General features: G+C 37.4%; 59 protein-coding genes and 2 tRNA genes (1 of these 61 running past the window's edge). 3 read left to right on the top strand and 58 right to left on the bottom strand.

Annotated elements, in window-relative coordinates:
- The 19 genes from lysS to spoIIE form a co-directional block, all read right to left on the bottom strand.
- Positions 1-686 carry the beginning of a lysine--tRNA ligase gene (lysS, locus tag JOC86_RS23430; protein ID WP_338021816.1) on the bottom strand. 811 nt of this gene lie to the left of the window's left edge, so only the first 686 of its 1497 coding nucleotides appear in the window; it begins with the start codon at positions 684-686; its stop codon lies beyond the left edge, outside the window.
- A 217-nt stretch (positions 687-903) separates the two neighbouring features.
- Positions 904-1899: a tRNA dihydrouridine synthase DusB gene (gene dusB / locus JOC86_RS23425; protein WP_205175853.1), complete on the bottom strand. Its 996-nt coding sequence runs from the start codon at positions 1897-1899 to the stop codon at positions 904-906.
- Positions 1900-1924: 25 nt separating this feature from the next.
- The gene (locus JOC86_RS23420) at positions 1925-2143 is read right to left on the bottom strand and encodes a helix-turn-helix domain-containing protein (protein ID WP_205175851.1); all 219 of its coding nucleotides are present in this window, start codon (positions 2141-2143) and stop codon (positions 1925-1927) included.
- Positions 2095-2622: a 2-amino-4-hydroxy-6-hydroxymethyldihydropteridine diphosphokinase gene (gene folK, locus JOC86_RS23415; protein ID WP_205175849.1), complete on the bottom strand. Its 528-nt coding sequence runs from the start codon at positions 2620-2622 to the stop codon at positions 2095-2097. The genes JOC86_RS23420 and folK overlap by 49 nt, the downstream gene beginning before the upstream one ends.
- A 1-nt stretch (position 2623) precedes the next feature.
- A complete protein-coding gene (gene folB / locus JOC86_RS23410) occupies positions 2624-2983 on the bottom strand; it encodes a dihydroneopterin aldolase (protein ID WP_205175847.1) in 360 nt (119 codons plus the stop codon).
- A complete protein-coding gene (gene folP, locus JOC86_RS23405) occupies positions 2965-3753 on the bottom strand; it encodes a dihydropteroate synthase (RefSeq protein WP_205175884.1) in 789 nt (262 codons plus the stop codon). Before folP ends, folB begins: the two co-directional genes overlap by 19 nt.
- Before the next feature lie 66 nt (positions 3754-3819).
- Positions 3820-4680 carry an aminodeoxychorismate lyase gene (pabC, locus tag JOC86_RS23400; protein ID WP_205175845.1) on the bottom strand — a complete coding sequence of 287 codons (861 nt, stop codon included), beginning with the start codon at positions 4678-4680 and terminating at the stop codon, positions 3820-3822.
- A 15-nt stretch (positions 4681-4695) separates the two neighbouring features.
- On the bottom strand, positions 4696-5283 hold the full coding sequence (gene pabA / locus JOC86_RS23395; RefSeq protein ID WP_205175843.1) for an aminodeoxychorismate/anthranilate synthase component II: 588 nt from the start codon (positions 5281-5283) through the stop codon (positions 4696-4698).
- Positions 5264-6691 carry an aminodeoxychorismate synthase, component I gene (pabB, locus tag JOC86_RS23390; protein WP_205175841.1) on the bottom strand — a complete coding sequence of 476 codons (1428 nt, stop codon included), beginning with the start codon at positions 6689-6691 and terminating at the stop codon, positions 5264-5266. Before pabB ends, pabA begins: the two co-directional genes overlap by 20 nt.
- Before the next feature lie 159 nt (positions 6692-6850).
- Positions 6851-7780 carry a cysteine synthase A gene (gene cysK / locus JOC86_RS23385; protein WP_205175839.1) on the bottom strand — a complete coding sequence of 310 codons (930 nt, stop codon included), beginning with the start codon at positions 7778-7780 and terminating at the stop codon, positions 6851-6853.
- Positions 7781-8382: 602 nt separating this feature from the next.
- Complete coding sequence (locus tag JOC86_RS23380; protein WP_205175837.1) at positions 8383-9294, bottom strand: peptidyl-prolyl cis-trans isomerase; 912 nt, start codon at positions 9292-9294, stop codon at positions 8383-8385.
- Between the two features lie 9 nt (positions 9295-9303).
- A complete protein-coding gene (gene hslO, locus JOC86_RS23375; protein WP_205175835.1) occupies positions 9304-10188 on the bottom strand; it encodes an Hsp33 family molecular chaperone HslO in 885 nt (294 codons plus the stop codon).
- A gap of 20 nt (positions 10189-10208) precedes the next feature.
- Positions 10209-10973: a type III pantothenate kinase gene (locus JOC86_RS23370; RefSeq protein ID WP_205175832.1), complete on the bottom strand. Its 765-nt coding sequence runs from the start codon at positions 10971-10973 to the stop codon at positions 10209-10211.
- Between the two features lie 444 nt (positions 10974-11417).
- Positions 11418-13400, bottom strand: coding sequence for an ATP-dependent zinc metalloprotease FtsH (ftsH, locus tag JOC86_RS23365; protein WP_205175830.1), 1983 nt, complete (start codon positions 13398-13400; stop codon positions 11418-11420).
- 114 nt (positions 13401-13514) lie between these two features.
- Positions 13515-14063, bottom strand: a complete 549-nt coding sequence (gene hpt, locus JOC86_RS23360; protein WP_205175820.1) for a hypoxanthine phosphoribosyltransferase — start codon at positions 14061-14063, stop codon at positions 13515-13517.
- Positions 14064-14086: 23 nt separating this feature from the next.
- Positions 14087-15472: a tRNA lysidine(34) synthetase TilS gene (gene tilS, locus JOC86_RS23355; RefSeq protein ID WP_338021815.1), complete on the bottom strand. Its 1386-nt coding sequence runs from the start codon at positions 15470-15472 to the stop codon at positions 14087-14089.
- Positions 15473-15548: 76 nt separating this feature from the next.
- Complete coding sequence (locus JOC86_RS23350) at positions 15549-16508, bottom strand: protein kinase family protein (protein ID WP_205175811.1); 960 nt, start codon at positions 16506-16508, stop codon at positions 15549-15551.
- Entirely contained in the window at positions 16477-17217 is a 741-nt protein-coding gene (locus JOC86_RS23345; RefSeq protein ID WP_205175809.1) for a VWA domain-containing protein, read from the bottom strand. The genes JOC86_RS23350 and JOC86_RS23345 overlap by 32 nt, the downstream gene beginning before the upstream one ends.
- 138 nt (positions 17218-17355) lie before the next feature.
- Positions 17356-19839, bottom strand: a complete 2484-nt coding sequence (gene spoIIE, locus JOC86_RS23340; RefSeq protein WP_205175807.1) for a stage II sporulation protein E — start codon at positions 19837-19839, stop codon at positions 17356-17358.
- A 279-nt stretch (positions 19840-20118) separates the two neighbouring features.
- Between spoIIE and JOC86_RS23335 the strand changes: the two genes are divergently transcribed.
- Together JOC86_RS23335 and JOC86_RS23330 are read left to right on the top strand one after the other, a co-directional pair.
- Positions 20119-20195 (top strand) — tRNA-Met (locus JOC86_RS23335).
- Positions 20196-20207: 12 nt separating this feature from the next.
- Positions 20208-20279: transfer RNA gene (locus JOC86_RS23330), tRNA-Glu, on the top strand.
- Between the two features lie 460 nt (positions 20280-20739).
- On the opposite strand, the gene JOC86_RS23325 is transcribed toward JOC86_RS23330, so the two are convergent.
- The 27 genes from JOC86_RS23325 to metG all read right to left on the bottom strand — a co-directional run bounded on the left by JOC86_RS23325 (position 20740) and on the right by metG (position 47038).
- Positions 20740-21159: a S1 domain-containing RNA-binding protein gene (locus tag JOC86_RS23325; protein WP_205175805.1), complete on the bottom strand. Its 420-nt coding sequence runs from the start codon at positions 21157-21159 to the stop codon at positions 20740-20742.
- Between the two features lie 71 nt (positions 21160-21230).
- Positions 21231-21632: an FtsB family cell division protein gene (locus tag JOC86_RS23320; protein ID WP_205175803.1), complete on the bottom strand. Its 402-nt coding sequence runs from the start codon at positions 21630-21632 to the stop codon at positions 21231-21233.
- A 13-nt stretch (positions 21633-21645) separates the two neighbouring features.
- Positions 21646-22296, bottom strand: coding sequence for a spore cortex biosynthesis protein YabQ (gene yabQ, locus JOC86_RS23315; RefSeq protein WP_205175794.1), 651 nt, complete (start codon positions 22294-22296; stop codon positions 21646-21648).
- A complete protein-coding gene (gene yabP, locus JOC86_RS23310; protein WP_205175784.1) occupies positions 22293-22598 on the bottom strand; it encodes a sporulation protein YabP in 306 nt (101 codons plus the stop codon). Before yabP ends, yabQ begins: the two co-directional genes overlap by 4 nt.
- A gap of 106 nt (positions 22599-22704) precedes the next feature.
- The gene (locus tag JOC86_RS23305; protein ID WP_205175882.1) at positions 22705-22977 is read right to left on the bottom strand and encodes an RNA-binding S4 domain-containing protein; all 273 of its coding nucleotides are present in this window, start codon (positions 22975-22977) and stop codon (positions 22705-22707) included.
- A 23-nt stretch (positions 22978-23000) separates the two neighbouring features.
- Entirely contained in the window at positions 23001-24467 is a 1467-nt protein-coding gene (gene yabN, locus JOC86_RS23300; RefSeq protein WP_205175776.1) for a bifunctional methyltransferase/pyrophosphohydrolase YabN, read from the bottom strand.
- A gap of 25 nt (positions 24468-24492) precedes the next feature.
- On the bottom strand, positions 24493-26067 hold the full coding sequence (locus JOC86_RS23295; RefSeq protein ID WP_205175767.1) for a putative polysaccharide biosynthesis protein: 1575 nt from the start codon (positions 26065-26067) through the stop codon (positions 24493-24495).
- Between the two features lie 205 nt (positions 26068-26272).
- A complete protein-coding gene (spoVT, locus tag JOC86_RS23290; RefSeq protein WP_205175765.1) occupies positions 26273-26809 on the bottom strand; it encodes a stage V sporulation protein T in 537 nt (178 codons plus the stop codon).
- Between the two features lie 117 nt (positions 26810-26926).
- On the bottom strand, positions 26927-27070 hold the full coding sequence (locus JOC86_RS23285) for a hypothetical protein (protein WP_205175756.1): 144 nt from the start codon (positions 27068-27070) through the stop codon (positions 26927-26929).
- Positions 27067-30600 carry a transcription-repair coupling factor gene (mfd, locus tag JOC86_RS23280; protein ID WP_205175754.1) on the bottom strand — a complete coding sequence of 1178 codons (3534 nt, stop codon included), beginning with the start codon at positions 30598-30600 and terminating at the stop codon, positions 27067-27069. The genes JOC86_RS23285 and mfd overlap by 4 nt, the downstream gene beginning before the upstream one ends.
- Before the next feature lie 111 nt (positions 30601-30711).
- Positions 30712-30942, bottom strand: coding sequence for an anti-sigma-F factor Fin (locus tag JOC86_RS23275; protein ID WP_205175747.1), 231 nt, complete (start codon positions 30940-30942; stop codon positions 30712-30714).
- 72 nt (positions 30943-31014) lie between these two features.
- Entirely contained in the window at positions 31015-31572 is a 558-nt protein-coding gene (pth, locus tag JOC86_RS23270; RefSeq protein WP_205175745.1) for an aminoacyl-tRNA hydrolase, read from the bottom strand.
- 82 nt (positions 31573-31654) lie between these two features.
- Positions 31655-32305 carry a 50S ribosomal protein L25/general stress protein Ctc gene (locus JOC86_RS23265; protein ID WP_205175743.1) on the bottom strand — a complete coding sequence of 217 codons (651 nt, stop codon included), beginning with the start codon at positions 32303-32305 and terminating at the stop codon, positions 31655-31657.
- A gap of 331 nt (positions 32306-32636) precedes the next feature.
- Positions 32637-33596, bottom strand: a complete 960-nt coding sequence (locus JOC86_RS23260; protein WP_205175741.1) for a ribose-phosphate diphosphokinase — start codon at positions 33594-33596, stop codon at positions 32637-32639.
- 13 nt (positions 33597-33609) lie between these two features.
- Complete coding sequence (gene glmU / locus JOC86_RS23255; protein WP_205175739.1) at positions 33610-34983, bottom strand: bifunctional UDP-N-acetylglucosamine diphosphorylase/glucosamine-1-phosphate N-acetyltransferase GlmU; 1374 nt, start codon at positions 34981-34983, stop codon at positions 33610-33612.
- 370 nt (positions 34984-35353) lie between these two features.
- On the bottom strand, positions 35354-35647 hold the full coding sequence (gene spoVG / locus JOC86_RS23250) for a septation regulator SpoVG (RefSeq protein WP_205175738.1): 294 nt from the start codon (positions 35645-35647) through the stop codon (positions 35354-35356).
- 337 nt (positions 35648-35984) lie between these two features.
- Positions 35985-36359: a RidA family protein gene (locus tag JOC86_RS23245; protein WP_205175728.1), complete on the bottom strand. Its 375-nt coding sequence runs from the start codon at positions 36357-36359 to the stop codon at positions 35985-35987.
- Positions 36360-36371: 12 nt separating this feature from the next.
- Positions 36372-37208 (bottom strand): pur operon repressor, encoded by an 837-nt coding sequence (purR, locus tag JOC86_RS23240; RefSeq protein WP_205175726.1) that lies wholly within the window; start codon positions 37206-37208, stop codon positions 36372-36374.
- Positions 37209-37270: 62 nt separating this feature from the next.
- Entirely contained in the window at positions 37271-38140 is an 870-nt protein-coding gene (gene ispE, locus JOC86_RS23235) for a 4-(cytidine 5'-diphospho)-2-C-methyl-D-erythritol kinase (protein WP_205175724.1), read from the bottom strand.
- 254 nt (positions 38141-38394) lie between these two features.
- Complete coding sequence (locus JOC86_RS23230; RefSeq protein WP_205175722.1) at positions 38395-38565, bottom strand: small, acid-soluble spore protein, alpha/beta type; 171 nt, start codon at positions 38563-38565, stop codon at positions 38395-38397.
- A gap of 250 nt (positions 38566-38815) precedes the next feature.
- Positions 38816-39085, bottom strand: coding sequence for a biofilm formation stimulator Veg (gene veg / locus JOC86_RS23225; protein WP_205175721.1), 270 nt, complete (start codon positions 39083-39085; stop codon positions 38816-38818).
- 392 nt (positions 39086-39477) lie between these two features.
- Positions 39478-40371: a sporulation peptidase YabG gene (gene yabG, locus JOC86_RS23220; RefSeq protein WP_205175880.1), complete on the bottom strand. Its 894-nt coding sequence runs from the start codon at positions 40369-40371 to the stop codon at positions 39478-39480.
- Positions 40372-40913: 542 nt separating this feature from the next.
- A complete protein-coding gene (rsmA, locus tag JOC86_RS23215) occupies positions 40914-41792 on the bottom strand; it encodes a 16S rRNA (adenine(1518)-N(6)/adenine(1519)-N(6))-dimethyltransferase RsmA (protein ID WP_205175719.1) in 879 nt (292 codons plus the stop codon).
- Entirely contained in the window at positions 41785-42345 is a 561-nt protein-coding gene (rnmV, locus tag JOC86_RS23210) for a ribonuclease M5 (protein ID WP_205175717.1), read from the bottom strand. Before rnmV ends, rsmA begins: the two co-directional genes overlap by 8 nt.
- A gap of 167 nt (positions 42346-42512) precedes the next feature.
- Positions 42513-43721 (bottom strand): G5 and 3D domain-containing protein, encoded by a 1209-nt coding sequence (locus tag JOC86_RS23205; RefSeq protein ID WP_239587808.1) that lies wholly within the window; start codon positions 43719-43721, stop codon positions 42513-42515.
- A 243-nt stretch (positions 43722-43964) separates the two neighbouring features.
- On the bottom strand, positions 43965-44732 hold the full coding sequence (locus JOC86_RS23200) for a TatD family hydrolase (RefSeq protein WP_205175707.1): 768 nt from the start codon (positions 44730-44732) through the stop codon (positions 43965-43967).
- Positions 44733-45073: 341 nt separating this feature from the next.
- Entirely contained in the window at positions 45074-47038 is a 1965-nt protein-coding gene (gene metG / locus JOC86_RS23195) for a methionine--tRNA ligase (protein ID WP_205175706.1), read from the bottom strand.
- 628 nt (positions 47039-47666) lie between these two features.
- Here metG and JOC86_RS23190 point away from each other — a divergent pair.
- Positions 47667-47951 carry an AbrB/MazE/SpoVT family DNA-binding domain-containing protein gene (locus JOC86_RS23190; RefSeq protein ID WP_205175703.1) on the top strand — a complete coding sequence of 95 codons (285 nt, stop codon included), beginning with the start codon at positions 47667-47669 and terminating at the stop codon, positions 47949-47951.
- A 269-nt stretch (positions 47952-48220) separates the two neighbouring features.
- Here JOC86_RS23190 and rsmI read toward each other — a convergent pair whose 3' ends face one another.
- From rsmI to JOC86_RS23130, 12 genes are all read right to left on the bottom strand, one after another.
- Positions 48221-49093 (bottom strand): 16S rRNA (cytidine(1402)-2'-O)-methyltransferase, encoded by an 873-nt coding sequence (rsmI, locus tag JOC86_RS23185; RefSeq protein WP_205175701.1) that lies wholly within the window; start codon positions 49091-49093, stop codon positions 48221-48223.
- Entirely contained in the window at positions 49065-49367 is a 303-nt protein-coding gene (locus JOC86_RS23180; RefSeq protein WP_239587807.1) for a GIY-YIG nuclease family protein, read from the bottom strand. Before JOC86_RS23180 ends, rsmI begins: the two co-directional genes overlap by 29 nt.
- Complete coding sequence (locus JOC86_RS23175; RefSeq protein WP_205175697.1) at positions 49354-50097, bottom strand: tRNA1(Val) (adenine(37)-N6)-methyltransferase; 744 nt, start codon at positions 50095-50097, stop codon at positions 49354-49356. Before JOC86_RS23175 ends, JOC86_RS23180 begins: the two co-directional genes overlap by 14 nt.
- A 223-nt stretch (positions 50098-50320) precedes the next feature.
- Positions 50321-50695: a DNA replication initiation control protein YabA gene (gene yabA, locus JOC86_RS23170; protein WP_205175695.1), complete on the bottom strand. Its 375-nt coding sequence runs from the start codon at positions 50693-50695 to the stop codon at positions 50321-50323.
- A gap of 15 nt (positions 50696-50710) precedes the next feature.
- Complete coding sequence (locus JOC86_RS23165) at positions 50711-51538, bottom strand: PSP1 domain-containing protein (protein WP_205175693.1); 828 nt, start codon at positions 51536-51538, stop codon at positions 50711-50713.
- A 7-nt stretch (positions 51539-51545) separates the two neighbouring features.
- The gene (gene holB, locus JOC86_RS23160) at positions 51546-52535 is read right to left on the bottom strand and encodes a DNA polymerase III subunit delta' (RefSeq protein WP_205175691.1); all 990 of its coding nucleotides are present in this window, start codon (positions 52533-52535) and stop codon (positions 51546-51548) included.
- Positions 52536-52549: 14 nt separating this feature from the next.
- Entirely contained in the window at positions 52550-52990 is a 441-nt protein-coding gene (locus tag JOC86_RS23155; RefSeq protein WP_205175689.1) for a YaaR family protein, read from the bottom strand.
- Between the two features lie 24 nt (positions 52991-53014).
- Positions 53015-53344 carry a cyclic-di-AMP receptor gene (locus JOC86_RS23150; RefSeq protein ID WP_205175687.1) on the bottom strand — a complete coding sequence of 110 codons (330 nt, stop codon included), beginning with the start codon at positions 53342-53344 and terminating at the stop codon, positions 53015-53017.
- Positions 53345-53611: 267 nt separating this feature from the next.
- Positions 53612-54247, bottom strand: coding sequence for a dTMP kinase (gene tmk / locus JOC86_RS23145; RefSeq protein ID WP_205175685.1), 636 nt, complete (start codon positions 54245-54247; stop codon positions 53612-53614).
- A 16-nt stretch (positions 54248-54263) separates the two neighbouring features.
- The gene (locus JOC86_RS23140) at positions 54264-55679 is read right to left on the bottom strand and encodes an aminotransferase class I/II-fold pyridoxal phosphate-dependent enzyme (protein WP_205175684.1); all 1416 of its coding nucleotides are present in this window, start codon (positions 55677-55679) and stop codon (positions 54264-54266) included.
- A gap of 551 nt (positions 55680-56230) precedes the next feature.
- Positions 56231-56428 carry a sigma factor G inhibitor Gin gene (locus JOC86_RS23135; RefSeq protein WP_205175681.1) on the bottom strand — a complete coding sequence of 66 codons (198 nt, stop codon included), beginning with the start codon at positions 56426-56428 and terminating at the stop codon, positions 56231-56233.
- A gap of 333 nt (positions 56429-56761) precedes the next feature.
- Positions 56762-57088 carry an MGMT family protein gene (locus JOC86_RS23130; RefSeq protein ID WP_205175679.1) on the bottom strand — a complete coding sequence of 109 codons (327 nt, stop codon included), beginning with the start codon at positions 57086-57088 and terminating at the stop codon, positions 56762-56764.
- Positions 57089-57671: the final 583 nt, after the last annotated feature.

Genomic DNA, 57671 nt, shown 5'->3' with positions numbered 1-57671 from the left:
AACAATGGCATGTCTAGCGCATTATGGTGGGTTGTAAATGGTCGAGCTGAAGCTCCACCAGCAATGGCATGCATCATAGGTGTTTCTACTTCTAAGTAGCCATGATCATCTAAGTATCTTCTCATAGATTGGATGATACGGCTACGAGTTATAAATGTATTTTTGCTTTCCTGGCTTGTAATTAGATCAAGATAGCGTTGACGGTAACGTTGTTCGACATCTTTTAAGCCGTGGAATTTTTCCGGAAGTGGACGTAGAGATTTAGTGAGTAACTCAAAGCTCTTTGCTTTCACTGAAAGTTCGCCTACTTTTGTTTTGAAAACCGTTCCTGTAATTCCGATTAGATCTCCAAGATCTGCAGTATTGAAAAGCTCATACTGCTCTTCCCCTACAGCATCTTTTCTCACGTAGATTTGGATTTGACCTTGTAAGTCTTGAACATGAGCAAAACCTGCTTTTCCTTTTCCGCGCTTTGTCATAATTCTACCGGCAATGGTTACAGTAGCTTCTTTTTCTTCTAGTTCCTCTTTTGAGAATGTATCGTAATCAGCGATGATTCCTGCTGAGTTATGAGAACGTTCAAAACGTTTACCGAATGGATCCTTACCGCCTGAACGAATCGATTCCATCTTTTCACGTCTCACCCGCAATTGGTCGTTTTGTTCTTCGTGACTCATGTTTTTCACTCCTATTCTATTGATTTATCTATTATTTCTATCTCTTATATACCATCCTATTTTACACAATAAAAGGAACGGACACACCCCTAAAGTTTCATATGGAAAAAAAGTTCAGGATAACAAATCCTATCATGACAAATATTTCAGCTTAATTCAATATGAAAGCTAAAAAACAAGGACTGCATCGCATAGGCAGATTCACCTGAACGATCAGTCCCTTTCCTTATCCTGCATTGGATTGTTGTTTTGCTTCTACCTCTTCTACTAGTTGTTCAAGCACTCCGACTAGCTCGGCTCTTGTATCACATTCATTAATGGCGTTACGCACCTTAGCGTTTCCTCTAATTCCTTTTAAATACCATGCTGCGTGTTTACGCATTTCACGAACCGCTATATTTTCATTTTTAAGCGAAATTAGACGGTCTAGGTGAAGAATACATACATTAATTTTTTCTCTAACAGATGGTTCAGGTACATATTCTCCCGTTTCAAGGTATTTTACAGTTTGGTAGATCATCCACGGATTTCCTAAAGCTGCTCTACCAATCATTACCCCGTCGACTCCTGTTTCATCAAGCATTCGTTTCGCATCCTCAGGTGTTTTCACATCACCATTTCCGATGACCGGAATGTTTACAGACTCTTTCACTTCTTTGATAATATCCCAGTTTGCAACACCTTCGTACATTTGTACTCGAGTACGCCCATGAAGTGAAACAGCTTTACCACCTGCACGTTCGATTGCACGGGCATTTTCGATTGCATAGATATGGTCATCATCCCAACCCATTCTCATTTTTACTGTTACAGGCTTTTCGACCTTATCTGTCACTGCTGCTACCATTTCATAGATCTTGTTAGGATCAAGGAGCCATTTTGCTCCAGCGTCACATTTTGTAATCTTTGGGACAGGGCATCCCATATTGATATCAATAATGTCTGCAGTAGTATTTTTATCAACAAACTGAGCCGCTTGTACCAATGTGTCTTTTTCTCCGCCAAATATTTGTAGGCTCAACGGATTCTCACGCTCATCTATATAAAGCATATTCATTGTTTTTCTATTTTGAAGGACAATACCTTTATCACTAATCATTTCGGCGCAAACTAAGCCGGCACCGAACTCTTTAACGGTTAAACGAAAGGCAGAATTACAGATCCCCGCCATCGGAGCAAGGACAACCTGGTTATCCATTGTAATATTACCGATTTTTAACACAATTGCAACCTCCTTCTTACTGTTTCTAATCTATAAATTCATCAGGAGGAGTTAAATCCGATACAGAAATAGAGAGTGTTTCTGCTACTTTTTCAAGGACATCTTGAGAAGGTATGCGATTTCCTCTTTCTATTTCACCCAATACAGATACGGAAATACTTAACTCCTTTGCTAAGCCTTCTTGAGTATACCCTTTTAATTTCCTAAATGCGCGTATGCGTCTTCCCCATTTATCTGTTTCCATAACCGAACTCCTTCTTTATCAGGTATATTTGCCAGAAATTCTTTGAACGGTGTTTGGAACACAGGGTGCATTAAATCTTTAGATACCTCTAAAAGAGGCACTAATACGAATGCTCTCTCATGCATTCGAGGGTGTGGGAGTATAAGTTTCTCCGATTCAATATTTTCGTGATTATAGAGCAAAATGTCAAGGTCTATTATCCTTGGACCCCACTTGAATTCCCTCTTTCTCCCCATGTCAATTTCGTTTTGCAAGCATTGATATAATAGCTTTTCAGCTGATAATTCTGTCTTAACTTTAATCACTAAATTCAAAAATTTACCTTGTTCCGTATATCCGACAGGATCTGTTTCATAGATTGATGACTGCCCGATGATGGAAATCCCTTCATGACTATCTAAAAGTTCAATGGCTTCCTTTAAATATCCATGTCTATCACCTACGTTAGAACCAAGTGATAGATAAGCAATATTAGTCATATTATCTGCCCCTTGTCATTTCCACCGCTACCGATTGATAATGTCCTGGTATTGGTGGATCTGGCTTGATAAGTTCGATTGTACACTCTTGAATTAATGAAAATTCATTTAATAGGCTGTCCGCCAGTTTCCTTGCAACGGTTTCTACCAAATTATATGATTTACCTTCCACAACCTCTTTACACACAGTATATACTTCTCCGTAATGAACGGAGTCTTCTAGGTTATCACTTTTCCCTGACTTCTCTAAATCAAGATATAAGGTTAGATTAACCCTAAATCTTTGTCCCAATCGATTTTCTTCTGGAAAAACTCCATGATATCCGTAAAACTCTAAGCCATTTAAATAGATTTTGTCCATTTGCGATCCCTCCCTGTCAATGCATCCATCATCTTTGCCATTCTGCTCATTTCTTTAACATCGTGAACACGAATCATATGACATCCCTTTTGTATTCCATAACAGACAGTGGCGCCAGTCCCTTCCATTCTTTCCTCCACGGGTAGGTCGAGAATATGCCCGATGGTTGATTTTCGAGATGTTGCTAACAGGACTGGGAAATTCATCTCCACCACTTTGTCTAAGTTCTGCATCATTTCAATATTTTGTTTCACATCTTTTGCAAATCCAATTCCTGGATCTAAAATAATCTGCTCTTCCCGTACTCCAGACTCTTTCACAATGCGAATACTTTCTTCCAGGTCCTCGATCACATCTGGAATAAATTGTTGATAATCTCGGTTTTCACGGTTGTGCATAAGAATAATAGGTACCCCTAATTCCGCCGCTACTTTTGCCATATTGGGGTCTTTCTTTGCACCCCAAATATCATTAATAATATGGGCACCAGCTAAAATTGCCTGCTTCGCTGTTTCTGCTTTATACGTATCAATAGAAATAGGAACAGCGACGGCTTTTGAAATCGCTTTGATAACAGGTACGACTCGATTGATCTCTTCTTGAACCGTAACAGGGGCATGCCCTGGTCTTGTGGATTCTCCACCGATATCAATCAAGTCTGCTCCGTCATGTACCATTTGCTTGGCATGTGCTACCGCTCTTTCTATTTCATAAAAATGTCCACCATCAGAAAATGAATCAGGAGTAATATTTAAAATCCCCATGACCATTGTTTTTTTTTGTAAATCTAGTTGAAAACTTCCACAAGAAATAATTGAGTTCACTTTCTTTTTCTCCTACTCTATTAGTTTTCGTGACCACAGACATTCTGTATGATCAGCGTAAATCTCATATAACCTCTTAACAAAACTTCCTTTGTTTCCTGGGAAAAGTTGATCCTCAAGTATATTTACAGGAGAGATCTCTTGAATCGAATTTGTAAAAAACACTTCATCAGCCTTAAATAAATCCTCTACAGGGAAAAACCCAATCTTAGTTTCAATCCCTAAATATTTAGCAAGACTAATGATATACTGCCTTGTCACACCATTTAAAATACCTGTTTCCGTAGACGGAGTATAAAGGCAATCATCCCTTACCCAAAATAAATTCGAGGTAATTCCCTCAGCAATCGCATCATCCGCAGTTAAGAAAATCCCCTCTGTTTGTTTAAGATTCCCAATCTCTCTTTTCGCCATAATATTATTTAAATAGTGATGGGATTTTAGCCGTTTTTGTGTCTCTGGAGTATTTCTTCTATTGCACAAAATTTTCCCGTTTTTTTCTGCTAATGGGGACATGGTCGGTAGCGGCTTTTGAAAAACGATCCAATTTGGCTGGAAATAAGGAGCTACCTGTAATCCAATCTCTCCCAAACCAGCAGAAACATTTAAACGAATATATGAATCCTTTAATTTATTTCGATAGCTGAGAGACTCAATAACATTCAAGATTTCCTCTCGATCTACTTCCGTTTCGATATTTAATGTTTTTAAGCTTTCTTCTAATCTATCAAGATGGTCATTTAGTAGAAAAGGATGACCGCTGTAAGTTCTAAAAGTTTCAAATACCCCTAGACCATATAGGAATCCATGATCGAAGGGAGATATTTTTGCTTCTTCCTTTGTAATTACTTCTCCATTTAAGGCAATAAACAAATTTACAGCCTCCTTTTACATCGCAACAGTCTGCTTCTTATAAGCGTTCAAGAAGTTCTTTAATAGTTCTTTTCCGCTTTCCGTCATAATCGATTCAGGATGAAATTGAACCCCTTCAATGGGAAGTGTTTTATGGCGAATCGCCATGATTTCTCCATCATCGGTTTCCGCAGTAATTTCAAGACAATCCGGGAGTGTCTCTTTTTTAACAATTAAAGAATGATAGCGAGTGGCTTTAAAAGGAGTAGGGATATCTTTAAAAATCGACAATTGGTTATGAAAAATCTTCGACGTTTTTCCATGCATTAGGCGCTCTGCCTTAGTTACCTCCCCACCAAAAACCTGAGCTATGGATTGGTGACCAAGACAAACCCCGAATATTGGAATCTTCCCGGCAAAATACTCTATTGCTTTTAGACTAATCCCCGCCTCATTCGGACTACAAGGGCCAGGGGAAATCATTAAAAAATCTGGGCTTATTCTTTCTATTTCTGATAAATCGATCTCATCGTTTCTTTTTACGACGAGTTCTTCTCCTAATTCGCCTAGAAATTGAACTAGGTTGTAGGTGAAAGAATCATAGTTATCGATCATTAGAATCATGTTCATTTCCCCCTTTCTCCTCAGCTAACTCTTTAGCATTCCAAAGTGCTCTTGCTTTTTTTAACGATTCTCTGTATTCGTATTTAGGATTTGAATCAATAACTACTCCTGCCCCAGCCTGGATATAAGCTTGTTGTTTCTGAACAAGCATGGTTCGAATAACAATATTCAATTCCATGTCTCCATTAAAACCAATCCATCCAACAGACCCAGTGTAAATTCCCCGGCGTACCGGTTCTAATTCTTCAATAATTTCCATCGTTCTCACTTTTGGGGCCCCTGTGATGGTTCCACCAGGAAATACAGATCTAATGAGGTCATAGCCGCTTTTATTTTCCGCTAATCGGCCTTGCACATTTGAAACAATATGCATAACATGTGAATATTTCTCAATCACCATAAATTCATTCACTTCTACTGTTCCATATTCACATACCCGCCCTAAATCATTTCTTTCTAAATCAACCAGCATCACATGTTCTGCTCGTTCTTTTTCATTTTCAATTAATTCATTCGCTAGCTGCTCATCTTCCATTTCGTCCTTCCCACGTGAACGAGTTCCAGCAATTGGTCTTGTGCTAACTTCTTCTCCATTCTTTTTCACTAAAAGCTCAGGTGATCCTGAAACGATTTGAAATTCAGGTGTTTGAATATAGCTCATATACGGAGAAGGATTAAGTGTCCGCAGCTGTTTATAAACCTCAAAGGGATGGACCAATAAGGCTTGATTTTGCCTTACTGATAAGTTCACTTGAAAAACATCACCCTGAGAGATATAATTCTGGATTTTTTCCACTGCTTCTTTAAACTGAGGTTCATCCATTGAAACGCAAATATCAATTGGAGAGGTTGATACATTGTTCAGATAATCATGCTTTTTTTTGTTTAAAACTTCTTTCCAAGTACTCGTCCACTCATTTAGAAATTCGTCTCCACTATTTTGATCCGTCATCACCATTAGCCAAAGCTGTTCTTTTCGATGGTCAAAAACAACCCATTGGTCATAAATAAAAAAATACAGTTGTGGAATTGCTAAATCATCCATTGCAAAGGTTGGTAGTTTTTCGATATAACGGGCATAGTCATAACTAATAAAACCTATTGCTCCCCCTTGGAAATCTGGTAGATCGGGCTGTTTCTCGAGTGTATAGGGTTCCATCCATGAATATAGACCTTTAAGAGGGTCACCTGGAATGAAATGATCACCATCTGACGCCTTTACTTCTACTCCATCGTTATTAGCTTTCACGATCTCCTTTGGTTTAAGCCCTGCAATACTATAACGGCCGCCTCTTCCACTTTCTAATAAAAGGTGGTACTCTTCTTTAGAACTTAATAACTCATACGCATTTATAAATTGTTCAATTGAACAAGGATATGTTTGATAAAATAGGTGTTTATCTTCCACCGATGTTCACTCTCCTAGAGATTGTCTATGATTCCATCATACATGAAGTTGTTTTCCGTTTCATCGGTGAATCTTTTCCTGAATAAAAAAAACTGACCTAACAGAGCCGTCACTTCAAGGAAGTACCAGGCTCTTATTAGATCAGTTGTACATAAATCCTTAGTTTTCTTCAAATTGATAAAGTGGAGTGCTTAAATAACGCTCACCATTACTTGGAATCACAGCCAATACTTTCTTTCCTTTTCCTAGCTTTTTAGCTACTTCAATAGCAGCGTAGATAGCTGCACCCGAGGAAATCCCCCCAAGGATCCCTTCTTCTTTCGCAGCTCTCCTTGCCCATTCAAAGGCTTGATCCTTCTCAACACCAATTACTTCATCATAAATTGCAGTATTTAAAATATCTGGAATAAAACCTGCTCCAAGCCCTTGGATTTTATGCGGTCCTGGTTTTCCTCCTGCCAAAATAGGAGAATCAGAAGGTTCAACAGCGTAGATCTTAATATCGGGATACTGTTCTTTCAACACCTGACCTGCGCCAGTTATTGTTCCCCCAGTTCCAATCCCGGAGACAAATGCGTCTAGTTGATCCCCCATTTGTTCAACAATTTCTTTTCCAGTTGTACGTTTGTGAACTTCAGGATTCGCTTCATTTTTAAACTGCTGCGGCATGAAGTATCCTTTTTCATTTACAAGTTCTTCCGCTTTTCGAATAGCACCATTCATACCATCAGGACCAGGTGTAAGCACAAGTTCAGCTCCATAGGCACGTAGAAGATTCCGTCTTTCCATACTCATTGTTTCAGGCATAACTAATACAGATCGGTATCCTTTTGCTGCAGCAATCATAGCAAGACCAATTCCAGTATTCCCACTAGTTGGTTCAACAATTGTATCTCCAGCTTTCAGACTTCCTTTCTCTTCAGCTGCTTCAATCATAGAAAGAGCAATACGATCTTTTACACTGCTTCCAGGATTCATATACTCGAGCTTTAAATATACTTCTGCACTATCTTCACCTATTAAGCGATTTAATTTAACAATTGGTGTTTGCCCTACTAATTCTGAAATAGAATTTGCCACACGTACCATTTGTCTCCACTCCTAATTCCAAGTATTTTTATTGGTTTTATTGTAAATTTATCAATATTCAGTCTTCATGTCAACGATCAAGTACTATTATTCCAAATTCATTACTCAAATATATGTCTTTTATATCGAAATTGAACTAAGAAACACCAATTTCTTTATATCCTATAAAAAAACAAAAGAGTTCAAAACGTAAAAAGACACTCAAATAAAAAACCAACGAAACACACATAAAATTTTCTCTTCGATCACGAAGTTCAGCACACCCTTGTCAGGAGCATAGGGGTCCGCCACTCCCAAAAATCTCTTTCCCAAAGGCACTTTACTCCTGCGGGATGCAGAGGAAAAGTCGAGACCCCGCAGACGGAACGTCGAGGAAGCTCGACTTCCTCCCCGCGGAAAGCAAGTACCTGGAGCGGAAAGGAACGGTCAATTGTTTTCCCCCAAAAACAACAACCTCTACGTATAGTGCCTTCCTAAAAGATATGAAATACATTCATTGCTTATAAAGCTCGTCGTTGGGAGGGACTGACACCACGAACTTTATTTTGCTTTTTTGTATTCAAAACAGGAGTGACCCTGTATAGATCACTCCTAATATGACACTATTGCTCTTCTTTATAAAACCAATCAACCCCAATTTCTTTCCAAAAATCTTCGGGAGTAAGGGGCTGATCTACCTGATCTAATGCTAGCTGTCTTCTGATCGTATCCTTAACATCTTCAAATGCGTATGTTTTCCCCTCAACCTTCTCATGTAAAAGAAAGATATAGTAGCCCTCATCGATTTTGGTCGGGGTAGTCCATTCTAATGGACCTAGATCCTTTATCTTCTTCTCAACACTATCTGATATTAGTTCGGCGTCTTCAGGAATATAGCCAAGGACTCCCCCTTGCGTAGCAGTTTGAGCGTCTATCGAACGCTCAATTGCCATTGCGGAAAAACTCGAGCCCTCTTCTAATTCCGTTATAACCTGCTCTGCTTCTTTCTTAGTTTTCACAACAATTTGCGAAAGCTTATACATTGTTGGAATTGAATAACGCTTCTTATTCTCCTCAAAAAAAGCCTTAACATCTTCTTCAGAAATATTCACATCTCTTGTCATTATTTCTTGAAGCATAAGTTCCATTCTAATCTCTTCTTTGGCAAAGACATCTTTATGATCTGAATGGTCATTCTCACCTAACGAACGATACATCGATTGAAGGAGTTGAATTTCCTTTTCTACTTCTTCGTCCGTAATCACAATATCGTATTTTTTCGCTAATTGTTTCATCACGGATTGATTCACTAAATCCTGAAGAACTACTTTACCGTATTTTTCATCCATTGCGTGTAACCAATTTTCTCGGGAAATCTGTTCTTTCCCTACGGTGGCGACAGTTTCATTTCCCGATTGAACAGAAGTATCATTAGAGGTATTCAGTAACCATAAAGTTAACGTTAAAACATTTGAAAATACTAACAAAGCGATTAGGAGCATTAATCCTCTTCGGTTAAGTTTTAGTTTCGCCATACCATTCACCTATTCGTTTGAAGCCTCTTGCTTTAATTGTTCTAACTCTTCTTTTGAGAAATGATATTTTTCATTACAGAAGTGACATTGGGCTTCAGCTTTTCCATCCTCATCAATCATCTCTTGAATTTCACTAACACCTAAGCTAATAATCGCATTGCTGAAGCGCTCTTTTGAACAACGGCACTGAAATTTAATTGGCATTTTCTCTAGAATTTTCACTTCGTCTTTCCCAAGTAATTCTTCAAGCAATTGCTCTGGAGTAAGACCTTTTTCAATAAGTTTCGAAACAGGTGGAATTGTTTTTAATCGTTCTTCGATTTTTGTTATCGTTTCATCTGAAGTACCTGGCATTAACTGAATAATGAATCCGCCAGCCGCAAGGATTGAATTATCTGGATTTACAAGCACTCCTACACCTACGGATGATGGGACTTGTTCAGATGTAACAAAGTAATAAGTGAAATCTTCCCCTAGTTCACCTGACACGATAGGGACTTGTCCTGTAAAATGCTCCCTCATCCCTAGATCCTTCACGACCGTAAGCGTTCCAGAAGTCCCTACCGCTCTTCTGACATCCAGTTTCCCATGTTCATTAAGATCAAAGTGAATTTGAGGGTTTGTCACATATCCCCTCACTTCCCCTTTTGAATTACTATCCACTAAAATTAGGCCAAGCGGACCATCACCTTCCACTTTAATGGTCAGTTTATCTTCTCCCTTTAGCATTGCCCCCATCATAACACCTGCACTCATCGCTCTCCCAAGAGCAGCCGATGCAGTTGGCCATGTATAGTGTCGTCTTTGAGCTTCCGAGACGGTCTCTGTACTCCTAACAGCATACGCACGAACTTGACCATCATATGCTAAAGCTTTTACTAAATAATCACTCATCTTATTGCTCCTTTCACTAATTAACGATTTCGTTTATAGATTAGCCTTAAACCGTTGAGAGTTAAAAATGGATCGACGACATCTATCACGTTTGATTCTTTAGAAATTAACGCAGCTAAGCCACCTGTTGCAATCACAGTTGGCTCTGTACTACTTTGTGCTTTCATCCGTGAAACAATGCCCTCTACTTGTCCTACATACCCATATAAAATTCCTGCTTGCATAGCTGATACTGTATTCTTCCCAATAATATGATCAGGGCGAGCTATTTCAATTCTTGGCAGCTTTGCTGCTTTCGAATATAACGCCTCTGTTGAAATTCCTATTCCAGGGGCAATTGCACCACCCATATACTGTTTTTCCTCATTGATATAGCAATACGTGGTAGCAGTACCGAAATCAACGATAATGAGTGGGCCTCCGTACTCATGAATTCCAGCAACTGCATTCACTATTCGATCTGCTCCCACTTCACGTGGGTTTTCATATTTTATATTTAAGCCTGTTTTTATTCCTGGCCCAACAACTAAAGGAGTCACATGAAAATATTTTTGACACATTCGTTCTAAGGAAAACATTATTGGTGGCACTACAGAAGAGATGATGATTCCATCAATTGCATTAAAAGATAATCCTTCATGATCAAACAAATTTTTCACAAGCATGCCGTACTCGTCTTCTGTTTTATGGCGGTTTGTTTCAACCCTCCAGTGATATTTTAACTCATCTTTTTCATAAACACCCAGTACGATATTAGTATTACCTACATCAAATACGAAAATCACTTTTCTCACCTACTAAATCTATTGTTTTCACACTGCCAACATCATACCATAATTTCTTCTGCATGAGATAGTTCTCTAAATTCTAATGGGTAGCGGTGTGTCGTTTAGATCCAGTTAGAAAAGGTGCTGTTTTCCTTTCTGGGAGTCTTGAATTTTATGTTTTGTGGCCTAAGCTCTGAAGCTGGACAGTAGAAAAGCGAAAGTGCCTTGAACAAGCCTGACATTTTTGGATTTTTACGACCTCATTCAACTCTTTTGAGATCCTCATTTTGACTTTTCCAATATTTCACGGCCCCATTCAGCTCTTTTGAGGTCCTCATTTTGGCTTTTCCGCTTTTTCACGTCCTCATTCGGCTCTATTGAGGCCGACATTTCGACTCTTACACTTTATTTATCCCTTTTACGATTAAAAAAGACGCCGCTTCTGCGACGCCTCTAAAAAGTTTATTCTTTTTTATCATCCTCTAGAGAAGATTCATTAGAATCTACCTTCTCCTCACCAGATTCAGAAGTTATTTCTTCATCATTCTTTTTTTGGATATTGACTTTTACATCACTATTGCTATCTTCTTTATTAGCAGGATGGTCACGATCAGGCAATTTGCCATGATCATATAGATGTTTAATTTGTCCAGCATCTAATGTTTCAACCTCTAGTAAAGTATTGGCAATAAGCTCAAGTTTATCACGATGCTCCGTAATAATATTCTTAGCACGGTCATAGGACTCTTTAATGAATCGTTGAATTTCTGTATCAATTTCATGAGCAATAGAATCCGAATAATTCTGCTCACTATTAATGTCTCTTCCAAGGAACACTTGACCACCTTGTGATTGGCCAAATTGTAGTGGACCTAGTTTTTCACTCATACCAAATTCAGTCACCATGCGTCTTGCAATCCCAGTTGCACGTTGGAAGTCATTAGAAGCTCCCGTTGAAACCTCACCGAAAATGACATCCTCTGCTACACGACCACCAAGTAACCCTGTGATCTTGTCTAGAAGCTCAGGCTTAGTCATGAAATAACGATCTTCTTTAGGAAGCATTACGGCATAACCGCCAGCTTGACCTCGGGGAACGATGGTTACCTTATGAACCATTTCTGCTTCATCAAGAACCAGTCCAATCAATGTATGACCGGCTTCGTGGAAGGCAACAATTTTGCGCTCTTTTTGAGAAATCACGCGACTCTTCTTAGCTGGTCCTGCAATAACACGATCGGTTGCTTCATCGATATCGCTCATATCTACTTTCTTTTTATCCTGACGAGCTGCCACTAGGGCCGCTTCATTTAGAAGGTTTTCAAGATCAGCACCTGAGAAACCTGGTGTTCTCATGGCGATCGCTTTTAAATCGACATTATCTGCTAATGGTTTATTTCTTGCATGCACTCTAAGTACTGCTTCACGACCATTTACATCTGGGCGATCCACGGTAATTTGACGGTCAAAACGACCTGGACGTAATAAAGCTGGGTCAAGTATATCAGGTCGGTTGGTTGCAGCAATCATAATAATTCCTTCATTTGCTCCAAACCCGTCCATCTCAACTAATAATTGGTTTAAGGTTTGTTCACGTTCATCGTGACCTCCACCTAAACCTGCTCCACGTTGACGCCCTACAGCATCAATTTCATCAATAAAAATGATACATGGTGCATTCTTCTTCGCGTTTTCAAATAAATCACGTACACGAGAGGCACCAACACCAACGAACATTTCGACAAAGTCAGAACCACTGATAGAGAAGAATGGTACACCAGCTTCTCCAGCAACAGCACGTGCAAGAAGCGTTTTACCTGTTCCAGGTGGTCCCACTAAAAGTACCCCTTTAGGAATACGTGCTCCGACCTCTGCGAATTTTCGAGGATCTTTTAAGAATTCGACAACCTCAACAAGTTCCTGCTTTTCTTCATCCGCTCCAGCTACATCTTTAAAGCGAACCTTTTTCTTCTCTTCGTTGTATAATTTGGCTTTACTTTTACCAAAATTCATAACACGACTTCCGCCGCCTTGTGCTTGGTTCAACAAGAAGAAGAAGAGAATAAATATAATGACAAATGGAATGATGGTTGTGAAGAATGATACCCAACCACTCGTCTCTTTCGCCATTAAGACATCTACTTCGACACCTTTTTCTGCAGCAGCTGAATAGACTCTTTCAATGGCTTTTGTATCTGAAGGCAACACATTGGTAACAAAGTATTGGTCTTCCTCATAACCTTTTAATTGACCTCTTACCTGATACACACTACGTTCAGGTTGTAATGAAAAGGATTCAACTTCTCCCTTTTCTAAGTAAGTAAGAAATTGATTGTATTTTATGTTTTCTGTTGGTTCGTTGTTGTTATTGAAATAACTCACCACACCTATTATGACGAGAAATACAAGTAAGTAGAATATGGTGTTTCGAAAGATCCGGTTCATCCCTTACCTCCTCCCACGGGTAAACAAACTATTTAAAATAGTATCATAGAAAATCATGGCATTACAACAATTTGCATTTTTGATGATTCTTACATTCATTATAATAGAGTTTACTTATTCACCTGTACTATACACTTTAGGTTTAAGAACTCCAATATAAGGTAGGTTTCGGTACCTCTCAGCAAAGTCCAATCCATACCCAACAACGAATTCATCAGGTACAATAAACCCTACATAATCAGCTTTGATATCTGCTTTTCTTCCCGTAGGTTTATCTAGTAGGGTAACAATTTTGATTGATCTTGCTTTTCGATAACGGAATAATTCAACTAAATAACTTAAGGTCAAACCGCTATCAATAATATCTTCAATAATCAAGATATCTCTGTCTTCTACTTTTGTGTCTAAGTCTTTAACAATTTTCACTTCTCCTGAAGAAACGGTAGAACTTCCATAACTAGAAACATCCATAAAGTCCATTTCCATGTAAGCATCTACACGCTTTAGCAAATCTGCCATAAATGGCATTGCTCCTTTAAGAACACCAATTGCTAAAGGAAAACGATCTTGGTATTCTTCTGTAAGCTGACTCCCAAGCTCGCTAATTTTTTCTTGAATTTCTTCCTCGGTGATCAGTACTTTCTCAATATCTTGGTTTAACACTACACTTGCCTCCTAGAAGATGTTTACTGTTTATAATGTAAAATGATGATTGATTCTGCTTCTTCACTAGTGTCCAACACTGATTTTTTCAACCCTGGAATCCACAGGATAACACCGTTAGAATCTTGAACGATTGGCCACTGATCTCGTAAGTGAAGTGGAACCTTTTCATCAATAAAGATATCTTTTACTTTTTTGGTTCCATTCAATCCTTTTAATTTCATTCGATCTCCGGGTTGCCTTGATCGGACGATAATAGGAAGCGACACAGATTCCTTCTTTATCTTCATGACATGAAGATCATCATAATGGGGTAATCGTGAATGATCTACCATTATGGAGGCTTGATTCGGAAGTACCACTTCTTTATCTTCTTCTAAAACAAAGAAAAAAGATTCTACATTGTTTAATGAATCAAAATGGAAAATTCCCTCTTGATAAGACCTTGTGAATTTTAGTCCTTCTGGTAAGTCAATCGTGATGGTTGGTCCACTTTTGTGGAGTATTTCTAATATTTCTTTAGTATGTACAAATGTTAATGAAGACGGAACATCTTTGTAAAGATAGTTTAATATTAGATGAATCGCTCTTCTTTGTAAAGGAAGAGGCATTCTATTAAACAATATGATATCGATTGTTACTTTATTGCCTAGTTTATTCCATATATTATTCAACTTTTTAACGGTTAATTCCTGTAAAAAAAGTTCATCTTCTAAAATTTCTTTACTGAATTTTTGGAACTGCTCATGAACTAGGGGGTTTTCTTCTTTCAAAAAAGGAAGAACCTTATTTCGGAAACGATTACGTGTATAATCATTCTTATTGTTACTAGGGTCCCTTCGAGGATCTAATCCATAGATGTCACAATACTCTTCTATATTATTTTTGTTCATGCTTAAAAGGGGACGAATGACTAATCCGTTTGCAAAGGGTCTCTTAACAGGAATCCCTGCTCTGCTCATCCCAGAGCTTCCTCTTGTTAACCTCATTAAGATGGTTTCAATTTGATCATCTCCATGATGTCCCAATACTAATTTATTCGCATTTAAGCTTGCCATGACCTCTTGAAAGAAAGAATAACGAAAATATCTTGCTGATTCCTGAAGACTACCTTTTCGATGTTTCATCTTTTCGGAAATATTAATTCTCTTATAATGAAAAGGAATTTTATATTTATCACATACCCTCTCTACAAACTTTAAATCCTCATATGACTCCTGACCTCTAAACATATGATCGACATGTACAGCCACAATCGAAATGCCATATTCGTTTTTAGAATGTTGAAGAAAGTGTAATAAAGATAAGGAGTCAGGACCTCCAGAAACCCCTACAAGCAGTTTGTCTCCCTTTTCAATTAATTGATTTTCTTTAATAAAATGACGAATTGCTTTTTCATATACCAACACAGGCATCTTCCTATTTCTTTACTTTAATAAGTATTGTATCAATTATCATTGATGATTTCACTTCAGGAATATACCCTTACAAAATTTCCCCATAGATATATAAAACATAAAGAATGGTGACAATAAAGATAATTAAAATAGTCTCCATTAATCCCCCTGATTTTTTCTTCTTTTGCAGTTGTTGACGACTAGGGGTTACCTTTTGAGGATTTGACCTTGTGTGAACATTTTTAGTACCTGACGATACCTCTAGCATTTTCATTCTCATCTCTGCAGCCGAACTAAACTTTCCTTGAAGGGCCATAAAAAGAGTTTCCCGATAAGGAATGAACTCCTTTTTGGATTCGATAGCCATTTTTAATTGTTGAAAACCACCTTGCGTTTTATTAAACCTTTTCGGATAAGCAAGGTTAAGGAAAATCATTGCCACCGAGAACAAGTCATAACTAGGCTCTGCTTTCCTCGATCCAGAAACCCAGTATCCACGATCAAAGAACTCTGTAAATTCTTTAATGGCTCTTCCTTGGAGGGTTGTTCCTCCCACATCAATGCAGCGAATTTTATTTGGAGGTCCTGTTATAATTAAGTTTTCAGGCTTTAAGTCTCCAAATACCCACCCTTCTTGATGGATCCTTTCTAGGTCACTTAATAGCTGAATAATTAAGACACCTGCCCAAGAAAAACCTTTTTTGTTTATAAACGTTAACAGATCAGGCCCTTTTATATACTCCATGACATAAAAAGGGATTCGCTTTCCTCGTGCTTCCCAATCGTCCACATCTAAGATGGAAGGCCCTAAGGCTGAACCTTGGGCCTTACTAAATGCTTTCAATACATTTACTTCTGATGTTATCGACATACTATTTTCACTCATCTTAAGGGCAACATAACCATTTCGGCCTTGCGCAAGATAGACGGTTCCATTTGCTCCATAACCTAGTTCCTTTACAATGACATATGGTTGGCTATGCCATTTCCCAATAATTTTTGTCCCAGGTGGAAACTTAAATGGATTCTTCAAAGTATTGTTCATCATCATCACGTGAGAGCAAACTCTTTAAAGAGCGTTTTTTCTTAAAGTGTGAAACGGCTTCTCGAATAGCTGGTCCAGTCGGGGTAATCCCTCCAGTAGATAGCTTCGAGAAAATACTTGTAAGTGATTCAAGTTTTGGAGTCCAATCTAACAATTTTTCGACATCATTCCTTTTCCCGGGAAATACAAAAACAGAAAACCGGTTATCGCCCATCCGTGCATTCAGGCTGAGTGACAAGTCCAATAATGCTTCTTTTACTGTTGGTAATTTATGTTTCATACTTGCACTTGTATCGACAAGAACCAACACGTCCAATTCAACCGTTTCACCTAGCTCATCGACAACTTCTAGAACCTCACCTCTTTTTTCTGGAGGTAATTCTTCCATTGTGGTTTTGTTCCCTAAGATCTGCTTCAATTCATTATTAACTACACCTTGTAATGTTTGTGTCATTGCCTTTCTTGTTACCATTTGCACCGTTTGAGAAAGTTGCTGAGAGTATACAACTTGACTTACTCCACCGCCTGACATCGCAATACCTTCGATCTCTTGCATACCTTTTTCATCAATCACATCATTTTCTACAACACCAATAACATTAACGGTTATTCCTTGCTCTTGAGCCAATGCAGCCATTGCAATAGGATCGTCACCAGAATTTGAACATCCATCTGTAATAAGTAAAATTTGTCGAAGTGTAGCCGTTTTCACTTATTTCCCCTCCAAACAATTATGATTGCTACCATCTTCGCCGATTTTGAGGGGAAATATACTCTTTTATAAGTTTATATCTTGAAGCGTATAACTTCTATTACCTTTTATCTCCTTTCAAGTTGCAAGAATATCTATCTATGAAATCCTAGTATTTTGTTTCTGATTGACCGGGATGGAAGCCCATTTAGGGGTATTATGTTTAATCTTTGATACGACAATCGTCATATCATCCTCAATTTGTCCAGATCTTGTTCTAATCACCTCTTCCATAATAATATCTGCAACTTCTTGTGGATCCTCCGTTTCCAAGTTTTTCACTTTCCTCTTCATCCAAACATCATAGTTTTCAACATGTTTAGGTCCTTCAAATACACCATCACTCATCATAATTAACAGGTCCCCAGCTTTTAATTGTTCTGAAACAACATCCACGTCAAACTCATAGAACATTCCCATTGGTAGATTACTTGCCTCAATTTTAAATATTTTATCTCCCCGCTTCACAAAGCTAGGGGTTGAGCCAATTTTAAGAAATTTTGATGAAGCATCTTGTAAATCAATCATCGCCAGATCAAGGGTTGAGAAAATTTCATCATTCGTTCGAAGAGATAGGATTGAATTTACCGCTTTAATGGCGACTTTCTCTTCAATTCCTGACTGAAGAATTTTCTGAAGTAACCGCAGTGTCTCATTACTTTCATAATGGGCCCTTTCTCCATTTCCCATCCCATCACTTATGGCTACTGCAAATTTCCCGGCACCTAATTCAATCATTGAAAAACTATCTCCTGATACTAATCCTCCTCCTTTGGCAGCGTGAGCCACCCCTGTTTCAACTACATAGGCTTTGGCTGATCGAAAAGTGACATGACAATACCCATTCGGGAAGGACGCACAATCCTCCTTATGAACAATAATCGTTTCTTCTAAAATATCCGAAAGCATTGGAGCAATCAGCTTCTCTCCCTCACCATGACCTCCACAATAAGGAATGGTCATATCAATATCAACGTTCCCTTGTTCTAAACTAAAAATTTCAACATTATCTATTTCAACCCCAAACTCCTGGAGAGCATCTAAAATTTGTTCTTCTTGTTTATGATGATTCTCTCTCTCCCTTTGAATCTCTTTCGCAAAGTCCCCCATGACTTCAGAAACACCTAGTAGTTGATCAGCCACAAGCTTTCTGCTTTCCTGAACCTGCTTTTTTAATTTAATATTTGCTTGATAATGTGTCAGCTCTTGATAGATGGCATCCTGAACTTTTTTCCCTCTTACACAATGAGCCTCAAGATTTCTTGCCACTTTATGCGATAATGGGATGTTTCCTTGATCAAATTCATACATGATATCCTTCATCAATCCATAGGTTTCATCAAAATTACGGGACCAGCATTGTTCCTTCTTAAAACAGGTTTGGCAGCTTTTTTCTGTTACATTACTTAGAAAATAATCCAATTCCTTTTCTTCATATTCTTCATCTTTACGCCCATCCATTTGAATAAAACTATTCGATAGCGCCTTGAAAACAGAGGAAAATTGTTCAACTCGATTAGCTGTAACATCACGCACCTTTCTCATATATTGTTGTTGCTCTTGTGCATACTCTGCAGTACCTGGAATATGTTTGGCCAATTTATTGGTTAAACTTTGTGGAGTTAGGAATAGTAATAGAATGGCGATACCCGATTCATATAATGTCTTAGTAAGTTCTGCTTCTCCCCCTCCATACATTCCCATCAACAAAGTGGCAATTAATAGACCGATTGCCGCTCCAAATTTCTTCCCTTCTTTCAATAACCCTCCTAATAAGCCAGCAAACGCAAGTAAACTCATTTGGTGGAAGCTTGCGACATTTGCTAAGCTAAAAATGAGTCCCGTGACGACGCCAACTGTAGAACCCATCGTCGCTCCGGCAATGAAACTAAATAATATCACTAGATACCTTGATAGAATATGTTCGACGGATAGTTCATAAACTGCCCAACCAATCGTTCCCGTCATAACAGACGATAGCAAAATAATTAAACTAACAACCTCTTCTGTCTTTAAAGACTTCTTTCTTCTATTCATCGATAATAAAGGAATACTTTGAATAAAGATTAATGTCAAAATAAAGGTCAGGGTCGCTTCTACTCCTGCCATGGCTCCGTTATAAATGGAAAGTAATTGCCCTTGTTGGATAAAATCAAAACCTAGCTTTACAAACAGAGATGTAAAGAAAACGAAAAATGGTAAGGTCTTAAAATCATCTTTTCTCCATTTTTGTGTCATACGAAAAACAATTAAGAATAGAATAGTATTACTAAAGGTATAAGCTATGTTAGGAATGGATAACGTTAATGAACCTGCAAGTAATCCTATTAACGCAATGGGTGCACGATCTCTTCTCACCATGTAGACGGAAGCAAAGAACGGGAGAGCAAAAGGAGTTAAGTGAGAGAGAATTAAAGCTCTGCCGAGAAGGAAACCAATTCCGAACAATAAAATTCCCTTCTGGATAAACAGCCATTCCAGTTTTCCCTGAAGATGCTTTACCCCTTTCGAAAACTCTACCTTAGTCCGCTCAATATCTACATTTCTCGTTGGCTCCATTACATTGTGTTCTGCTTTTTCCATGTAAATACAACTCCCTCATCTAGATATCTTGTTGCCATTATAAAGTGGACAAGCTCAGAAGTTTGTCAAAATGAGGAATGGAATTGCAAGAAAAGTTCGACTTCTTTCAGCGAAATCGATATTTTTTTGGGGAAACTTTTGTAAGATTTACTCATACTTTCTTAAGAAAATGATTAAAACCCTTATATACATGGGGCTCAATGATTTGACATTTTTCTAAAAAATATATTGACAAGTTTTTTATATGTATGTATTATTGAAATTGTGTTTTGAAAATATGGCGGTGTAGCTCAGCTGGCTAGAGCGTACGGTTCATACCCGTGAGGTCGGGGGTTCGATCCCCTCCGCCGCTACCATATATTTTACATGGCCCGTTGGTCAAGCGGTTAAGACACCGCCCTTTCACGGCGGTAACACGGGTTCGAATCCCGTACGGGTCATAAGAAAAGCGGAGCGCCTTGAACAAGCCTTCGTGATGGATAAATTCTATTTGTTCCTAAACAATCAGAATCTTTCTAAGACGCTGTCATATAAAATGACGGCGTCTTTTTGTTTTCTTGTATTTTCTGCTTTGGTTCTATCATGTGCTCGTCTCAAGTGCATGGTGTCAGTCCCTCCTATCTAAGAGTGACTCTTTGATGAAGCATGTATTCCATACTAATTTTATTAGGTTCTCTTAGGAGTGACGGACCCCTATGCTTATGAAGGGAGAGTGCTGTACTTCGTGATCGAAGTGAGTTTTTTGAAGGATGTTTGTTTCATGGTTTTTTAGATTGGGTGTTTCTACGTCTTATCTGTCCTGCTTTTGCTGTGTAAGAAAAAAGAAGGAGCGACTTATTATAAAGTCACTCCTTCTTTATCTCATTGGTTAACACCTGCTATATATAAATAGACAGCAAGTTATCCTCTTTTAGCACCTCTGCCTCCACGTCTTGATTCAGTTTGACGTTTCAGAGAGGATAGGCGATCTTCACTATCTTTTAAGAAACGTGCCATTTTTTGCTCAAAATTTTCTTTGTTATTTCGATTGTCATTTGCACGATTCTGACGCGGACGCTGCTGAGGACGTGATGGTCGTTGTGGCTGGTCCTTCGCTTTTCGAATTGATAAACCAATCTTGCCGTCACTCTCCACATTAATGACTTTTACTGTAACCTCGTCACCAACTTTTAAATGCTCATTAATGTCTTTTACATAATTGTCAGCAACTTCACTAATGTGAACAAGCCCTGTTGAGCCCTCCGGCAATTCCACGAACGCTCCAAAATTTGTAATCCCTGTTACCTTTCCCTGTAACTTGCTGCCTACTTCGATTGACATAAAAAGAATGCTCCTCCTTAGAATATTAAATAAACCTTACTATATATTATAGCCAATGAAAAAAAAGAGTGTCAATATGACGACTCTTCTTCCTCTTTTTTCTTTTCCTTTTCAGGGATATTAAAGATTACCTCTCCTTCGTCAGAAAAGAAGTAATCTCTGCGCGCAATCTTAGCTATATAGTCATCATCATTGAGTTTAACAATTTCTTCTTTCAATACTTTTTCTTGTTTTTCTAATTGTACCAATTTTTCTTCCAGTTTTTTCTTTTCTTCTTTTTTCTCTTCAAGAACGGAAGCACGAGATATGAGGGAAGAAATTAAAAACCCCGTCAAAGTAAAGGCAATTAGAAAGAATACAACAAGTCGACGGAATAATTTTTTCTTCCTGTTCATTCTTAATTTTTGTTTGCTTTCCTCATGACGGACATATGCATTTTCTATTGATGTCACGTTTTTCTTCTGATCACTCATCCTCAAACCTCCTTTACTCTTTCTTCTTTTTCTGGAACCATTTGTTCCATTTATTTTTTAAGCTTGTCTTAATTATTTTTACATATGGATCAAAAAATCCTGCCCATTTATTATATAACTTCTCGACGATGTTTTTAATATTTTTCGGCATAAAATGCCATATTAGCTTTCCAATCCAATAAAATGGCTTTAAGATTAATTTTACAAGAAATCCTATGATTTTAAAAATAAAAAGGATAAGTGACCATAGACTTTTCATTATAAAAAAAACTAAAGACACAATTAGAAATACTAGCCATTTTATAGGTGAATAGACCAGTTTTTTCAATACTTTAATGTTAAAATTATAGATCGATACGACCAATTTTATCATAATTTCTAATAAATGTAAATATTTCCTTTTTAGCAATGCTTGATAAGCGGAGAAACCACAAAGAAGGGCAAGAAAGATATAAATTCTTACTTCTCCAAAATTCACCGAAAATAAAATATAAAAAATCAAAAGGGCCTGTAAGATCCAAAACAAAAAGTCGTTTAGAAATACAAGCCATTTCTTTCGTGCTGAACGATTTAAAAATCGTTGGTACGTATCAAGCATTGCTCCAAACAAAGCCCCCATGCCAACCATTGCCAGCATAGTGTAAAATTGCGTTGTAAGAGTCATCGGAACAGCTTGCTAAAGAAGCCTTTAGCTTTCTCCCCACTCTGTTCGTCAAGATATACCATATCGAATACTTTCCCTTTAATCGAGACGATTCCCTTATCAACGTCTAAATTTTTCATTTGAAGATTCTGCCCTCGAATAGAGAGAAAACCCATAACCGTTTCCAATAGAAATTCCTCATTGTCGAAGCTTTCTACTTGTTTAACACCTGAAATATCTAAGAGTTTTCTCCCTCTCATCATGATGTCATGTTCTGGCGTTGTGCTTTTTTGGGATTGGTTCCCCTCGTAATATTGATTCATCTTTACATCCCTCACATTCACATAGTACAAGCTTTGTAACTATATTTATGTGAAAGAATGAAAAATAGAACTTTATATCTTCTTCCCAATCTAAATTGCGTAAAACTTAAAAAGCCTGTTCTTCGTCAATTCTTTCCTCTCGAACGATTGAATAAAGACTATTAGCATCCTCTTTTCTTGTTGTTTCTTGTAGTCTTTCAATCTTAACGGTTACTAGCTTTTGCCCAAATCGAACCTGAAGCTCATCGCCCACTTTTACATTTGAGCTCGCTTTCCCTTGAACTCCATTGATAGTAATTCTCCCTTGATCTGCTACCTCTTTTGCTAACGTACGCCGCTTAATTAAACGGGAGACTTTTAAAAATTTATCCAATCTCATTGTAGCCATTATTACACAACTCCTTATAAACCTTTATCTTTTGCTTCATTCCAGTATGCATCTAAATCTTCTAACGAGAAATCTTCTATTTTCTTGCCGATTTCCATTACTCTCTCTTGAACATAGGTAAACCTGCGATAAAACTTTTGGTTTGCGCTTGCCAGTGCCTCTTCTGGATGAATCGAATAAAAACGGGATAAATTTACAAGTGCAAAAAGGAGATCCCCGAACTCACTTAGCTGCTTGTGTCTATTGTCATTCGATATTTCTTCTTCGAATTCCTTTAATTCTTCCCAGACTTTTTGCCATGCCCCACTCGGATCTTTCCAATCAAATCCAACCTTTGCTGCTTTCTTTTGATATTCGTATGCCTGTATTAATGCGGGATAGCCTTTCGCGATTGCTTTTAATATGTTTTCATTTTTGCCGTCTCCGCTTTTTTCTTCTTGCTTAATTTGCTCCCAGTTAGAAACCACTTCGTCTGCATCCTCCACCTCGGTTGTTCCAAAAACATGCGGATGCCTTCTCACCATTTTCTCTGAGACTTTTTCAATGACATCTCGAATCGTAAACATTCCTTCATCTTCTCCGATTTGAGCATGAAGCATAATTTGAAGTAAGACATCTCCTAATTCTTCAATGATGTGATCAATATCATCCTCTTCAATGGCCTCTAAAAGCTCATAGGTCTCCTCTATTAAATATTTCTTTAAAGTATGATGTGTTTGCTTCTGATCCCATGGACAGCCTCCTGGCCCCCTTAAAGTCGAAATAATCGACTTAAGTGTTGTAAATTCTTTATATCTAGCTTCCATTTCATTCACCGGTGGTACATAAACACTCGTAAGGTTACTTAGTGAGGCTTCTCGATCAAGCTCATACAAGGAAACTTCTTTTACCATTTCATTCTGGCTACCTGCAGCTGTGACAATCTTCACCTTATAATCGTATGGGTAGAGTTCCATTAAAGTTAGCTTCACTTCAGAAGCTATGAAGGCATCATATACCTGACCAATAATAAGGTGTTGAGTCATCTTAATGTCTTCTAGCTGTAGCTGTGTGCCATCAAGCAACTGAAATCCTTCTATTGGGTCAGCCTTTACGGATGTAAAAAGAGCATCGATAAAACTTTGCCCTCCTCCTATCTCGAGCTGAATCGTCTGTTTACTTGCCTCGTCGATCAGCAGCTGTACCGTTTGTTCTGCTACAAGAGGATGACCAGGAACAGCATAAACAAGATCTGATTTTTGAGATTCCTTTATAAGAATTGCAACAATCTCTTCATAAACCTTTTGAAATTGATCATGTTTCTCGTAAATCGAATCAAAAGATTGATAGTGGATACTTTCCTTTTCTAAATCTTCGACAACAGGATGTTCTTTCGTTCTCAGATATAGGTTTTGGGTAGATTTTAACTCTCTATAAACACCCAACGGTAATTGTAAAAGATCTCCTGCCCCTAAACCAACAACGGTTATTTTATGGCTCATCTTTTTCACCCAACTCTCTTTTAAATTACTTCATTCTTTTTGAAATCGACATTAATTTTTCACCAAAAGGTAAAATAGACAACTCCTTGTATGTAAATACGTTTCTTTTTAAAGTAATGTATATATAAACCATAGCCCCCGCTGACACACCCGTTAAAGAGAAAATGGCCGCCATCGTTCTTTCATGGAAACCCTGTTCAATTGTTACGAAATAAAGGCTGCACCATAGTTGTAAAAAGATGGTCATCGCGGCTCCAGCAATCACCATTTTTCTATAAAGGTCCCAGTCTACTAATCGAAATCCAAAATGATGTCTTAGTTTTTTAATAAGCAAGATCGTTATAACGGTTAATGCTAGGATGGTGGCAACCGATGCTCCCATTGTAGTTAACAAAGGAACTAGTAATAGGTTTAAGATAAATTTCAAGATAACTCCAGATAATATGACGATGGCTGGATAATAAATATCACCTATTCCATGAAAGATTCCAGAAATCGTTATGATCATCGAACTAAACATGATGGCTAAGCAGAAAACAGCAATGACACCGGAGCCTTCTGCATTTTTAAAAAGCATCGTATTCATTGGTACAATAATGTTCATGATTCCAATCGAGGCAGCAAAGCCAACAAATAAACTAACTTTGAGAGCTAATTGCGTCTTCTCTTTCACTAAGTCCAATTTCTTTTTCTTATAAGCACTAGTAATCATTGGAACAAGCGTTAGTGAAAGGGAAGTAGCAACCACTGTCCCTAGTTGAACAAATGGCTGACCGCGATCATACACCCCTTTAAGCTTTTTTGCCAGCTCCTCTTCCATGCCTTGCTGTGTCAAGAGCATATAAACATTTAAAGAATCTATAAATTGCAGTAGAACTAACAACATCCCACTAATACATATAGCCGTTCCTTGAAAGAAAAGGGTCTTCCAAATTTTAATCATTTGACTATACTTTTGTGATTGAAAGGATGTTCCCAATTGATCTTTTCTTACCCAAACGAATGAAATCAAGACAAAGATTCCTGCCATTCCTCCTGTTAATGATCCAAATAAGGCACCTAAAGAAACGGTATAGAGAGAGTACCCACCGTATACTAGCCATGTGGAAAACACTAAGATTGTTGCAACTCTTATGAACTGCTCTGTTACTTGAGAAACAGCGGTTGGAAGCATATCTTCCTTTCCTTGATAGATCCCTCTTAGGATTGAAGTAAACGGAAGAATAAGAAACGAAACTGAAATCACCTTTATAAGCGGTGCTAGCTGTTCGTCCCCCATCATGGAAGCTAGGTATGGTGCACCAAAAAAAAGTAAAAGAAACCAGATGAAACTGATGATTAGAAGGAAAGAAAAAGAACTCCTTATAATAGTCGTCACTTCAACCGACTCGTGGTCCCCTTCCTTTTCAGCAATCATCCTAGAGACAATGACAGGAAACCCATATGTAGATAACGCCAGTACAATGCCATAAATGGGGTAAATTTGCTGGTAAATATAAAAACCTACGTCACCAACAATATTTTGGAAAGGCACTCGATATAACGCACTTAATATTTTTGTAAGTAAAGCACTAATCGTTAAAATCATTGCCCCTTTCATAAAATTCTTTGAACTAGGGTCATTCGGCAATATGTCTTTCCTGCCTTTCTATACATAATCGAATGTATTATAGCATATGATTCGGTTTATTTTCGTCTCGCCTGGTGTTTGAACATTGATACCTCAATTCTTTCATTTTGTAACTAGATGTTCTTTATAACTTTTCCCGAAAAAAAGAAGCGACAAAAGTCGCTTCTAATGATAGCTATTGTTCCATTTGTCTTGCTAAAAATCCAGCTGCCGTTTCTACTGCCTTTTGCTCTACTTCCCCAATTGTGCGATCTTTTGAGTAGATAGCAACCGCTCCAATTGGATCTCCATTTGCAATGATTGGTGCAATAGTGTAGGAAGATAACTCCTCATCAAGTCCATCTACTAATTGTGCTTGTCCTTGTTGAGTGTTAAGTACAGATGAACGGTCTTCCATTGTTTTTTCAATCAGATCACTGATACTCTTATTAAGATATTCTTTTTTGGAACTACCTGCAACGGCAATCACTGTATCGCGATCACATATGAGCACTGTACTTCCAAGACTATCATATAGGGCTTCTGCATACTCTCTTGAAAAATCACTTAATTCACTAATAGGAGAATACTTTTTAAGAATTACTTCGCCGTCTCGATCCACAAAAATTTCTAACGGATCTCCTTCTCGAATTCTTAAGGTCCTGCGAATCTCCTTTGGAATAACGACACGACCTAAATCATCAATACGACGAACAATACCAGTTGCTTTCATCTATAGTTGCCTCACTTTCATCAGATGATTTTTATTTAGTAATGAATCCTTGTATTTGAATTCTTTACTATTGTTGAAGTTAGTATCTTACATATGGGAAGTTCTATACACAAACAACTAATTTTTCTGTAATTTCGTTTTTGTTCTAGTTGAGGGTAATTTTTCCAGATTGGCAGCTGCATAATAACTAGTACCCTTATTGTACAAGACATAAACAAGTGAAACCGTTACATTTTGATTACAGAAATTTTTCCTTTTCAAGAATGAACTTCCTTTATTTTTTTGGTATTTTCCAGATTTTTTACGATATCGTAAGCAACCTGAAACCACTGGTTTGACGTCATTTTTGCTGTATTGATCGTAATTTTCAATTTTTGATTTTCCATTCCGAGACCGACTGCGCGTCCATGTTTATTACAAATATCAAAAACTTTTGAACCGTCAATTTCCTTTGTTCCCTCTTCCATCATCATAATCGTAATGATTTTTTTGTTTTGCTTAATGGATTCAAGCTCAGAACGATTAGCGTATATCTTCATTTCGGAAATTTGGAATAAGTAGGCAACTTCTTCTGGATATTCTCCAAATCGGTCGAGCATCTCTTCTCCTAGTTCTTCTACTTCTTGTAAAGTTGAAAGTGAGCGGAATCTTTTGTACATTTCTATCTTTTGGTGGCCATCTTTAATATATCGATCAGGGATATAGGCATCTATTTCGATATCTACTTCGAATGAAGCTTCCGTTTGCTTTGGAAGGTCACCTTTTCTTTCTTCAATTGCTTCCTTCAGCATTTGTGAATAAAGATCAAAACCAACAGAATCAATAAACCCATGCTGTTGAGCCCCTAATAAGTTACCCGCCCCGCGAATGGTGAGATCTCTCATCGCAATTTTAAAGCCCGACCCAAGTTCTGTGAATTCTTTTATGGCTTGTAATCTCTTTTCTGCTACTTCCGTTAACACTTTATCTTTACGGTAGGTGAAATAGGAATAAGCCACTCGGTTTGATCTTCCAACACGTCCTCTCAGTTGGTAAAGCTGTGAGAGACCCATACGGTCTGCATCATAAACAATAAGAGTGTTTACATTTGGAATATCTACTCCTGTTTCGATAATGGTTGTCGTAACGAGTACATCATACTCTCCATCTAAAAAGCTTAATATCACTGATTCAAGCTCATTTTCGCTCATTTGACCATGTGCATAGGCTACTCTAGCATCAGGAACAAGCATAGAAATTTCATCTGCTTTTCTTTCAATATCTTCGACACGATTATATAAGAAATACACTTGTCCCTCTCGAGCTAATTCCCGTTCAACAGCTTCTTTTATTAAACCTCCGTTGTACTCCATTACATATGTTTGAACCGGGAAACGGTTTTCTGGAGGTGTTTCAATAACGGATAAATCCCTAACTCCAAGCATCGACATGTGTAATGTTCTTGGTATAGGGGTGGCAGTTAACGTCAGAACATCAATATTCGTCTTTAACTGCTTGATCTTTTCTTTATGAGTCACTCCAAAACGTTGTTCTTCATCAATAATAAGAAGACCTAGATCACGGTATTGAATATCTTTAGATAACAGTCGGTGGGTGCCCACCACGACATCAATCGTTCCCGCCTTTATTGCCTTCGTCGTTTCTGTTTGCTGTTTTTTCGTTCGGAATCGGCTCAATAAGCCAACTTCAATTGGGAAATCTTGAAATCGCTCTTTCATCGTTTCATAATGCTGTTGGGCTAAAATTGTAGTAGGAACAAGAATGGCTACTTGTTTCCCATCCGAAACTGCTTTAAAAGCGGCTCTAATAGCTACTTCTGTTTTTCCATAGCCTACATCACCACATAATAAACGGTCCATAGGTCTTTCTTTTTCCATGTCCAATTTGATTTCACGAATGGAACGATCTTGATCTTCTGTTTCTTGATAAGGAAAAGCTGATTCAAACTCCCTTTGCATTTCTCCATCAGGACTAAAAGCATAACCTTTAGCCGCTTCTCGTTCTGCATAAAGTTTAATAAGATCATCTGCAATATCTTGAACAGATGATTGGACTTTGCTTTTCACTTTCTTCCATTCAGATCCGCCTAACTTGTATAGCTTAGGATCTTTATTTTCGGATCCGACATACTTTTGAACAAGATCGATTTGGTCAACTGGAACATATAGCTTATCGTTTCCTTGATAACGAATATGAAGATAATCTTTGTGTACTCCATTAATCTCTAGCGTTTCAATTCCAAGATATTTCCCTATCCCGTGATTCACATGTACAACATGATCGCCGGTTTTTAACTCGGAGTAACTTTTAATTCTCTCGGCATTAGAGAGTTTTTGTCTTCTTGGAGCTTTTTTAGACTTTTTATTAAATAGCTCTTCCTCTGTAATGACCGCTAATTTCATCATCGGCAGCTCAAATCCGCTATTTAAACTTCCATGAATAATTTGGGCCTTTCCAATTAAGAGTTTATTAGGATCTTCCACATGTGCTACTTCAATATCATAATCATTAAGAACACGTTGAAGCTTTTTAATTCTCTCTTCATCAGGACCTAATAAAACAAGAGTATAGTTTCCTTTTTTCCATCGGTCCAATTCCGTTTTTAACACATGCATTTGTCCATGAAAGCTTTGCATTGGCTTACATGAGATATTAAATATATTTTGTGGGCTTGTATTCGGAATATGCCTTAAAAAGACGGAAAAGTATACTTTAGGAAGAGTTGTTTTTCCAATTATCTTGGAAAGATGGTGAGAGACTGTGAGATCATGAACCACTTTTCCTTCTTGTAATAAAGATGTATACCAATCGGCTTCTTCTGCATCCAAAGACTCGCTCATTTCTTGAATACGGCTAAATTCATCGAGAAATACAAATCCATTAGAAGGTAAATAGTCTACTAAACTATTATCGTCTGGATATGCAAGTGATAGATACTTGAAGATTTGCTCTGGAATTTGACCATTTTGGAGCTGCTCCAATTCGTAGCTAATATTTTGAGTTAATTTTTCTTTTACATCAGCCGCTTTTACCTTTTTTAAACTATTGGACAAACCTTTTTCGAGCCCATGAATAACTCTCTCTATATGGTTCGTTTCTAAAATAACCTCTGACGCGGGACCAATTTCAATGCTAGTTAATTTATCGATCGATCGTTGGTCCTCAATCGAAAACGTTCGAATTGAATCAACCTCCGTATCGAATAACTCAATCCGTACTGGGTCGGATGTTGTCAAAGGATAAATATCTAATATTCCTCCTCGGATACTAAATTCACCTGGAGTATTCACCATTTCGGATCTTATATATCCCATTTTAATTAATTGATTTAAAGTAGTCTCGATCTCGAGATCTGAACCAAGGGAGATTGGCAGCTGATACTTTTTCCATAGATTTTGTGGTGGCAGCACCTTTCTTAGACCTGCTATTGGAACAACATAAATCCCTGTTGAACCCGCTGCCAATTTATTCAGCACTTCAATTCTTTGAGACTTCAGTTCAGGACTAGCAATACTTAATTCTGCTGCAATCAATTCATTTGCTGGATATAAGAATACTTCGTCTTCTGAAAGAAATTGAAGTAAATCATCATATACTTTCTGTGCTTGTAAAAGATTATGTGTGACAACAAGAATCGTTTTCTCTGTTTTTTGATACACAGATGCAATATAAACACTTCGGGAAGAGCCTGATAAACCAGCGACTAGCTGTTCTTGTAGACCTTCTTCTACACCTGTTACCATTGATTGTATATCTTCGTTTTTATGTGCAATTTCTAAAATACCCTTCAATGAATGCTCCTCCCCTCTCTATAACCTTTTGATTACTAGTTAAAAAGAGCGTTATTTTTTGTTCCTAGATAGGCAGCAAAAACGGGGGATGACCCTCTGGCCAACCCCTTTCTAATGAATTATATAATCTGACTGGTGAAAGTCTGGATTCCGATTTAGAGCTTCATGACAGTCTTCACATATTGTCTTTATCCTGATATCACCGTTTTGTTCATATGAAATCATTTCTAGACGGTCTTCATCTGTTAATTTATGAAGGCCAATCTGTTCAGAGTGTACAGATGTTTGTGAAAGAGTCCCAACATTTGTACCACAATGACGACATTTGTAATGAATCGCCATTTTACAGAGTCCTCCTTTAAACACTTTTAAAATTAGTATAAACGTGTTTAAAGTGAGTTATACAATTGTATGCTAATTATATTCATTCATTACTTCTATAAAAGGTTTTTCAAGCCAACTTTCACAAGCTTTAACACTTTTTTGGATCGCTTCATTCATGACATCTTGTTCTTCACCTGTAAATTTTCCTAACACATAGTCTGAAATAGACATCCCATTAGTTGGTCGGTCTATCCCCACCCGAATTCGATTAAAATTTTGCGCACCAAGATGAGCAATAGTGGATTTTATTCCATTATGCCCTCCCGCACTTCCTTTTTGTCTTAAGCGAATTCTTCCAACCGGTAAATCTAAATCATCATAGATCACTAATAAGTTTTCGATTGGAATGTCAAAGTAATCCATAAATGGTCTGATGCTTTCTCCGGATAAGTTCATATATGTAAGCGGTTTTAACAAAATCGCTTTTTCACCATTATGATGTATTGTGGTATAAACACCTTTAAACTTGGTCTGATTTAGTGTAGTTTGGTTTGCATTAGCTAGTTCATCTATAATTTCAAATCCGATGTTATGTCTTGTTCTGTCAAAACGTGGACCTGGATTTCCTAGCCCTACTATTATCTTCATAATATCCACCTCTTTTTCCTGCATATCATTAGCATAAACTATAAAAGGCGCAACCCGCAAAGAGTTACGCCAAAAAAATTATTTATTCTTTCGAATCGCTTTCATCACTTGCCTTCGTTTCTCTTCCTTCTTCATTTTCAGGTTGACCAGCTTCCTGCTCTTCACCTGAACTAATTTCTTCTTCCTGTCTAGGTGCCAATACAGAAGCAATGGTGGTTTCATCTTCAGAATTAATCTCAATTGAGTAGTTCTTCTTAACGTCTCCAATCGTAATGGTATCTCCAACTTCTAAGGATGAAATGTCCACTTGAATGGAATCTGGAATATCATTTGGTTTCGCCGTTACGGATACCTCATGTAAGGATTGTTGAAGAACTCCTCCATCTTTTTCCCCACTGGATTCCCCAACAAGTTCAATACGGACATCTGCATCAATTTCAGCTGACATATTAACGGCTAAAAAATCAATATGGATGATTTGATCTTTTAAATAATCCTCCTGATAATCATTTAAGATCACATTCTGTTTCTTTCCATTAATATCAAGTGAGATAATTCCGTTACGCCCTGACTCTCTTATTGTTTTGATAAATTCTATTGAATCAACGTACACGGGAGTATTTTCGACTTTATATCCATATACTACAGCTGGTATATTTCCTTCATGACGTAATTTTGTTAAGGATGAACGTTTAAAATCATTTCGATTATTCGCTTTTAATTCAATGGCCATCTTAACTCCAACACCTTCCTCATTATTCTATATATTTGTCTATATATAAAATTACCCTAAATGAAAGATGATTAAACATTTTTTAGGAAAGTTCTTTTATTGAAGGGACTTTGAGGGAAGGGAAGTTACGAATCAAAGCTCTATATAGGTGTGGAAACGCTAGGCTTACTTATTTGTCCATTTTCAGTAATAATTTGTCCGTAACCCGGATTAATTTCTCCGTTAGCCGCTATATATTGACCGTTCGACATATATCGACCAGTAAAGCCGCCTTCATCCTGACTCCATAAGAATAGCCAAGAAAGTCGCCTTTCTTGGCTCGGTATAGAAATTAATCAAATAGAGTACTTACAGATTGCTGTTCATATACACGAATAATGGCTTCTCCAATAAGTGGAGCTACTGATAGCTGAGAAATTTTACCGATTAATTTGTCTTCATTAAGTGGAATCGAGTTTGTAACCACTAATTCTTTAATCTTAGAATTATCGATTCTTTCGATTGCTGGTCCTGACAGTACCGGATGTGTACAGCATGCATAAACCTCTTTTGCTCCATTTTCTACAAGAGCATTAGCAGCTAATGTAATCGTACCGGCTGTATCAATGATATCGTCAATAAGGATAGCAATTTTGCCATCGATGTTACCGACAATATTCATTACTTCAGCAACATTTGGCTTTGGTCTCCGCTTATCGATTATAGCTATCGGCGCTTTCATTCTTTCCGCTAACTTACGTGCTCTCGTTACTCCTCCGTGATCAGGAGATACGATCACAATATCGTCGTTATTAAAGCCTTTTTCTAGGAAATACTCACCCAGGATTGGAACACCCATAAGATGATCAATAAGAATATCAAAGAAACCTTGAATTTGTGGTGCATGCAGGTCGAGCGTGATGACACGCGTAGCTCCAGCAGTTTCAAGAAGATTTGCTACTAATTTTGCGGTAATTGGTTCACGAGCACGAGCTTTACGGTCTTGTCTTGCATAGCCATAATAAGGCATAACGATGTTAATCGTTTTAGCTGACGCACGCTTAAGAGCATCAACCATAATTAAGAGTTCCATCAGGTTTTCGTTTACTGGTGAACAAGTGGATTGAATAACAAATACGTCACAACCGCGAATACTCTCCTCAATATTGATTTGAATTTCACCATCACTGAATTGTTTTACTGTACATTGACCTAGTTCGACTCCAACTTCTTGAGCAATTTCTGCTGCTAAGGATTGATTGGAATTTAAAGAGAAAATCTTCAACTTTGAATTTAAATAAGAATTGGGCATGATGGACCTCCATTTATTTCTTATGATTTAATTTCTCTACATAATTTTCTTTATTCACTTGTCTTGCTCTTGCAATCGACAGAGACTCACCTGGTACATCATCTGTAATCGTGGAACCTGCTGCAATATAAGCTCCTTTTCCAACTGTTACAGGCGCTACTAAGTTAGAGTTACATCCAACAAACACACCGTCCTCAATCTTCGTTAGAAACTTGTTTTTTCCATCATAATTAACGGTAATCGACCCACAGCCTAAATTAACATCTTTCCCAACTTCCGCATCACCAATATAACTTAGATGTGAGGCTTTGCTACCTTTACCGAAAGTAGATTTCTTTACTTCCACGAAATTACCAATCTTGACTTCATCTTCAATAGTAGAAAGAGGACGAATATGGGCAAATGGACCAATCGTTACATCCGCTCCTATTGAACTATTGTGAGCAACTGATTGCTTAATATGAGTACGATTCCCAATGACGCTATCCTGAACCTCTGTATAAGGACCAACAATAGCATCTTCCCCAATTTCTGTATTTCCTGAAAGAACTGTTCCAGGATGAATGATCGTATCTCTTCCAATCTTCACATCTGGACCAATATACGTATTCGCTGTATCTAGGATTGTAACACCGTTTCGCATATGCTCTTCGTTAATTCTTCTTTTCATGACCTGTTCTGCTTGTGATAATGCTACTCGATCATTAACTCCAAGTGTCTCTTCAAACTCAGAGGTTTGATAAGCACTGACAATCTCGCCATTGGATTGTAGAATTTCAATGACGTCCGGAAGATAATATTCACCTTGAACATTATCATTTGAGACCTTTTTCAACGCTTCAAAAAGAGCTTTATTATCAAAACAATAAGTTCCTGTATTAATTTCTTTTACTTTTCGTTCATCTGCTGAAGCATCCTTGTGTTCCACTATTCTTTCAACATGGCCTTGTTCGCTCCGAATAATTCTACCATACCCATCTGGCTTTTCTGTATAGCCTGTAAGGATTGTCGCTTTCGCCTTCACCTCTTCATGATGGTTTAAAAGCGCTTCCATTGTTTCAGCTTTAATAAGCGGCGTGTCGCCACACACTACAAGCGTGACACCATCTAACTCAGATAGAGTATTCTCAGATTGCATTACGGCATGGGCAGTTCCTAATTGTTCCTCTTGCAGGGCAAAATCACTCTTACCTTGTAGATGTGATTTAACCAAATCTGCTCCATGACCAATAACAGTAACCATTTTATCTATATTGAGTGCTGAGATTTGATCGACAACATGTTCTACCATTGGCTTGCCACATACAGGGTGAAGTACTTTATATAGCTTTGATTTCATTCTCGTGCCCTGTCCTGCAGCTAAAATAACGGCATATCTTTTTGTCATATAGGGGCCTCCAATAACCTTTTTATCCATAACGAATATATCTTAAATACTCAATGATTTCAAGAAAACTAATGAATATACATATTTTTGTCAATTAGTAAAGTTGATGTCCCCTATAGATAAACAAACCTATCTATAGTGCTGATTCGCTGAGTGAACCAGAAAGACGAATCTACTGAGGAGAATAGATAAGTGGCATGACGCTGAGGAAACTAGAAGAAATAAAGGTATTAAAGGAGCATTGTGTTAAAATCTACAAATTATAGTATAAGTTAGATATTATGAGCACTGAAGAACTACAGTTAGGCGAATGAGAAAAAACAAAAAAGAGCCTTGCAGAAAAATAAGGCTCTTGTTGTAAATTATTTAATTATGAAGCCCCAGCTTCTTCTAGTTCTACTTCTTCTATCTCACCCAAACGATGATACTCCGTTAAAACAGCATCTTGGATTTTTCCACGAGTACCCGAGTTAATCGGATGAGCAATATCCCGGAATTCTCCATCTGGAGTTCTTTTACTCGGCATAGCCACAAATAAGCCATTATTCCCATCAATAACACGAATATCATGAACAACAAACTCGTTGTCAAGTGTAATAGAAGCAATAGCTCTCATGCGACCATCCGTATTAACGCGGCGTAATCTTACATCAGTTACTTCCATTTTGTTCACCACCTTTTTCCCTAGATGAATTCTACTTTATGTATTCAACGAATTATTAGATATTCCTGCTTCAATTGTAAAATATTTTGAAAAATTTAATAATAATTTTAAAGAAAGGCTCTTTTCTAAAAGTTTGTTGCTTTTAACAATATTGAAAACGAAGAGTGGATTGGAGCGGCAAGGCCTGCGGGATGCAGAGAAAAAGTCGAGACCCCGCAGACGGAACGGCAAGGAGGCTTGACTTCCTCCCCGCGGAAAGGAACGGTCAACGGTCAAATGTTTATTCTCAAAAAACAACAATCTTATAAAAAATAGTCAAAATAAAAAAAGCTCGTGATTATTTCACGAGCGCTACTACTTCAATCTCGACAAGTACGTCTTTTGGTAGACGAGATACTTCTACACAGGATCTAGCCGGTTTATGAGCGTTAAAATATTCACCATAGACTTCATTAATAGCAGCAAAATCATTCATATCTTTAATGAAAACAGTTGCTTTAACTACTGATTCGAACGTAGCACCTGCTTCATTTAATACAGCTTCTAGATTTTGAAATACTTGATGAGTTTGTGCTGTTACATCTCCACTAACCATTTCGCCACTCGCCGTTAATGGAATTTGCCCTGAGCTATAAAACAGATTATTTACAATCATCCCTTGAGAGTATGGACCAATTGCAGCTGGTGCTTTTGTAGTAGATACGACTTTCATATCAATTCCTCCTCAACTTAAAAAAGTAGTGTCTGAAGTAAAATAGTTTCCCTCTGATACGGTGATACTTTTTTCTTTTTCATTTACATCTGTTAATTTTGTTAATGAAATATAGTCATCTACTAAACGTTCATCAACATTTTCAGATTCAACTAGTACAGCCATTCCTGAAACGGTCGCGGAAAACTCCTCTAATAAGTTTTTCATCCCATTCACCGTTCCGCCGGCTTTCATGAAGTCGTCTACGATCAAAACCTTTGATCCTTCTTTAAGACTTCTTTTCGAAAGGACCATCGTTTGGATTCGTTTTGAAGAACCTGATACATAATTAATACTTACTGTCGATCCTTCTGTCACCTTACTATCTCTTCGAACAATAACCACAGGGACATTTAAGTGACTTGCAATGGCATTGGCAATTGGAATCCCCTTAGTCGCCACTGTCATAATGACATCGATCTCTTTCTCTGCATAAGCAGAAGCTAACAGCCTTCCTACCTTGTTCATTAAGGATGGGTTTCCTAATAAGTCGGTCAAATAAAGATACCCTCCAGGTAGTAAGCGATCCGCGTTACCAAGATGAGTGATTAATTCCGATACCATCTTCTTAGCATCATCACGATTCACTTTTGTTATATATTTTACACCACCAGATGCCCCTGGTACAGTTTGTAAGTTTCCAATACCTCTTTGCTCGAAGGTTTCTTTAATAATGGCCAGATCCTCACTAATAGATGATTTAGCCGATCCATATCTTTCAGCAAAAAAAGTAAGAGGAACTAATTCATGCGGGCGCTCAAGTAAAAAATGCGTTATATCTATTAAACGTTCACTACGTTTAAATTTCACTTCAAAGTAACCTCCTGTAAAATCCGAATGTTTTAATTAAATATTATCATCAATATACGGATTTAAGCAAGTGGGTTTCGTTCTCCCATCATTCTAACTGCAAAAACCTGATCACAAAATCCTCTTAGCCCATTATAAACTCTTTGAACCTTAGATTCGAATTGAACAAGACCGAATACTGTAGGTCCACTTCCGCTCATTAAAACTGCATCAGCTCCAAAACGTTCCATCTGCTCTTTGATCTGAGCTACTTCAGGGTGCATAGATAAGGTAACACTTTCTAATACATTTCCTAAGTTTTGACACATGTAATCATAGTCTTCTGTTTTTAACGAATGAATCATTTCATGCGTGTGCGGATGTTCAATTGCAGCGACATTTAAATTTTTATATACGTCCGCTGTCGACACCCCTATTGTTGGTTTCGCCAATATAACCCAACAGTTCGGCGGAGCAGGTAAGTGTTGAATCATCTCTCCCCTACCTGTTGCAAGTGCTGTCCCCCCGTATACACAAAAAGATACATCAGAACCAATTTCCGATCCGAGCTTGGCCAATTCTTCTAATGAAAGCCCTAAGTCCCATAGTTGATTAAGTCCTCTAAGTGTCGCAGCAGCATCACTGCTTCCACCTGCTAAACCTGCAGCCACTGGAATGACTTTATCAATAGAAATGGCAACTCCTTTTTTAATTTGTAGACGATCCTTAAGCAATCGCGCCGCTTGATAGGCTAAGTTTCGTTGATCGTCCGGAACAAATCGATTATGGGAAAGGATTCTAATAACATCTTCTTCTAATTGTGTTAGCTCTATTCGGTCAGCCAAATCAATCGTTGTCATGACCATCTCCACTTCATGAAATCCATCTTTTCTTTTATGTAGAACATCAAGTGAAAGATTGATCTTGGCAGGAGCCTTTACTAAAGTCTTCAAATTTCCATCACCTACTTACTATACGTTTAACTTTAGACTATTTTAGCACATTACTCTTCAATACAGGATACTTTCCTCCGTTATGTAATTGATTATTTGAATCATATTAAAATCACACTTTTTTACTTTAAAAATAATGGAAGTCACAGAACGGGATAAAAGAAAAAGAGGAAAGGCCGTTCAGACCTTCCTCTAATTGCGGCACAAATATTGATAACGTAAACGTAAAGAATGAATTTTGGTTACAAAGCTAATTATTTTTGGAGCTGCTGTTCTGCAAGCTGAATGGCTCTTTTCACCATATTACCAGCATCTCTAGATCGAATGCCGCCCCAACCCTCTTGTTGGACAACATCATAAAACCCTAAGTCTTTCGCCAACTCTTCTTTAAACTGGTCAGACATAATTCCTCTTCTTCTGCCCACTGTTTATCCCCCCAAATATTTTGGCCGCATTATTAATATTCGCGACAAAACATAGGATGTTACTAGGGGATCTTCTCCTGTATTACCAATTGTGTAAAAAGAACAAAAGGCAGAAGCGCCCCGTTTAGCCCCGACAAGCATAAGACGAGGGGCTGGCGCTGAAGCTAAATTACACTATCCTTTTCAAAGTTATTAACATATTTTAATTTTATAATTTTCTATACAATAAAAAAGCAGCAAACATAATTGTCTACTGCTGACTCAAAACGATATTCCCCGTTGTCTCATCATAGAAGGTTAATTGAACAGTCTCTGTGAGTACATCTGCATAGCTATAAGAAACTCTTTCAAACGCATTCTCTTCTTGATCCAATTGAACAACGAATACAGAAGGATACGTCTCAGAAAGTACACCACAACGCTCAATAGTCTTACGTCGGCCACCATTGGCTTTAAGCATTAATCTTTTCCCAAGATTTGAATCAAGGGCTCTTTTAATGTCGGCTAATGTTTTTGGCATTTCGCTTCCACCTCACTGTAATTAGTGTAGCACATTTTTTAAATTCAGTCAAATAAATTTATTATTTTATCAATACTACTTAACATATGTCAATGGTTTTTATTCTACAAATTCCTAATTTTTTCAACAAAATTAGCATACCCTTGAATATAAGCCTTTATGTATCAGTATATATTACCAATAAATGCAAAATAATCTGAAAATCTTGTCGAAAAAAATGTGAGTTAAGATTGCTTAAAAGGAGGGAATGTTGGCTTATCACATATGTGAACAAATATTCCCTAGTAAAACAAAGTGCCCAAACCCCGAATATCAATATACAGAAACATCAATGTTAATATCTATATATTAATTAAAAGTGGTCTGGACACATTTTTGATCATTCCCATTACTTAATCATCCACAACTGGCTTAAAAGGCATTCCTGTTCTTAAAACTCCTCTGGTTTCAATACCTCCCAGCCCTTTATCTCCTGTTAATGTATTTCTTAGAACATCCCAAACATTAACAGGCTCTGTAAAGGCAGTAAAACTAATTTTTGCAACAATATAAACCGGGTCGAGTGCATGAATATTCACTCTTTGAGGAGAACTGGCGAAATTTGCCCCAGCATGTATAAGGGATTCAAAATGCGATTGGCATGCCCCGGCAAAAATAACCAATTGATCAAGATGAGGAACTTTTCTCCGTGCCTCATTAACCGTTTTTACAAAGTAGCGTGAGTGTCGATAAGCACCGATGTCTGATTTCTTCCCTTTTGACTTAGAATAAGCATCATGACCCGTAATAACTAGAATATGCGGTCGGTACTGCTCAATTAAAGCAGGTATTCTTTCAGGCATTTCTTTCTCCTTACAATGAACACCATTTACAGGGACACCGATTCTTTCATACAAGTCTAGACATTTTTGTAAATAGGTGGGGTCCCCATCAAGATGAAGAACTCTTCCGGGAATTTGGAAATAATTAAGGTCTTCTCGATAAGCATTGGTCTTGTGATACTCCTGCTTTTCCTTTAACAGGTGTATATCTTGACGAAATAATTGAAGGGACTGCTCCTCTAACGATCGAAACTCCTGATTTCTTCTTATTCTTTCCTTCTTATCAATTGGAGTAAGATCATCTATCGGTGAGTCTGCCATCAATCTATAGTCTTCTCCAAATAAAATAGCCGTCTTTTGGCCATTTACTTCCTTTATATCGATCACACGGAATAAAACATCACAACCATAAGACAATCGACCTACAGTGGCATTGATTTCTATACCCAAGTTTGTCAACTCCATTAGGACTAAGGCATCCTCTAAGTAAGTAATCCTCTTCATACACTATGCACCCACCCAACAAGAGGTTCATAGAAAAGCGGAGGCGCCTTGAACAGCTCCGACAAGCATAAGGCAAGGCACCAAGGAAGGGTGCCTTTTCCCTTCATTGGTGCCTTGACTTATGTCTCGAGGAGCTAGGCGCCGGAGCTGGACACGAGAAAAGCGGAGGCGCTTTGTTTTAAGGATGAAAGGCTAAGTTCGCCACGTCCTGTGGCAACGCCTTTCTGACCCACGTCCTGTGGGCCTCCGACAAGCATAAGGCAAAGCAACAAGGAAGGGTGCCTTTTCCCTTCATTGGTGCCTCGTCTTATGTCTCGAGGGCCTAAACGCCTAAGCTGGACACGAGAAAAGCGCAAGCACTGATCCCCAGCTAAGGCATAGGATTTAACGAGAATAGAAAGCAAGAGCATATTCCTTTCTTTCCGTTCTCACCCTATAACCTTGGGGAACTAACCTACTTGCGCTAGTTTTCTATTGAGTCTAAAAAGTATATTAAGGGAAAATCATTTGAATAACGGTAATAGAACGTCACTTAATTTTCCAAACTCCTTAACCGATAATGTCTCTCCTCTTCTAGTTGGATCAATATCTACAGATTCTAAGGCTTGAATGATTGAATCCTTCTTCTTTTTTCCATCTGGGAGCTGGCTTGTCAGGTTATTCAATAATGTTTTTCTTCTCTGGGCAAAAGAAGACCTTGTTACAGTAAAGAAAAACTCTTCGTCTTTTACTTTTACGAGCGGCTCTTCTCTTTTTGTTAACTTAATAACGGAAGAGTCAACATTAGGCTGAGGCATAAAGACCGTTTTTGGTACTGTCATAACCGTTTCCGCTTCTGTAAAGTATTGAATGGCGATCGATAGAGAACCATACTCCTTTGTCCCTGGAGAAGCAGCGATACGGTCTCCTACCTCTTTCTGAAGCATGACACATATCCCATTAATCGGAAGCTGATCTCCTAATAGTTTCAAGATAATCGGCGTAGTCACATAGTATGGAAGATTTGCTACAACCATAATATCCTTGTAATCGGATAATTCCTGTTTGATGAGTTCACGAACATCTGCTTTTAAAATGTCTTGATGAACCACCTTAACATTATCATATGGGGAAAGGGTGTCCTTTAATATCGGGAGTAACCGTTGATCAATTTCAAAAGCTAGTACCTTGCCCGAAGTTCTTGCTAAGTGCTCGGTTAATGCTCCGATTCCTGGACCGACCTCAATTACCGCATTTTCTTTTGACAAACCTGCATATTCTGTAATTCGTTTAAGTATATTAGGATCAATCAAGAAATTTTGGCCTAAACTTTTTTTAAAGGAAAAACCATATTTCTTAAGGATTTCCTTCGTTCTTATCGGTGTCGCTATATCTTTAAACATTTTCTTCCTCCTGTAATATTAGCTTCAAAGCCTTTGAAAATTGGTCACGGCTAATTTCAAACATCATTAATCTCCTGTGTAATTGTTTACCGTTTGTATAACCAATTCTAAGAGCATCTCCCAATCGTTCTCTACGTTCTTTCGCTTTAGGATGACCAATTAAGCCTGCTGTGACCAAATCATCTTTAGTGATTTCTTCTTTTTGTTGTTCTTCAATGACATGTGCATGTTTTAAAGCATCCCTAATGACGTCAGGGGAAGCATGTTCTACTCCAATTCCTCTTCCACTCTTCGGAAGAGCATCTGTTTTCTTTATAAAAGCATGTCGACACCCTGGCACCTTTTCACTTATGATTTTTCTAATTCGTTCCCCTGGATAATCTGGGTCAGTAAAGACTATAACACCTCTTTTTTCTTGAGCGTGCAAAATTTTAAGAATGGTTTCCTCTGAAACAGCTGATCCATTCGTTTCAATAGTATCTGCATCTACAGCCCTTTTAATTGCTGTGGTATCATCTCTTCCTTCTACGACAATAATTTCTTTTATTTTCATATTTCCTCCGAAGTTTTTGAAACTTTTAAGCGACTTAAAACGTCTAATTTAATGAGACATATTTAATGTTTAATTATAACGAGTAAAATGATAAAGCAAAAGTATGGAAGAAAAGTTATTCTTTAAACCATAAAAAAAAGCAGGGACATCTCCCCCTGCTCTAGCTATCAATTAAGGATTTTAACTTTTACACTTTTTCTTCCCCATGAATAGGCGTCTGTTTTCGATGAAAAGAATACATCTATCTTGTTACCCCTAATAGCTCCTCCTGTGTCTGCTGCAACAGCATACCCGTATCCTTCGACGTATACTTTGGATCCTAGAGGAATAACAGATGGATCAACAGCAATAACTTTCACTCCTGGGTTCGCTTTAAGGTTAATACCTGTTGTCGTAACACCTGAGCACCCATTACAACTAGCAGTATAAGCTGTCGAGCTAACATAAAACTCTCTTTCATCGCTCGAACTTTCTTGGGAAGACCCGCGTGAGACTTGAGCAACTATTGTTTTTGTCCCTACGTTGACAATTTTATCAGTGCTATCTTTTATGACTCTTTCACTAAGTAGTTTACGAGAAACTTCTTTCCCGTTTTCTTTAATAATCTCATATTTCATTTCCTTTAGACCCTTTTCACCTTCTTGAACGACTTTTTCGTTCCCTTTTGTAAGGTCTGAGTCTTTCTTGGTCACAACTTTAAATGCCATTGGTTCTTCCACTACATCGGTGACTTTTTCAACCCGAACAACATTTACGACATCGTTCACGTTAATCACTTTGTCGAGTGCAGGTTCTACGCGGTCTTGTTTATCGAGAGTAATACCTTGTTGTTTTAAAAAGTCAGCGACCGTAGTCGAAGTCGACCACGCTTTACTTTCCTTTCCTCCTTCAACGATCTTTACCGGAAAGGCTGGCTCAACATGAATCTTTGTCTCACCATTAACTTGTTCATTAAGCCCTGGCTTTATTTTGTCATGTTCCCCAACTTCAATTTTATTTTCTCTAAGTAATTCTTTGACAGTGGAAGCTGTAGTCCATACTGTTTTCTTTTTGTCCCCTACCGTCAATTCAACCTGTTTTGCTGGTTCCCAAACGACTTTCATGTTATTTGTAACCTCTGTACCTGCCGAGGGATACAAATAGTCTTGTGAGTGTGTGGAAATCTCTAAGTCTTGTAATATATCTTGAATGGTGTTTGCATGCGTTCTGATTTCTTTTTCTTTGCCATCCAATGTCAATGCAACTGTCTTTTTAGATCCCTCATAGAAGAGAAACCCTACCGCTGCCATAAAGACAACGATACTTGCTGTAACGATGGCCCACTTACTATTACTCATAGACTTGGAAAACAGGTTTTTCATGCTTTTTGTATCCATGAAAAACGCCTCCTTTTCTCGGAGTGATTATATAGAGTATTGTAAAGACTGTCAACCCAATCCTCTATCTTTCTAAAAATCTAGCAACTTTGGGAACATAATCCTCATTATGCATAAAAGTATTTCAAAAAGAAAGGGAGACTTCTCGACATGGTTATCCTATGAATCAAATAAGTCATGTAGAACTTTTTAGATTTAGACACTTTTTGGACAAGCTCTCACAAGAATCGACATCGAATCCTATCAATTTATGGCGAATAATTTTTTTGCATTTTCCGTTGTTTTTCGAGCAACTTCAGCAAAAGAAAGCTCCTTAATTTCTGCAATTTGCTCCGCTACTAATTTTACATAGGATGGCTCATTTCTTTTCCCTCTATATGGATGAGGTGCTAAATATGGGCAATCCGTTTCGATTAATAATTTTTCTATAGGGATCTCAGCAGCTACTTCTTTCGGCTTCTTTGCATTTTTAAATGTAACTGGACCCCCAAGGGATATGTAGAAATTCATTTCAACACATTCTTTTGCCACTTCAGGACTTCCACTAAAACAATGCATGATTCCGCCAACTTCACGTGCTTCTTCCTCTTTTAAAATATCGACTATGTCCTGTGTTGCTTCTCGATTATGAATGACAATAGGGAGCTTTACTCGTTTAGCTAATTGAATCTGTTTGCGAAAAACCTCTTTTTGAATATCCTTTGGAGACTTGTCCCAATGATAGTCTAGCCCCATTTCACCAATCGCGACTACTTTAGGGTGTTTCGCTAACTCCTCAATCCACGCCAGGTCTTCATCCTTCATATCAATCGCATCAACAGGATGCCAGCCAATACTTGCATAAATAAAATCGTACTTATCTGTTAGTTCCATTGCTTTCTCAATGGTTGGTCGGTCAAAACCGACAACGACCATGTATTGAACCCCTTCTGAAACAGCTCTTTCAATTACTTCTTCCATGTCGTCATTAAATTGATCTGCATTAAGGTGCACATGTGTGTCAAATAACATTGAGAAAAAACTCCTTTAAATGTGTTTAGTTTAATATAAATCAATATAACTTTCATCACAGTTAGATGACATTTACATTACAAATGATAGTCACTTATTTGTCGATACTATCTTAATATTGATTAATTTTCCGCAAATATCCAAATTTATTTATACTTCTTGTCGAAATTATCGATTGCTCCTGCTTAAGAGTTGCTGCGTATATATTATTGTAGAAAAATTTATTATACTCTTAGCCTAAAGTTATAAATCGGTATTGTTATTCTAAAATAAAAAACATAGAAGTTCCCGTCGAAAATATGTTCCACGTGAAACACTTCTATGTTTTTATTCGTTTTATGTTATTTTACTTTTGACCCATTAGGGAGAGATTCATCTACACCTGCTAATGACAATACCCCATTTTGTTCACCAGCTAAAATCATTCCTTCAGATAATTCTCCCCGTAATTTTACAGGTTTTAAATTCGTCACACAGATAACTTTTTGTCCAACTAATTGTTCTGGTTGATAATACTTAGCAATACCTGAAACAACTTGGCGCTTTTCATAGCCTAAATCTAGTTGGATTTTAAGAAGTTTATCTGCTTTTTTTACTGGTTCAGCATGGATCACTTCTGCAACTCTTAGATCTACTTTCATAAATTCATCGATCGTAATTTCATCGACTTCCTCTTTTTCAGGTACTGTTTCTTCCGGTGGTGCTTCAGTAGAAGAGGAACCTTTCATTTTTTCCTTAATGTAATCAACTTCCTCTTGTAAATCCAACCTTGGAAAAATAGGTTCTCCTTTTTTTACAACAGTTGTACCTTCTGGAATCATCCCAAAACTTTCAATACTTTCCCAGGTGCGATCATGTTCTTTCACCAAGTTTAATTGTTGAAAGATTTTTGCTGGGGTTTGGGTTAAGAAAGGCTGAAGCATCACTGCAACACGTCTTAATGACTCAGCTAAATGAGCCATTACACTTCCAAGCTCATCTCTTTTTTCTTCTTCTTTTGCCAGAACCCAAGGTTGAGTTTCATCTATATATTTATTTGTTCGACTAATAAGCTGCCATATATTTGATAGAGCAACAGAAAACTCCATATTTTCCATAGCGCTTTCATAATTAGCTGTAGTATTATGATTAAACTCAAGAAGTTGTTGATCAAAATTATTATTTGAACCTTTATAAGTAGGGATGACACCATCAAAGTATTTATTAATCATGGCAATCGTTCGGTTTAAGAGATTTCCTAAGTCATTTGCTAAATCAAAGTTTATTCTTTCGACAAAGCCTTCAGGTGTAAATACACCATCTGATCCAAATGGAACTTCCCTTAACAAATAATAACGTAGTGAATCTAAACCATATCGATCTATAAGAGTAACAGGATCTACTACATTTCCTTTTGATTTAGACATTTTTCCATCTTTCATTAATAACCAACCATGAGCAAATACTTTTTTAGGAAGTGGTAGCTCAAGTGCCATTAGCATGATTGGCCAATAAATCGTATGAAAACGAACAATTTCTTTCCCTACAAGATGAACGTCTGCTGGCCAATATTTAAGGTATTTCGTATCATTCTCACTTCCATATCCAAGTGCTGTTATATAGTTTGATAACGCATCAATCCAAACATAAATGACATGTTTTGGATCCCCAGGTACCTTCACACCCCAATCAAACGTTGTCCGGGATACGGCGAGGTCTTCTAAGCCAGGCTTAATAAAGTTATTGATCATTTCATTTTTACGAGACTCTGGTTGAATAAACTCTGGGTTTTCTTCGTAATACTTTAGAAGACGATCTACATAGTTACTCATTTTGAAAAAGTAAGATTCCTCTTTTACTTTCTCTACAGGTCTACCGCAATCAGGACATTTTCCATCTTCAAGCTGGCGTTCGGTGAAAAAGGATTCACAAGGGGTACAATACCAACCTTCATATTGATCTAGATAGATGTCTCCTTGGTCAACCAATCTTTTAAAGATTTTTTCAACAATTTCTTTATGGCGTGGTTGAGTCGTTCGAATAAAATCATCATAAGAAATGTCCAATTTTTCCCATAGATTTTCTATTCCTTCAACAATATTATCAACGTACGCCTGTGGTGTGACACCTTCCTCTTCGGCTTTCCTTTGAATCTTTTGACCATGTTCATCTGTACCAGTAAGGTACATCACATCAAATCCACGCATTCTTTTATAGCGAGCCATTGCATCTCCAGCAACAGTTGTATAGGCATGTCCAATATGTAAATTGCCACTTGGATAATAAATCGGTGTTGTTATATAGAAAGTATTCAATTTTTCCTTCATTTTAATCCTCCTTTATTTTATCCCTATATCTCAAGAAAAGCTCAAGCACCTTGATCAGACCCGACAAGCATAAGACGAGTCATGAAGGAAAGGTGCATTTCCCATCCTTCATGACTTAGCTTGTGACTCGAGGGGCTAGGCACTGGAGCTGGACACTAATAACCTTTTTTTCCTTCTAAAAAAGACTGATAGAAGACCAGTCTGTTCTTCATAAGAAAACCTATTAAATCAAGGCTTTCTTCTATGATTTTATACTTTTTATCTTAACCTCTTATATCATCAAAATATACCTAAAAAAAACGCATTCTGCAACCATAAGGATAGATTGTCGAATGAGTTATCGTTTTTCTATGTAATTTGTCGTTTATTGTCGAATATTATCTAATAAATTCGACAGTACTAAACATCAATATTTTTATTACGATAATATGTAATTGGAAATTCGAAATTCAATAAGTAGAAGAAACCGCTATATGTTAAGCATTTGACAACCATTTTTTTAAAGAAATTGACAAATAAAATTATTGACGTATATGGGAATCGCTGGTATGATAAAAGCACAATCAAGAAATTTGTCGAATAATGACGAAATAATAATATATTAAAAGATTTGGGAGGAGATTAAAAAATGAAATCTACAGGTATTGTACGTAAAGTTGACGAATTAGGAAGAGTCGTTATCCCAATTGAATTACGACGCACATTAGGAATTGCTGAGAAAGACGCTCTTGAGATTTATGTTGATGATGAAAGAATTATCTTAAAAAAATATAAGCCAAGTATGACTTGCCAAATTACTGGTGAAGTATCTGATGATAACATTAAGCTTGCAGATGGCAAATTAGTTCTTAGCCGTGAAGGAGCAGAAAAATTAATTCAAGAGATTCAAAGTTCATTTGATACGGTAAAATAAGGAAAGCGGAAGCACCTTGAACAGAGGCCATGCCTTGGCTTATGTCTTGAAGGCCTAGGCGTTTTAGCTGGACACTGTTAACCCGTAAAACACTTCTAATTATTTATCTTTTAATAAAAGGTTCACCCGTAGTTTTTGGTGAACCCCTAAAGTCAGGAACCACACTATAGTATTAATATTTTGAACTAATCTTATGGGGGTTATTTAAATATTAATGTGTGGTTTCTGACATTTTTTATTTTAGCTGCCTATTATGATGGGAATTTTTATTATTCTACAATATGATAGGCTTGATAGACTTCACGCTTTGGAAGTTTCCTATCTTTTGCCACCATTTTGATTGCCTCTTTAGATGAAGTCCCTTTTTCACTCATAAAATGCTCAACATGCTTCTGTATAGAAAGATCCTCCCACCAATGGCTATCCTCTAAGACCTGATTTGAAGTTCCCTCTATAATAATACAAAATTCTCCTCTGATTTCGTTCTCCTCCGACCATTGAAGAACCTCTTCAATAGTGCCTCTAATAAACTCTTCAAATTTCTTCGTTAATTCTCGGCTAAGAACGATTCTACGATTTCCAAATACAGATTTCATCTCTTTCAAAGTGTCTTTCAATCGATGGGGAGATTCATAAAGAATAATCGTTGCCATCATCTTTGCTAATTGTTCTAGCTCTTCGCGTTTATTTTTCTTTTGACGCTGAAGAAACCCATAAAAATAAAAAGGCTGTGGACTGATTCCTGATGCAATCAAAGCCGTTAATGCAGCATTTGCACCTGGTAATGGAATAACCGTAATATTTTTTTCGATGGCAAACTGTACAAGCTCATATCCAGGGTCAGAAATACACGGCATTCCTGCATCACTTACAAGAGCTACTTTCTCACCTTGGGTGATTCGTTCAATAAGTTTCGCTCCACTTACTTCTTTATTATGCTCATGATAACTTACAATCGGAGTATCAATCTCAAAATAATGACATAATTTTTTAGAATTCCGCGTATCTTCAGCTGCAATGACATCCGCATTTTTTAAGATATTTATGGCCCGATACGTCATATCTTCTAAATTCCCGATTGGGGTCGGGACAAGATATAAGCAACCTTGTTCTTCATTCTGAAAACTCTTCTGTTGGTGCACATTCTTCACCTTCTCTCATTTCTGCTAAAAACTGTTCTTTCTTTATTCTAGATAATTGTTTAAAAGCATATTCAGCTTGCATGGCTTCTCTTTTCGATGAATAACCTCTAGAATGGACGAGTTCTACTGGTTTTCGTGCTCTTGTATACTTTGCGCCTTTTCCTTCGTTATGTTCCTTTATTCGTCTATCAATATTTGTAGTGTAGCCTCCGTAGTAAGAGCCGTCCTTACACTCTAATACGTAAAAGATGTGAGTTTCCTTACTCTTTGCCATAAAGTATTTCATGCACTTCCTTAGAGTATTGATTTTTTTGATCAAAAACATAGAGGGGAGGTAACACTTTCATATCAGGTTTGGCATCTTTTGCCCCTTCAATTAAAATCGTATTCGCTTCTCGTCCTTCCTTTGGATAAACAAACCGAAGTCTTTTAGGTTCTAAGCGGTATTTTCTCATTAGAAAGAGAATGTCTAAAAGCCTTCCAGGTCTATGAACAAAAGCTGCTTTCCCACCTTGTTTCAATAATAGACTTGCTGATTGGATGGCATCCTCTAACGTACATAGAATTTCATGGCGGGCAATCGCTAAATGCTCGTTGTCGTTAATCTTGTCACGATCATCTGTTGTAAAGTAAGGGGGATTACACGTAACGACATCATAACGACTATGCCCAACCTCTTTATAAAGCCCTCTGATATCACCATGAATGAGCTCTATCTGAGGTTGAAGCCCATTATAGTTTATACTTCTTTGAGCCATATCTACTAATCGTTCTTGAATTTCAACAGCCTGTATCTTTACATTTGTCCTTTTACTAAGAAGAAGCGGGATAATTCCATTTCCAGAACATAGGTCTATGATCTTTCCCTTATGCTTTGGAATATAAGAAAAGTTTGCTAATAATACAGCATCTAATGAAAAAGAAAAAACAGTAGGACTTTGAATAATCCTTAAATTTTCAGCTAATAAATAATCTAGTCTTTCATCACCTTTTAACAAATCCATATTAACCCTCTCAGTTTCACAATCGTTTCATTTATTTTACACTTATAGTAGAAGCGGGGAAAAGCCTTGGAAAATGAAAGGCATGTTCACCTCACTTATCGCAGCATCACTAGTTCACTGCTTGTAAGCTATAATGAGTATCTTTTCATTCATCTAATGTTATATACTTATTATTTTTTTCTTTAAAAAAACCTCCCTGACCACAGCAGGAAGGCGTGTAAAATTATTTTTTATTTAAAAATGATAAACAAAACAAGCAATCTTCATCTTTACGCGGGCTTCCAAAATGGAGATTACAAATATGGAACCCTTCTTGATAAAGGCGAGCAAGGTTGTCGTAGCCTTCTCCAATATCCATTGTCCTGTCGTCAGAATTTGATTGACTTGAAGATGCTTCGTCCTCAAATGTAGCGCCTTTTTTTGATGAGTTCCTTGTTTGCTCCAGTCTACGACGCAAATGATCATTTTCCAGCTTTAGAGAATTATTTTCTTCTAACATTTCGGCTAATCCCTGTTTTAATTCGCCTAATTGTTGATATAAATGTCCAATTTGTTGCTCCATATTTGTGACTGAATCGAAGAACTCTTTTTTATCCACTAAAAACCCACCTCATTACTCTGTGGCTTGAAATGAAACGGCACCTTCATTTAAGATTTCATCCAATGTAAATTCTAATACTCGCTCTTCTTGTTTAAACTCTACTTGAAGAACTCGCTCTAGAATATTTAAGCCTACCACTTTTCCTTCTCCATTAGGAGTTTTTATAACTTCCCCTAAATCAGGAAGCTCTTCTTTCGCTGATTCATACTCGTCATTTTCATATTTTAAACAGCACATTAAACGACCACATAAACCAGAAATTTTCGTTGGATTTAGGGATAGATTTTGATCCTTCGCCATCTTGATGGAAACCGGTTCAAAATCTCCTAAAAATGTTGAACAGCATAGCATACGTCCGCATGGTCCGATACCACCTAGCATTTTCGCCTCATCTCTAACACCGATTTGACGAAGTTCAATGCGTGTGCGGAAAATGGAAGCCAAATCTTTTACAAGCTCACGGAAATCCACCCTGCCGTCAGCAGTAAAATAAAAAATGACCTTATTACGATCAAAAGTATATTCAACGTCTACCAGTTTCATATCTAACTGATGTTCATTGATTTTCTCACAGCAAACTTCATAAGCTTCTGTTGCTGCTTCTTTATTTTCATCGACAATCAAACGGTCTTTTTGGTCAGCATTTCTAATGACCTTTTTTAAGGGGAGAACAACATCGTTCTCATCTACTTGTTTTCTATCAACGACTATTTTACCGTATTCTATCCCTCTTACCGTTTCAACTATAACAAAATCGTTTTTTGTTACTTCTAGTTCTCCTGGATCAAAATAATAGATCTTTCCCGCTTTTTTAAAGCGTACTCCTACTACATTATACAAAAGGAAATCACCCCTGCAACTTTAACACAAGCTGTTCTAACAACAACTGCGCATTCATATTTGCGTTTAACTTGCGCTTCGATTCAAGCACATTTGTCATTTGCTCTGACAAACGATTGGTGGATGCTTGAAGTGCATCTGACTTCCATTCTGACCATTGATCAGGGTATGCTGCCTGACCTTTTTTATCTAATTGAATATAGAGTAGGTCTTTATAAATAAGCAATAATAAATCTAACGCTCGATCTATTTGATGCTTTTCTTTAAAGTGAACGTAAAAGTCCTCTTGTAGTTTAACCATAGCTTGGAAAGGACTTTTCCGAAGGACTTCATATAATTTTAACACTATTGATCTTGCTTGTGCAAACCACTCATCGCAACTTAACTCTAATGCCTCCCGGTAATTATTGGTTAAATTAACGACTAGGGATGCCATTGAAGAAGGAACATCTTCATCCAAAAGCTGTTTCTTGAGAACATCTTTTGGAAGAGGTTGAAAGGATACGATTTGACACCTTGATATAATCGTTGGAAGAATTCGGTGTAGTTGCTCTGTAATAAGAATGGCTGTTGTTTCAGAGTTGGGTTCTTCTAAAAACTTCAGTAAACTATTGGCTGCATTCGGAGTCATTTTATCACTATGAATAATGATATAAATCTTCTTCTTAGATTCTACTCCTGTTTTGCTAAACTCTTCTTGCAAATTTTTTATTTGTTCTTTTTTTATAGATAGGCCATCCGGTTCCAGTAAATGTACATCAGGATGGTTTTGTTTTAAAATCCGTTTACAGTTCGTACATTCTTGGCACGCCATTCCATCTAAAGGTTTCTCACAAAATAAAGTTTGAGCAAAAAGAAGCCCCATCTCTTTCTTCCCTGTTCCTTTTTCACCTTCAAATAAATAGGCATGTGCTACTCTATTTTTATTTATACTGTTGGCAAGCATTTGTAAAACAATAGGTTGAGTTCGCCTCAACTCCTCCAATGCAGTCGACAATGACCATCACTCGCTTACGTATATAAGTTTATTAATAATCCTTTTATTTCGCCTAGCCTGCTTAGGATATCAATCGAAGCACTCTCTTTTTGAAAAAGGTCCTCTGATAATTGAATGAGTATTTCATCTACTGTTTCAATAATCGTTAATTTGCGACCTTCTCCATATTGATTCCAAGTATGGGATTCTTTCAAATCCATTCCATAGTCTACAGCTTCTCTTAAAAATCGTTTAACCAAAGTTTTATATTTTGCTAAATCCTTAAATGTCCGCGAGCGGGAAAGCCTTTCTCCTGCTACTTCAATATCTGATAGTAGTCTCCCGAGATGCTCTACTTTCATTTTCTGATTTTGCTTTTGAACGAGGGCACCAAATTTATTCGCTACAAGATGGTTCGTCTTCTGGTCTTTCCTAAATTTTTCTACTCCAACTCGTATTTCTTGATTTATCTTCATAAGAAGACCCCCATCTTGTTAAAACTAAAATTGAAGAAATTGATCAACAGGAAGTACAAACACTGTTGCTCCCCCTACTTCTACTTCAACCGGGTATGGGACATAAGAATCAGCATTTCCACCCATTGGAGACACTGGGGCGACCATTTGATCCCGCGATTGACAATTCTCTTTAATCACCTGTAATGCTTTTTCAACTCGAATATCATCTGTTCCAATCAGGAATGTTGTATTTCCAGAACGCAAAAATCCTCCGGTACTTGCTAGCTTAGTGGATCTAAAGTTGTGCTCCATCAATGCATGTGATAAACGATTACTATCTTGATCCTGGACAACAGCTAATATTAATTTCATAAAATATGAATCCTCCTATTAAGTGCCCACTCATTTCCTTTCATTATAGCAGATTTAGCTGGTTTATATAATCTTTCATAAGGTAGGAAAGCTGTTTAAAATAGCAGAAGCCCCTAAAACAGTCTAACAAAAGTTAGGTAAGTCAAAAATGAGGCTTTCTCTACACCAAAGAGTCAGGAATCATACCCTATGTATAGAAGAAACCCTCAAGCCGTCTTCTATATTTGGTAATCCATGTGGTTCTAAATCCCTTAAGGGACATCCCCATTACATGCGTGATAGATATTCTTTTACGATTCGGTAAGAGATTTGAAACACTTCTTCCTCAGAACCACTAGCATCAATTTTCCTCATTCTATTAGAAAATTGATCCAGTAATAAGAGATATCCTTCTCTCACCTTATGATGAAATTCTAATGCTTCCAAATCTAACCGGTTCACTTCCCTATCGTTATGTTTATTAATCCTACCAAGTCCCACTTCAGGCTCGATATCAAAATATAAAGTAAGATCTGGCATCATCGATTCAATCGCAAATTGATTAATACTATATACTTCTTCCATTCCAATCCCTCTTGCATATCCTTGATAAGCGAGGGAGCTATCAATAAACCGATCACATAGAATGATCTTCCCTTCATTAATAGCAGGAATAACCTTTTCCACAAGATGTTGTCTCCTAGCTGCTGCATATAATAAAGCCTCTGTTCTTCTTTCCATCTTTGTGTTCGATGTATGAAGAATGACTTGTCGAATTTGTTCTGCAATTTCAATTCCCCCAGGCTCTCTTGTTAAAACCACTGGGTAACCCTCTTCTTCTAACTTAATAGACAATTTATGGATAATCGTTGATTTCCCTGCTCCATCAGGACCCTCAACTGTTATAAATAAACCTTTATTCATTTACTATATCCTCCGATCAATTTAGTACTGCTATTTTCTTTTCATGAAATAAATGCTCACCTTGAAACTTAGCACCTAGTTTTAGCAGCAGCTTCAAATATTCTATAGAATCCCTTGTAATCTCTTCCCCTTCAATAAATAATGGAATTCCTGGGGGATATGGTGTGATCATTTTGGCTGAAACCTGTCCAATTGCCTTATCTAGGTCTATCCACTTATAGTCTCTAGCTTTAACCTCTCGATAGGTAAGAGAAAGAGTAGAAATTTTTTTACCTTTGTCTTTATAAAAAGGGCGAATATACTTTAATTCTTTTGATGTGACCTTCTCAAGTGCAGCATTTATTTTTTGAGAAGCTTCTATATAACTATGCTCTGCCCCATTTTTTAATAGTGGCAATATCATAAGCACTTGGTACGGATCTGCTAACTCACAATAGACTCCCTGCTCTTCCAATTTCTCTAGTAACTCATAGCCAACCATTTCTTCATATCTCAACAGAATTTTTAAAGGGTCATGGGATTCTACCAGCTTTATACGACCATTCATATCAACGAGTGTCTGCTTGAATTTCTCCGTTTCATTCAAAGTGTAGGTTAGATCATCGCTCTGATAGGTTGCAAGATACGCTCTTGCAAAGTCCAACGATGCCATAATTAGATAAGAAGGGCTACTCGACTGTAATATAGATAAAAAATACTCAATACGCTTATAAGAAATGGACTTGTTATTAACATGTAAATACGACCCCATTGTCATAGATGGTAACATTTTGTGGGCAGATTGCACGGTGATATCAGCACCTAGATCAATGGAGGATTTAGGAAATACCTCTGTAAAGGTAAAGTGCGGACCATGTGCTTCATCTACTAAAACAAGTCCACCATGATTATGTACCTCTTCAATCAGAAGCTTAAGCTCATAAGTCATGCCATAATAGGTTGGATAGGTAAAAATACAAGATTTACAGTTAGGAAATTCGCGAAATGCTTGTTGTAGAGTTTGTAATGAAATCCCAATTGGGGTTAAGCTAATTGGATCCCATTCAGGCTCCAAGAAAATGGGCTGAACCTTAGCAAGCATCAAGCCATTCAGAATGGATTTATGACAATTGCGCTGCACAAAAACGACATCATCCTCTTCACAAATTGCTAGAATCATCGCTAAATTCCCCACTGTGCTGCCATTCACGAGGAAGTAACTCTTTTCAGAATTATAATGATCCGAAAGGAGTTCTTGCGCCTCTGCAATTGCTTCAGTTGGTGAGTGAAGATCATCAAGCCCTGTTAATTCTGTAACATCATATTGGAAGAGCTTATCGAAACCCATTGGAGAAATTAACCCATTCTTATGTCCTGGAACATGAAAAGAAAGCGGCTTCTTCTTTTTATAATTTTCTAAAGCCTCTATAATAGGCATACGTTTTTGATTCATAGCTTTATCCTTCTTTAATCACCTTTTATTATACTTTTATATGGTATCATAATCCGAACCTTTTCACATAAGGAAAGTGGAAGAGCCTTTTGAAAAGGCTGGAAGGCTTAGTTCGCCACGTCCTGTGGCAAACGCCTTTCTGACTCACATCCTGTAGGTCTCTGACAAGCATAAAACAAGCCACATAGAAAGGGTGGGTTTTCCCTATCTATGTGGCTTGGCTTATGTCTCGAAGACCTAGGAGCTGGAACTAGACACTAGAAATGCAGAAACACCTTATTAGGCTTAGTTCAATTAAGGAACGCATGGAAAGATATTTTCCCTATTCTCATGGACTAATGCCTGATTCACTAAGAAACTTTGCCGAAAATCACTTTCATTTCAACTAAGAAGGCTCGATCCAAAATAATAGGGTAGGGCTATCCCGAAACCAAGGTGCCATGAACCACACTTTAGTATATAAAAGAATCCTTAGGAATATCTTCTATATATGGACAAACATGGTGGTTCAAGACCCTTTTGGGGCTACCCTAACCTTATCTAGTCAACCTTTATGAATAAATTTGCGGAGTATTTATTTTCTTTAATCGATTAACATAATATTTATATTCCGGACTATTGGTTTCCGTACGAATCATTTCCCTTTCGCAGTCAACGCAGATAAAAGAAGTGTACAGATGAATCCCAAAATTCTTAGTTTCATTGCAGACAATACATAAATCCCCAACTTTTTTATCTGTCTTAAGCATAGGTATTCTCCACCTCCATACACCCTATTCTGCCCACTCAACAAAATTGTATACATAATTTCAAACATTTCAATTAACCGAAAAATCTCATTCCCTTAATCATATGTAGGCTAAATGTTGTCTGTGTATGTCTATGTAAATTTTGTTTAATCTCAATTAGAAAGGTGCTAAGAATGGAGAATATGAACCTAATTGAATCAAATATTATCATCATAACCACTAAATTAAATAGGATGATGATTCATACTCAAATTTACACCTAATAAGCCAACTGCCTAACAACGTATTGCTTACGGTCGAAAACCAATAAAATGGATTAACATCAAAAGCTTCCTACCCATCTCTTTCATATAATGAGGGATGATACTGAAATTCATCAAGATTGATATAGTTTCGACCTATAAACTTGATCCCTTCACTTTCTAAAGATAATTTTTGAACTAAAAATAACTCCTCATCTTTAATTCCAATTTGCCCCTTTGAATTTATTACCCTATGCCAAGGAAGCTTGTATTTTTGACTCATTGAATGAAGGATACGGACTACTTGCCTTGCTCCTCTAGGACTGCCCGCTAACTTTGCAATTTGTCCATAAGTCATTACTTTACCAGATGGAATATGTGCTATTATTTCAAGTACCCTTTTAGTAAAACTAGTCAAATAATCCCCCCTACTTTCAATTCATTAATATTAATTAATATTACATGAAGTATTCATATTTACAACAATTGCTTACTTCTTATTTGTACTAGGAATTACAGACGTTTCTACCTATTATAAGAGTAAAATATAGGATAGTTGCTGAGATATTCTTATTTTTTCACTCTTACAGAGGGCTCCCACAAACCACCATTGGAATGTTTCGGCATTCAGTGAACTTCAGACCTTTGTTATTGATTATCACTATGTTTTTGAACTGATATAAAGTTTAAGTTTAATATTCGGCCTCCTCTTCTTGAATCCGTAAAGCAGATAAAGAATAGGGCTTTTCGATAAAAATTGGTTCATTTTCACGAAATATTTTTATATTTTATCTAGTCTTCCCTTCTTCAAATTATTTGGTTGCCCCTATGGTCATCACTCGGTCACATCTCTACTAATTTTCCGATTTCATTTAACAACACAAAAAAAGAGTAACCTTCTCGGGCTACTCTTTTCCAATTAGCCTGGCGATGTCCTACTCTCACAGGGGCCCCCCAACTACCATTGGCGCTGGCTGCGGCTTCCGATGAGCTTCGGATCT

The sequence above is a fragment of the Rossellomorea pakistanensis genome (genome assembly GCF_016908495.1).
Taxonomy (GTDB): domain Bacteria; phylum Bacillota; class Bacilli; order Bacillales; family Bacillaceae_B; genus Rossellomorea; species Rossellomorea pakistanensis.
This window is presented reverse-complemented; position numbering and strand designations above follow the sequence as displayed.

What these genes read in the sequence shown, in the direction of transcription:
- JOC86_RS23420 (WP_205175851.1), bottom strand. Translation starts at nt 2,143, where the DNA reads ATGGAAACAGATAAATGGGGAAGACGCATACGCGCATTTAGGAAATTA.
- folK (WP_205175849.1), bottom strand. Translation starts at nt 2,622, where the DNA reads ATGACTAATATTGCTTATCTATCACTTGGTTCTAACGTAGGTGATAGA.
- folB (WP_205175847.1), bottom strand. Translation starts at nt 2,983, where the DNA reads ATGGACAAAATCTATTTAAATGGCTTAGAGTTTTACGGATATCATGGA.
- folP (WP_205175884.1), bottom strand. Translation starts at nt 3,753, where the DNA reads ATGGTCATGGGGATTTTAAATATTACTCCTGATTCATTTTCTGATGGT.
- pabA (WP_205175843.1), bottom strand. Translation starts at nt 5,283, where the DNA reads ATGATTCTAATGATCGATAACTATGATTCTTTCACCTACAACCTAGTT.
- cysK (WP_205175839.1), bottom strand. Translation starts at nt 7,780, where the DNA reads ATGGTACGTGTGGCAAATTCTATTTCAGAATTAGTAGGGCAAACACCA.
- JOC86_RS23380 (WP_205175837.1), bottom strand. Translation starts at nt 9,294, where the DNA reads ATGGCGAAACTAAAACTTAACCGAAGAGGATTAATGCTCCTAATCGCT.
- hslO (WP_205175835.1), bottom strand. Translation starts at nt 10,188, where the DNA reads ATGAGTGATTATTTAGTAAAAGCTTTAGCATATGATGGTCAAGTTCGT.
- ftsH (WP_205175830.1), bottom strand. Translation starts at nt 13,400, where the DNA reads ATGAACCGGATCTTTCGAAACACCATATTCTACTTACTTGTATTTCTC.
- JOC86_RS23350 (WP_205175811.1), bottom strand. Translation starts at nt 16,508, where the DNA reads ATGATGAACAATACTTTGAAGAATCCATTTAAGTTTCCACCTGGGACA.
- spoIIE (WP_205175807.1), bottom strand. Translation starts at nt 19,839, where the DNA reads ATGGAAAAAGCAGAACACAATGTAATGGAGCCAACGAGAAATGTAGAT.
- JOC86_RS23325 (WP_205175805.1), bottom strand. Translation starts at nt 21,159, where the DNA reads ATGTCAATCGAAGTAGGCAGCAAGTTACAGGGAAAGGTAACAGGGATT.
- JOC86_RS23320 (WP_205175803.1), bottom strand. Translation starts at nt 21,632, where the DNA reads ATGAGTGATCAGAAGAAAAACGTGACATCAATAGAAAATGCATATGTC.
- yabQ (WP_205175794.1), bottom strand. Translation starts at nt 22,296, where the DNA reads ATGACTCTTACAACGCAATTTTACACTATGCTGGCAATGGTTGGCATG.
- yabP (WP_205175784.1), bottom strand. Translation starts at nt 22,598, where the DNA reads ATGAATCAATATTACGAGGGGAACCAATCCCAAAAAAGCACAACGCCA.
- JOC86_RS23305 (WP_205175882.1), bottom strand. Translation starts at nt 22,977, where the DNA reads ATGAGATTGGATAAATTTTTAAAAGTCTCCCGTTTAATTAAGCGGCGT.
- yabN (WP_205175776.1), bottom strand. Translation starts at nt 24,467, where the DNA reads ATGAGCCATAAAATAACCGTTGTTGGTTTAGGGGCAGGAGATCTTTTA.
- JOC86_RS23295 (WP_205175767.1), bottom strand. Translation starts at nt 26,067, where the DNA reads ATGAAAGGGGCAATGATTTTAACGATTAGTGCTTTACTTACAAAAATA.
- spoVT (WP_205175765.1), bottom strand. Translation starts at nt 26,809, where the DNA reads ATGAAAGCAACTGGTATTGTTCGTCGTATTGATGATTTAGGTCGTGTC.
- JOC86_RS23275 (WP_205175747.1), bottom strand. Translation starts at nt 30,942, where the DNA reads ATGGCGATTCATTACAAATGTCGTCATTGTGGTACAAATGTTGGGACT.
- pth (WP_205175745.1), bottom strand. Translation starts at nt 31,572, where the DNA reads ATGAAGATAATAGTAGGGCTAGGAAATCCAGGTCCACGTTTTGACAGA.
- JOC86_RS23265 (WP_205175743.1), bottom strand. Translation starts at nt 32,305, where the DNA reads ATGGCCATTGAATTAAAAGCGAATAATCGAAATGATTTTAAACGTTCA.
- JOC86_RS23260 (WP_205175741.1), bottom strand. Translation starts at nt 33,596, where the DNA reads ATGCCCAATTCTTATTTAAATTCAAAGTTGAAGATTTTCTCTTTAAAT.
- glmU (WP_205175739.1), bottom strand. Translation starts at nt 34,983, where the DNA reads ATGACAAAAAGATATGCCGTTATTTTAGCTGCAGGACAGGGCACGAGA.
- spoVG (WP_205175738.1), bottom strand. Translation starts at nt 35,647, where the DNA reads ATGGAAGTAACTGATGTAAGATTACGCCGCGTTAATACGGATGGTCGC.
- JOC86_RS23245 (WP_205175728.1), bottom strand. Translation starts at nt 36,359, where the DNA reads ATGAAAGTCGTATCTACTACAAAAGCACCAGCTGCAATTGGTCCATAC.
- veg (WP_205175721.1), bottom strand. Translation starts at nt 39,085, where the DNA reads ATGCCAAAAACATTAGCCGACATTAAAAGAGCCCTTGATTCAAATCTT.
- yabG (WP_205175880.1), bottom strand. Translation starts at nt 40,371, where the DNA reads ATGGAGTTGACAAACTTGGGTATAGAAATCAATGCCACTGTAGGTCGA.
- rsmA (WP_205175719.1), bottom strand. Translation starts at nt 41,792, where the DNA reads ATGTTTAAAGATATAGCGACACCGATAAGAACGAAGGAAATCCTTAAG.
- rnmV (WP_205175717.1), bottom strand. Translation starts at nt 42,345, where the DNA reads ATGAAAATAAAAGAAATTATTGTCGTAGAAGGAAGAGATGATACCACA.
- JOC86_RS23205 (WP_239587808.1), bottom strand. Translation starts at nt 43,721, where the DNA reads ATGGATACAAAAAGCATGAAAAACCTGTTTTCCAAGTCTATGAGTAAT.
- JOC86_RS23200 (WP_205175707.1), bottom strand. Translation starts at nt 44,732, where the DNA reads ATGTTATTTGACACACATGTGCACCTTAATGCAGATCAATTTAATGAC.
- metG (WP_205175706.1), bottom strand. Translation starts at nt 47,038, where the DNA reads ATGAAGGAAAAATTGAATACTTTCTATATAACAACACCGATTTATTAT.
- JOC86_RS23190 (WP_205175703.1), top strand. Translation starts at nt 47,667, where the DNA reads ATGAAATCTACAGGTATTGTACGTAAAGTTGACGAATTAGGAAGAGTC.
- JOC86_RS23180 (WP_239587807.1), bottom strand. Translation starts at nt 49,367, where the DNA reads ATGGCAAAGAGTAAGGAAACTCACATCTTTTACGTATTAGAGTGTAAG.
- JOC86_RS23175 (WP_205175697.1), bottom strand. Translation starts at nt 50,097, where the DNA reads ATGGATTTGTTAAAAGGTGATGAAAGACTAGATTATTTATTAGCTGAA.
- JOC86_RS23155 (WP_205175689.1), bottom strand. Translation starts at nt 52,990, where the DNA reads ATGAAGATAAATCAAGAAATACGAGTTGGAGTAGAAAAATTTAGGAAA.
- JOC86_RS23150 (WP_205175687.1), bottom strand. Translation starts at nt 53,344, where the DNA reads ATGAAATTAATATTAGCTGTTGTCCAGGATCAAGATAGTAATCGTTTA.
- tmk (WP_205175685.1), bottom strand. Translation starts at nt 54,247, where the DNA reads ATGAATAAAGGTTTATTTATAACAGTTGAGGGTCCTGATGGAGCAGGG.
- JOC86_RS23140 (WP_205175684.1), bottom strand. Translation starts at nt 55,679, where the DNA reads ATGAATCAAAAACGTATGCCTATTATAGAGGCTTTAGAAAATTATAAA.
- JOC86_RS23135 (WP_205175681.1), bottom strand. Translation starts at nt 56,428, where the DNA reads ATGCTTAAGACAGATAAAAAAGTTGGGGATTTATGTATTGTCTGCAAT.